Origin of the sequence: Pseudogulbenkiania sp. MAI-1 (assembly GCF_000527175.1) — a bacterium.
Taxonomy (GTDB): Bacteria; Pseudomonadota; Gammaproteobacteria; order Burkholderiales; family Chromobacteriaceae; genus Pseudogulbenkiania.
In genome coordinates this window covers 457,501-514,212 of the sequence record NZ_AZUR01000001.1, presented here as the reverse complement: position 1 = coordinate 514,212, position 56,712 = coordinate 457,501, and the positions used below count along the sequence as shown (strand labels likewise).

The 56,712-nt window shown below is 65.4% G+C and carries 48 protein-coding genes and 2 rRNA genes (2 of these 50 cut by a window edge); 15 read left to right on the top strand and 35 right to left on the bottom strand.

Features of this window, described 5'->3' with window-relative positions:
* From PSEMAI1_RS0102395 to PSEMAI1_RS0102310, 18 genes are all read right to left on the bottom strand, one after another.
* A protein-coding gene (locus PSEMAI1_RS0102395; protein WP_024301325.1) for an FdtA/QdtA family cupin domain-containing protein crosses the window boundary here: on the bottom strand, positions 1-122 show its 5' end (the start). The gene continues 286 nt to the left of window position 1, outside the view; the window shows 122 of its 408 coding nt (coding positions 1-122); its start codon is at positions 120-122; the stop codon falls past the left edge of the window.
* Positions 123-203: 81 nt separating this feature from the next.
* Complete coding sequence (locus PSEMAI1_RS0102390) at positions 204-2,519, bottom strand: glycosyltransferase (protein WP_024301324.1); 2,316 nt, start codon at positions 2,517-2,519, stop codon at positions 204-206.
* An 8-nt stretch (positions 2,520-2,527) separates the two neighbouring features.
* A complete protein-coding gene (locus tag PSEMAI1_RS0102385) occupies positions 2,528-3,694 on the bottom strand; it encodes a Gfo/Idh/MocA family protein (protein WP_029770451.1) in 1,167 nt (388 codons plus the stop codon).
* Positions 3,687-4,862, bottom strand: a complete 1,176-nt coding sequence (locus tag PSEMAI1_RS0102380) for an acetyl-CoA carboxylase biotin carboxylase subunit family protein (RefSeq protein WP_024301322.1) — start codon at positions 4,860-4,862, stop codon at positions 3,687-3,689. Before PSEMAI1_RS0102380 ends, PSEMAI1_RS0102385 begins: the two co-directional genes overlap by 8 nt.
* Entirely contained in the window at positions 4,859-6,013 is a 1,155-nt protein-coding gene (locus PSEMAI1_RS0102375) for a glycosyltransferase (RefSeq protein ID WP_024301321.1), read from the bottom strand. Before PSEMAI1_RS0102375 ends, PSEMAI1_RS0102380 begins: the two co-directional genes overlap by 4 nt.
* A 427-nt stretch (positions 6,014-6,440) precedes the next feature.
* Complete coding sequence (locus PSEMAI1_RS20420; protein WP_024301320.1) at positions 6,441-7,832, bottom strand: radical SAM protein; 1,392 nt, start codon at positions 7,830-7,832, stop codon at positions 6,441-6,443.
* 21 nt (positions 7,833-7,853) lie between these two features.
* Positions 7,854-8,912 carry an alpha-ketoacid dehydrogenase subunit beta gene (locus PSEMAI1_RS0102365; protein WP_198019571.1) on the bottom strand — a complete coding sequence of 353 codons (1,059 nt, stop codon included), beginning with the start codon at positions 8,910-8,912 and terminating at the stop codon, positions 7,854-7,856.
* Positions 8,909-9,889, bottom strand: coding sequence for a thiamine pyrophosphate-dependent dehydrogenase E1 component subunit alpha (locus PSEMAI1_RS0102360; RefSeq protein WP_024301318.1), 981 nt, complete (start codon positions 9,887-9,889; stop codon positions 8,909-8,911). The genes PSEMAI1_RS0102365 and PSEMAI1_RS0102360 overlap by 4 nt, the downstream gene beginning before the upstream one ends.
* A gap of 3 nt (positions 9,890-9,892) precedes the next feature.
* Complete coding sequence (locus PSEMAI1_RS0102355; RefSeq protein ID WP_024301317.1) at positions 9,893-10,993, bottom strand: radical SAM protein; 1,101 nt, start codon at positions 10,991-10,993, stop codon at positions 9,893-9,895.
* 15 nt (positions 10,994-11,008) lie between these two features.
* The gene (locus PSEMAI1_RS0102350) at positions 11,009-12,526 is read right to left on the bottom strand and encodes a PfkB family carbohydrate kinase (protein ID WP_024301316.1); all 1,518 of its coding nucleotides are present in this window, start codon (positions 12,524-12,526) and stop codon (positions 11,009-11,011) included.
* Entirely contained in the window at positions 12,523-13,098 is a 576-nt protein-coding gene (locus PSEMAI1_RS0102345) for an SIS domain-containing protein (RefSeq protein ID WP_024301315.1), read from the bottom strand. The genes PSEMAI1_RS0102350 and PSEMAI1_RS0102345 overlap by 4 nt, the downstream gene beginning before the upstream one ends.
* Positions 13,095-14,087: an SDR family oxidoreductase gene (locus PSEMAI1_RS0102340; protein WP_024301314.1), complete on the bottom strand. Its 993-nt coding sequence runs from the start codon at positions 14,085-14,087 to the stop codon at positions 13,095-13,097. The genes PSEMAI1_RS0102345 and PSEMAI1_RS0102340 overlap by 4 nt, the downstream gene beginning before the upstream one ends.
* 230 nt (positions 14,088-14,317) lie before the next feature.
* Positions 14,318-15,049 carry an S-methyl-5'-thioinosine phosphorylase gene (locus tag PSEMAI1_RS0102335; protein ID WP_024301313.1) on the bottom strand — a complete coding sequence of 244 codons (732 nt, stop codon included), beginning with the start codon at positions 15,047-15,049 and terminating at the stop codon, positions 14,318-14,320.
* Between the two features lie 112 nt (positions 15,050-15,161).
* Complete coding sequence (locus PSEMAI1_RS0102330) at positions 15,162-15,704, bottom strand: hypoxanthine-guanine phosphoribosyltransferase (RefSeq protein ID WP_024301312.1); 543 nt, start codon at positions 15,702-15,704, stop codon at positions 15,162-15,164.
* A 66-nt stretch (positions 15,705-15,770) separates the two neighbouring features.
* A complete protein-coding gene (gene galU, locus PSEMAI1_RS0102325) occupies positions 15,771-16,643 on the bottom strand; it encodes a UTP--glucose-1-phosphate uridylyltransferase GalU (protein WP_024301311.1) in 873 nt (290 codons plus the stop codon).
* 32 nt (positions 16,644-16,675) lie between these two features.
* Positions 16,676-18,154 carry a tetratricopeptide repeat protein gene (locus tag PSEMAI1_RS0102320; protein ID WP_232219818.1) on the bottom strand — a complete coding sequence of 493 codons (1,479 nt, stop codon included), beginning with the start codon at positions 18,152-18,154 and terminating at the stop codon, positions 16,676-16,678.
* Entirely contained in the window at positions 18,151-20,586 is a 2,436-nt protein-coding gene (ligA, locus tag PSEMAI1_RS0102315; protein WP_024301309.1) for an NAD-dependent DNA ligase LigA, read from the bottom strand. Before ligA ends, PSEMAI1_RS0102320 begins: the two co-directional genes overlap by 4 nt.
* A gap of 61 nt (positions 20,587-20,647) precedes the next feature.
* Entirely contained in the window at positions 20,648-21,814 is a 1,167-nt protein-coding gene (locus tag PSEMAI1_RS0102310; RefSeq protein ID WP_024301308.1) for a cell division protein ZipA C-terminal FtsZ-binding domain-containing protein, read from the bottom strand.
* A 324-nt stretch (positions 21,815-22,138) separates the two neighbouring features.
* Between PSEMAI1_RS0102310 and PSEMAI1_RS0102305 the strand changes: the two genes are divergently transcribed.
* The 4 genes from PSEMAI1_RS0102305 to PSEMAI1_RS0102290 are packed head-to-tail and all read left to right on the top strand — an operon-like array spanning position 22,139 to position 24,312.
* Entirely contained in the window at positions 22,139-22,606 is a 468-nt protein-coding gene (locus PSEMAI1_RS0102305; protein ID WP_024301307.1) for a MarR family winged helix-turn-helix transcriptional regulator, read from the top strand.
* Positions 22,593-23,138 carry a cytochrome b gene (locus PSEMAI1_RS0102300; RefSeq protein ID WP_024301306.1) on the top strand — a complete coding sequence of 182 codons (546 nt, stop codon included), beginning with the start codon at positions 22,593-22,595 and terminating at the stop codon, positions 23,136-23,138. Before PSEMAI1_RS0102305 ends, PSEMAI1_RS0102300 begins: the two co-directional genes overlap by 14 nt.
* Before the next feature lie 28 nt (positions 23,139-23,166).
* Complete coding sequence (locus tag PSEMAI1_RS0102295; protein ID WP_024301305.1) at positions 23,167-23,715, top strand: YceI family protein; 549 nt, start codon at positions 23,167-23,169, stop codon at positions 23,713-23,715.
* A gap of 24 nt (positions 23,716-23,739) precedes the next feature.
* A complete protein-coding gene (locus PSEMAI1_RS0102290; protein ID WP_029770448.1) occupies positions 23,740-24,312 on the top strand; it encodes a YceI family protein in 573 nt (190 codons plus the stop codon).
* A gap of 59 nt (positions 24,313-24,371) precedes the next feature.
* Here PSEMAI1_RS0102290 and smc read toward each other — a convergent pair whose 3' ends face one another.
* Positions 24,372-27,860, bottom strand: a complete 3,489-nt coding sequence (gene smc, locus PSEMAI1_RS0102285) for a chromosome segregation protein SMC (RefSeq protein WP_024301303.1) — start codon at positions 27,858-27,860, stop codon at positions 24,372-24,374.
* A gap of 100 nt (positions 27,861-27,960) precedes the next feature.
* On the opposite strand from smc, the gene PSEMAI1_RS0102280 reads away from it, so the two are divergent.
* The 3 genes from PSEMAI1_RS0102280 to PSEMAI1_RS0102270 are packed head-to-tail and all read left to right on the top strand — an operon-like array spanning position 27,961 to position 29,397.
* Positions 27,961-28,521: a YqgE/AlgH family protein gene (locus PSEMAI1_RS0102280; protein ID WP_024301302.1), complete on the top strand. Its 561-nt coding sequence runs from the start codon at positions 27,961-27,963 to the stop codon at positions 28,519-28,521.
* A complete protein-coding gene (gene ruvX / locus PSEMAI1_RS0102275; protein ID WP_024301301.1) occupies positions 28,514-28,942 on the top strand; it encodes a Holliday junction resolvase RuvX in 429 nt (142 codons plus the stop codon). Before PSEMAI1_RS0102280 ends, ruvX begins: the two co-directional genes overlap by 8 nt.
* On the top strand, positions 28,939-29,397 hold the full coding sequence (locus PSEMAI1_RS0102270) for a DUF3592 domain-containing protein (protein ID WP_024301300.1): 459 nt from the start codon (positions 28,939-28,941) through the stop codon (positions 29,395-29,397). The genes ruvX and PSEMAI1_RS0102270 overlap by 4 nt, the downstream gene beginning before the upstream one ends.
* A 77-nt stretch (positions 29,398-29,474) precedes the next feature.
* Here the strand turns inward: PSEMAI1_RS0102270 and ylqF are convergent, their stop codons facing one another.
* From ylqF to PSEMAI1_RS0102235, 7 genes are all read right to left on the bottom strand, one after another.
* Entirely contained in the window at positions 29,475-30,410 is a 936-nt protein-coding gene (gene ylqF / locus PSEMAI1_RS0102265; protein WP_024301299.1) for a ribosome biogenesis GTPase YlqF, read from the bottom strand.
* Positions 30,411-30,414: 4 nt separating this feature from the next.
* Positions 30,415-30,627 carry a DUF3820 family protein gene (locus PSEMAI1_RS0102260; RefSeq protein ID WP_008955614.1) on the bottom strand — a complete coding sequence of 71 codons (213 nt, stop codon included), beginning with the start codon at positions 30,625-30,627 and terminating at the stop codon, positions 30,415-30,417.
* Between the two features lie 82 nt (positions 30,628-30,709).
* Positions 30,710-31,048 (bottom strand): membrane protein, encoded by a 339-nt coding sequence (locus PSEMAI1_RS0102255; RefSeq protein ID WP_024301298.1) that lies wholly within the window; start codon positions 31,046-31,048, stop codon positions 30,710-30,712.
* Positions 31,039-31,626 carry a hypothetical protein gene (locus PSEMAI1_RS20825; protein WP_024301297.1) on the bottom strand — a complete coding sequence of 196 codons (588 nt, stop codon included), beginning with the start codon at positions 31,624-31,626 and terminating at the stop codon, positions 31,039-31,041. Before PSEMAI1_RS20825 ends, PSEMAI1_RS0102255 begins: the two co-directional genes overlap by 10 nt.
* A 294-nt stretch (positions 31,627-31,920) precedes the next feature.
* Positions 31,921-33,540, bottom strand: coding sequence for an electron transfer flavoprotein-ubiquinone oxidoreductase (locus PSEMAI1_RS0102245; RefSeq protein WP_029770445.1), 1,620 nt, complete (start codon positions 33,538-33,540; stop codon positions 31,921-31,923).
* Between the two features lie 217 nt (positions 33,541-33,757).
* On the bottom strand, positions 33,758-34,951 hold the full coding sequence (locus PSEMAI1_RS0102240; RefSeq protein WP_024301295.1) for a CaiB/BaiF CoA-transferase family protein: 1,194 nt from the start codon (positions 34,949-34,951) through the stop codon (positions 33,758-33,760).
* Between the two features lie 157 nt (positions 34,952-35,108).
* Complete coding sequence (locus PSEMAI1_RS0102235; RefSeq protein ID WP_024301294.1) at positions 35,109-36,296, bottom strand: acyl-CoA dehydrogenase; 1,188 nt, start codon at positions 36,294-36,296, stop codon at positions 35,109-35,111.
* A gap of 161 nt (positions 36,297-36,457) precedes the next feature.
* Here PSEMAI1_RS0102235 and PSEMAI1_RS0102230 point away from each other — a divergent pair, with 161 nt between their 5' ends.
* Positions 36,458-37,237 (top strand): IclR family transcriptional regulator, encoded by a 780-nt coding sequence (locus tag PSEMAI1_RS0102230; protein WP_024301293.1) that lies wholly within the window; start codon positions 36,458-36,460, stop codon positions 37,235-37,237.
* An 81-nt stretch (positions 37,238-37,318) separates the two neighbouring features.
* Here PSEMAI1_RS0102230 and fdhA read toward each other — a convergent pair whose 3' ends face one another.
* The 3 genes from fdhA to argB all read right to left on the bottom strand — a co-directional run bounded on the left by fdhA (position 37,319) and on the right by argB (position 40,311).
* On the bottom strand, positions 37,319-38,515 hold the full coding sequence (gene fdhA / locus PSEMAI1_RS0102225; RefSeq protein WP_024301292.1) for a formaldehyde dehydrogenase, glutathione-independent: 1,197 nt from the start codon (positions 38,513-38,515) through the stop codon (positions 37,319-37,321).
* 403 nt (positions 38,516-38,918) lie between these two features.
* On the bottom strand, positions 38,919-39,356 hold the full coding sequence (locus PSEMAI1_RS0102220) for a CBS domain-containing protein (protein WP_024301291.1): 438 nt from the start codon (positions 39,354-39,356) through the stop codon (positions 38,919-38,921).
* A 79-nt stretch (positions 39,357-39,435) separates the two neighbouring features.
* Positions 39,436-40,311 carry an acetylglutamate kinase gene (gene argB, locus PSEMAI1_RS0102215; protein ID WP_024301290.1) on the bottom strand — a complete coding sequence of 292 codons (876 nt, stop codon included), beginning with the start codon at positions 40,309-40,311 and terminating at the stop codon, positions 39,436-39,438.
* 141 nt (positions 40,312-40,452) lie between these two features.
* Between argB and PSEMAI1_RS0102210 the strand changes: the two genes are divergently transcribed.
* From PSEMAI1_RS0102210 to gabD, 6 genes are all read left to right on the top strand, one after another.
* Positions 40,453-41,112, top strand: coding sequence for a TetR/AcrR family transcriptional regulator (locus PSEMAI1_RS0102210; protein WP_024301289.1), 660 nt, complete (start codon positions 40,453-40,455; stop codon positions 41,110-41,112).
* A gap of 15 nt (positions 41,113-41,127) precedes the next feature.
* On the top strand, positions 41,128-42,201 hold the full coding sequence (locus tag PSEMAI1_RS0102205) for an efflux RND transporter periplasmic adaptor subunit (protein WP_024301288.1): 1,074 nt from the start codon (positions 41,128-41,130) through the stop codon (positions 42,199-42,201).
* Positions 42,202-42,211: 10 nt separating this feature from the next.
* On the top strand, positions 42,212-45,337 hold the full coding sequence (locus PSEMAI1_RS0102200) for an efflux RND transporter permease subunit (RefSeq protein WP_024301287.1): 3,126 nt from the start codon (positions 42,212-42,214) through the stop codon (positions 45,335-45,337).
* A gap of 124 nt (positions 45,338-45,461) precedes the next feature.
* Entirely contained in the window at positions 45,462-46,763 is a 1,302-nt protein-coding gene (locus tag PSEMAI1_RS0102195; protein ID WP_024301286.1) for a TolC family outer membrane protein, read from the top strand.
* A gap of 298 nt (positions 46,764-47,061) precedes the next feature.
* Positions 47,062-48,327, top strand: a complete 1,266-nt coding sequence (gabT, locus tag PSEMAI1_RS0102190) for a 4-aminobutyrate--2-oxoglutarate transaminase (RefSeq protein ID WP_024301285.1) — start codon at positions 47,062-47,064, stop codon at positions 48,325-48,327.
* Positions 48,328-48,386: 59 nt separating this feature from the next.
* Positions 48,387-49,847, top strand: coding sequence for an NADP-dependent succinate-semialdehyde dehydrogenase (gabD, locus tag PSEMAI1_RS0102185; protein ID WP_024301284.1), 1,461 nt, complete (start codon positions 48,387-48,389; stop codon positions 49,845-49,847).
* Between the two features lie 115 nt (positions 49,848-49,962).
* On the opposite strand, the gene PSEMAI1_RS0102180 is transcribed toward gabD, so the two are convergent.
* The 4 genes from PSEMAI1_RS0102180 to PSEMAI1_RS0102165 form a co-directional block, all read right to left on the bottom strand.
* A complete protein-coding gene (locus PSEMAI1_RS0102180) occupies positions 49,963-51,402 on the bottom strand; it encodes a hypothetical protein (protein ID WP_024301283.1) in 1,440 nt (479 codons plus the stop codon).
* A gap of 83 nt (positions 51,403-51,485) precedes the next feature.
* Positions 51,486-52,133 carry an FMN-binding negative transcriptional regulator gene (locus tag PSEMAI1_RS0102175; RefSeq protein ID WP_024301282.1) on the bottom strand — a complete coding sequence of 216 codons (648 nt, stop codon included), beginning with the start codon at positions 52,131-52,133 and terminating at the stop codon, positions 51,486-51,488.
* A 1-nt stretch (position 52,134) separates the two neighbouring features.
* Complete coding sequence (locus tag PSEMAI1_RS0102170; protein ID WP_024301281.1) at positions 52,135-52,731, bottom strand: GNAT family N-acetyltransferase; 597 nt, start codon at positions 52,729-52,731, stop codon at positions 52,135-52,137.
* A 48-nt stretch (positions 52,732-52,779) separates the two neighbouring features.
* The gene (locus PSEMAI1_RS0102165) at positions 52,780-53,187 is read right to left on the bottom strand and encodes a rhodanese-like domain-containing protein (RefSeq protein ID WP_024301280.1); all 408 of its coding nucleotides are present in this window, start codon (positions 53,185-53,187) and stop codon (positions 52,780-52,782) included.
* Positions 53,188-53,282: 95 nt separating this feature from the next.
* Here PSEMAI1_RS0102165 and PSEMAI1_RS0102160 point away from each other — a divergent pair, with 95 nt between their 5' ends.
* The gene (locus PSEMAI1_RS0102160) at positions 53,283-54,785 is read left to right on the top strand and encodes a PLP-dependent aminotransferase family protein (RefSeq protein ID WP_024301279.1); all 1,503 of its coding nucleotides are present in this window, start codon (positions 53,283-53,285) and stop codon (positions 54,783-54,785) included.
* Between the two features lie 60 nt (positions 54,786-54,845).
* Here PSEMAI1_RS0102160 and rrf read toward each other — a convergent pair.
* Both rrf and PSEMAI1_RS0102150 read right to left on the bottom strand, forming a co-directional pair.
* A 5S ribosomal RNA gene (gene rrf / locus PSEMAI1_RS0102155) occupies positions 54,846-54,959 on the bottom strand.
* Between the two features lie 115 nt (positions 54,960-55,074).
* Positions 55,075-56,712: ribosomal RNA gene (locus PSEMAI1_RS0102150) — 23S ribosomal RNA — on the bottom strand (it continues 1,349 nt past the right edge of the window).

The window sequence follows — 56,712 nt, the reverse complement described above, 5'->3', positions numbered from 1 at the left end:
TAGATGTAGTAGAGACGTTTGATGTCGAACGGGATGTGATTGCCGCCCTCGACAAAAGACAGGTTGCCACGCGGGTCGGAAATTTTCGGAAGCTGGATGATTTTGCAGTCAGATAAAGCCATATCACACTGTCCATAGGGGCTTGTCGGTTAACACGGGGCCGCGGCTTGGGCGGCGCAACGGCCCGGATACTGGCCGGGCGCTTACAACACCAGCCCCTGCACGATGCGTTCGGGGGCCAAGTCCATGGCCTGCAAGTCCTGGTAGATGAACGGGGCGCTCTGTACCGCCGCAATCACCACTGGGAGGCTGTTTTCCTGCAGATAGGCAGGCGGGTAGATCGGCCTGTCCATGAAGCGCGTGCCCGCCAGATGCGGACGCGGATCGATAAAGCACGCCACCTCGCAAGCTTGCAGATAGCGCGATTTGCCCATCATCAGCCTGGCCTGCGCGCCGGTGCCCCATACCGCGATACGCGGCGTCCGGCTGGCATCGGCCAGGGTGCTGCCTATCGCACGATGTACGGCGGCGTAGTCTTCGGCACCCAGCCGGGGCAGGCGCTGCCAGATCAGGTCGTCCAGGAAGACGAATTCCGCGCCCAGCGTGTACAGGCGGTGGTAGAGGCCTGCAATGGCCAGTATCTCGTCCAGCGACAGCGATTCACTGCGGAAATCGCAACTGAGCTGGAAGTTGGCCGCAAGCAGTTGCCAGTGCTGCATCTGGTCGGCAAAGGCGTCCAGCTCGGCTGCGGCCAGATTGTTGTCCAGCGCGATGTACTTGATCAGGGTGTTGGCCGCCGACGCCTGCACATAGCGCTGCAGGTGTGCCAGCACGCGGTCCAGCCCGCTGAATTTGCGTATGGCCTGGAAGGTATCCTTGGTGCCGGCATCGATGCTGGTCACGATAAAGGCCTTGTCCTCGGCCAGCATCTGCGCCAGCTCCGGCAGGTACTTGGTGGCATTACTGATCACGCGCTGCCGTGTGCGGGGTACCGCCTGGGCCAGTTGTCCGGCCAGCGGGACAAACTGCTTGTCCAGCGTGGGTTCGCCGCCGCCCCAGACCACGTATTCGCAGTGCGCCAGCGCGCCGCTGTCCGCCAGCGAGGCGGTGACATGCGCCACGTCGTAGCGGGCTTTCTGCCCACTGTAATAGGTGGGGCTGCAGTAGGTGCAGCGCATATTGCAGACGGAGTGGTACTCCATCGACAGGTATTTCACGCCATCTGCCATCGGCGAGCCCCAGTCGGCAAAGCTCAGGAAGGGACAGCCTTCGCACTCGGGTGCACTGTTGCGGTTGATGTCGCGGTGCAGCCGCTGTTTCTCGCGCAAAACGTCGTCGTAAGTAAAACGGAATTGCGCGTCGTTACTGCCGTGCAGCAGTACCACGTCGCCTTTCATTTCCCCTTTATGGAAGTAACGCTTGCAGCAGGTGCGGATTTCGTCCGGCGCCAGGAACAGCGCGTGGTGCAGGTCGTAACAGCTCCAGGACTGGCGGGACAGAGTATCCAGTGTGGTCAGCAGCGCGCCGGCATCGGCACCTTGCTGCACCGCCGGCATGGCGGCCATGAAGGCGGCAAACATTTTCTGGTAGCGCGTTTCCAGTTGGCCTGCTTGCCGAGCGGGGGTAAGGACCACGCCATGCAGCGCGGCGGTGCGCCGCACCCGCTGGTACAGGCGGCACAGCACCGCGGTGGTGCTGTCGGTCTTGTGCACCGTGCCGCGCAGCAGGCGCACCAGGCGTGACGCCAGGATGTTGATGACAAACTCGGCAAACTCGGCCTGCACGGCGGCCATCCGGCCTTGCCGTAGCAGCGCGGCGTGGATGTTGTCGATGGCATCGAAGTAGCCATCGGCATGCCGGGTGCCCAGGGTGTTGACGATGGAGCCGGCCTGGTTCCACTTGCGGTACAGCACCTGCGGCAGCACCGCGATGCGCCGGGCGCTGCTACAGGCATGAAAGGAAAAATCCACGTCCTCGTGATAGCCGCTGCGGAAGCGCAGGCTGGTCCGGTGCAGGAAGTCACGCCGGTACAGGTGAAAGATCACTGAAGGGTCGATACGGTTGCCCAGATAGGCGAGGATGCGTGCCTGGGGGGCTGCCTGCAGCAGCGGCAGATCTTCCCGCTCGCCTTTCTCTGGCGCGCCAGCGGCGGTCGAGTAGCACCAGTCGAAGGCCAGCATGTCGATGTCGTCCGGCTGGCCGGCCAATTGCGGCAGTAACTGGCAGATGGCCTGCGGTGCAAACTCGTCATCGGCGTCCAGAAAGCCTATCCAACTGCCGCGTGCCGCTTCGATGCCGGCATTGCGGGCCATGCCGGGACCGCCGTTGCTGGCGGTGCGCAATACCCGGATGCGTGCGTCCTGTGCCGCCAGGCTGTGCGCCTGTGCCAGGGTGTCATCCTGCGAACAGTCATCAACGATGATCAGCTCGATGTCGCAGCCGGGTTGTAGCGCGCTGCGGCTTGCCCGGGCCAGCGTGGCGGCGGCATGGAAGGCGGGAACGATGAGGGAGAGCAACATGGCGTGGCTCACGGAGCGGTTAGCGGTACGCGCTGGCCGGTGCGGGCGGCATCGGCCATGGCCTGCAGGAAGGCCAGCCCGCTGCTGGCAAAGTCGGCGCCGAACACCTCGCCGGATTGCCAGCGGCCATGCTGGCGGTAGGCCAGCAGGCAGTGGTGGATATCCTGGTACAGGTTGGCAAATGCCTCCACGTAGCCGGCAGGGTGGCCGCTCTTGAAGCGGTTGTAGCGGGATTGGGCCGCCACCGGCATGTCGCCGCCACGGTCCAGGATTTCGATGCTGCCATCCTTGTAGTAGAGCCTGAGTATTTCCGGCTCGGTCTGCAGCCACTCGACGCTAGCCTGGTCGCCGTAGAGGGCGATCTTCAGGCCGTTGCGCTGCCCCAGCATCGCCTTGCCGAAGGTAAAGCTGCCATGGATGCCGTCGCTGAATTCGACCGAGGCATTAACGTAGTCGATCACCTCCGGAAAGTGGCCGTAGCTGGCGTGGAAGGCAGCCACGCTGGTTGCCGGCAGCCTAGTCAGATAATGCACGATCTGGTGCAGGTGGGTGCCCAGGTCCAGGTACACCGTCGGGATGCGGCCATCACGCAGGCGCCAGGCCTGCGGCTGCATGGGTTTGCCGCTGCGGTCCTGGCGCAGGAAGCCCTCTTGCGGCATGTCGGCGCGGAGATGGCACAGGCGGCCGAGCCTGCCGCTGTCGACGATCGCTTTCATCTCGCGCAGGCAGGGGTAGCCGGTGTAGTTGTAAGTCATGGCCAAGAAGCCCTGCGTCTGCTGCTGGACGGCGCTGACCTGGCGGGCATCGTCCAGGTCGGCGACCAGCGCCTTCTCGCAGATGACCGGCAAGCCGGCTTGCAGGGCGGCAAGCAGCGGCTGCAGATGGTCGGAGGTTGGCGTGAGGATGACTACCGCGTCCAGCCGAGAGGCTTCGCCGGCGATCAGCGCTTCCGCGGTGTCGTAGACACGCTGCGGGGCCACGCCATAAAAGCGGGCGCTATCGTGGTTGATACCGGCATCGCGGCTGAAACAGCCTGCGGCCAACTCGTAGATCCCGTCCAGTTGTACGGCACCGAAGTGGGCACGACCGACGGCAGAGTTGATGCCGCCGCCGATAAAGCCGATCTGCAGTTTGCGCGGGGTGGCCGGCGTGGCGTGCAATGGGGTGTCAGTCATGTTGGCGCTCTAGAGTGTTGGCCGGAAACAGGCTGCCCAGCTTGGGCGTCAGGTCAAACAATGTGGCGGTGTCGGGCAGCCGGGCAAATACGATGGCGGCCTTGCCGTAGGGGGCGGCTCTGATGCTGGCGGCACTGTCGGCCAGTGGGAAAATGCGCACGTCCTGCGCTGCCGGTATCTGCGGGGATAGCGAGAAGAACACACTGTCCTGCGCAAAACTGATGGTATGGCGCGCCCAGCAGGCGGCGGCAGCGGGCTGGCCGCCGCGCATCGGCAGGCCAGCAAACGGGGCCACGTAGTTTTCCAGATAGGGCATGCCGGTGGAGAACGTCACCAGGTGGTAGTACAGGTCGCCGGGGCAGCGGCGCATCGGTTCGATCAGGTAGGGCTGGCCATCGTGATCGATAAACTGGGTGTGCAGCAGGCCGTCGACCAACTGTAAGGATTGCACCAGGCGCAGGATTTCCTGCCTTACGCGGTTCTTGACCGTGTCGGACAGGCGGGAGGGCGCGTTGGAGCAATCCACCTGGTAGGGGTAGGTCTGGCAGAACTCGTCGACAAACACATCCTGCAGGATATGACCGTCCTGCAGGAAGGCCGAGTGGCTGTGCAGGCTGCCGCTAATGAACTCTTCGACCACGGCGGTGCCGCTACGTGAAGACTGCCTGGCGGTGGCGATGGCCGCGTCCAGGCCTTCGTAGCGCGTCACGCGCTGCATACCTCGGCCGCTGAAGCTGTCGGAGGGCTTGACCAGCAAGGGCAGCGACAGCGCCTGCAGGGCGGCGGTGTCGTCCGCAGCGCAGGCGCGCGGCGTGCTCAGGCCGATGGCCTGGGCGTGGGCGCGGAAAGCGGCCTTGTTGTGCAGGGTGGCGGTGACCTGCGGGCTGTCGTAGCCGGGCAGACCCAGCAGGTTGGCCGCATGGCTGGCCGACAGGTAGGCATAGTCGTTGCAGCTGGGGCAGACATGGCGGTAACCCTCGCGCTGGATCAGTGCCAGCAGTGCCTGCGGGTCGGCGTAATCCAGCGGGTGGTAGGCGTCGGCCAGGGCGACGCAGGGGTCGTCGGGCTGCGCGCCGCAGACGGCCACCAGAAAACCCTGTTGCCGCAGCGTGAGCAGCAGCGGGGCGGCACTGAAACTGGTGCCTACCAACAGGATCCAGGGCTTCATCGCAGGATGTCCGTCAGGATCTGCTGCACGCGGTGATCCCAGGTGTGCTGCTCGCAGATCAGCCGGTAAGCCGCGTCGCTGATGGCGCGGCGTTTCTCCGGATTGTCCAGGAGGTCTCGTGCCGCAGCATTGAAGTCGGACAGGTCGTACTCCACAAAGTGGACACCGGGTTCGAAACCCAGCTCGGTTTCTACCGGCGTACGGTTGGCCATCAGCGCGCCGCCCCTGGCGGCCATGCACTCGAATACCCGCGGGTGGGACAGGGTGCCGCCGTTGTGCAGGTTGATGGTGGTGGCACGGAACACCGCGTCGTTCTCCTGGCGGGTGGCCAGCATGCCCTGGAAATAGGGCAGGAACTCGGCCCAGCTTTGCCACTCCGGCGTGCCGTAGATCCGGCAACCGCGACCCAGCGACAGCACCTGCCGCGTCAGGCGCAGGCGGTTGAAGGCGCGGAAGTATTCCTCGCGGAACAGGCGCAGGGCGTCGGCGGGCAGATAGCGCGAGCTGGTGCCTTGCTGGTTCAGGAAGGTTTCCACAATGCTGTCCAGCTGTTCCAGCGAGGTGTCCAGCGAGTGTTGCTGGGTGCGTTCCAGGTAGCTCAGGTAGTCCCAGCCGGTGAAGCGCTGGAAGGCGTTGATCTGGAAACTGGCATCCAGCAATGGTGCCGGCGGGATATAGCCCACCAGCGAGAAAGCGGCGTCGGGCGCGCCGGCGGGCGGCGTGGCGGCCGGCGTGGCGGCAAAGCGCAGCGTGCCGGTGAAACGTCGCCCTTGCAGCGGGATGACGTTCTGCAAGCGGCGGGTGGCGAAGTAGCAGATGTCGCTGGGGGCGTTTTCGCTTTGCTGGCGGTAGTCGTTCTGGCCAAACTGGTTGTCCTGTATCCAGCGCAGGTGCAGCGTGTGCCGCAGGCTCTCCATTGCGGCAGGGCGGGGGTGGTTGATCGACAGCACGGCTTGCGGCATGAAGCTGCCCAGCAGCGCGCGCATGGAGTCGTCCCCCATGCCATCCACCATCAGCAGGCAATCGACCCCGGCTTTCTGGAAGGCCTGGCGCAACGCCATCCCCTGGTTGAGATAAAACAGGTAGGCCGACGGGATCAGGACGAGAATGCGCTGGATTGCGGGTTTCGGGGGGAAGGTTGGCCGGCTCAAGTAGGGATCTCCACGGCTATTTCATTCGGCATAGTGTAGCCTTGTTCTTATAGATAGCACTAGCAGCCTGCCGGACCGAGTGTAAGCATCCAACCCACCCGCCTGCCCAGCCGCTTCAGTCCGAGCTAAGAGCAGCCAGCGGCAACAACTCGTCGATATGGCGGTTCGGCCAGGCCGGCAGCTTTTACAGGGTGGTCCTTCGGTAGAGTCCACGGAAGGGCACCTCGAATTACCGCCCCTTTGAGCTGACCTCGCCGTGATGACGGTGCGACCAGGCGGTAGCGATCATAGCCGCGGCGCACGGCGTGGCCCTGCGCCTCCCAAGCCTTGGCAAATCCTCCCAGCAAATTGACGTAGTATTCGGGATTGCCAAAATTGGAATAGCTCAGGGCTAGGCGCATTCGAGTCGGCCCTTAGGTCCGCTTCTTCAGATGAAGTTGATATGTTCCGGTGGGTTCTTCAGATCCCAAAGGAATTTGTTCACATAGTCCTGACGGCATCCAATGGCGCAGTCCTTGTGGACATCGACCGATTCGCTGACATCCTTGTGTACCGCCCAATAGCGGTCGCCCATCACCATGTCGAAGAACGACTGCTCGTGCAGGTCGCCGATATAGAACCGCTCCTTGTTGAAAAACGGCCCACAGGGGTAGACCTTGCCGTTACCGGAGATCTGCAGCAGGAAGGGCGTGCCGTGACAGACGTCGTACTTGCGGAAGCCGTTCTTGTACAGGGCCGATTCCGAGGCGGCATTGATCTTGTTCCACTTGGCCTGGACTACGTAGTCGGCGGTGGAATAGCCTTCGGCCTCCTTCAGCACGTCGCCGATGGTCAGGTAGTCCTCGTACTGGATGCCGATTTCCTTGTATTCGGAGTCCGAGCAGTGCTTGATGACGAAGTAATCGACGCCCAGTTCGGCGCCGAGCCGGGCCTCCGGGATCACCTCGTCGAAGCATTCCGGCACCAGCACCATCTGCAGGCCCAGCGTGCACTTGTAGCCGTATTCCTTCTTGATGCGCACCAGCTCGCGGATCTTGTCGATCAGCAGGTCGAAGTTCTCCTCCCGCGACTGGTGAACGCGGCGGAACCCTTCCCGGGTGCCGGCCGACAGGTTGAAGCGAATCCAGCTCATGTTCTTGAGCAGGTCGTGCGCGCGGTCCATGTCCAGCAGCAGGCCGTTGGTGGCCATCGAGGTGTCCACCCCCAGTTCGCCCGCGCGTACCGTGGCGTCATACAGCGCGGGGTTCAGCGTCGGTTCGCCGTCGCCGATGAAGCCGATCGAGCGCACGCCCAGGCGGCCGCAATCCTCGATGTAACGCAGCAGCGCCTCGCGGCCGATCATGGTGCCCTTGGTCATGTTCTGGACCACCGCGTAGCAGTAGATACACGCCGTATTGCAGAACTTGGTCAGGCCCATGTCGATGTGGATGGGCGCGAAACGCTCTCCCTTCTGCCAGGCCAGCAGCCGGTCGAGATGGTGCATCATCTTGTGCCCGTCGAAGCGGAAGCGCTGCGGCGGATTGCGGAAGCTGGGACCGGTGAACTGGTTGGGAACCTGCGGGTCCTCCCCCTCGCCGAGGCGGATCACGCCGACCTGGTTGCCTTCGCTATAGAACTGGATCTTCTGCCCGGTCGGCCGGTCCAGCTTGTAGCTGTCGATCAGGGCCGATTCGTCGGTCAGCGCCTTGCGGTTGACGATGACGTTGGAGGTGCGCAACTTGTGTCCGGGATTGCGTGCCAGCGGCGCGTCTTCGGGGATCATGGTGGTCGTTTCATGGCCGAAACGATTGATCCCCTTTTGCTTGTCGTGATCGCTCATGGCGGGTTACCTCGTGTGTGCTTAGAAGGGACCGGTAAACCAGTCACCCGGGACATCGTGATGTGGACGGGCCGGAGGCAGGGCATCCAGGGGCAGCTCGGGCAGGTCCAGCATGCGACCGACGCTACGCAGGATATCCGCGGCGCCGGTATAGAAAGCGCGGCTGATGCCGTAACTGGTGGGCTCGGGACAATCCGGCGCCGCCAGCCTTTGCGGCGGGCAGCGGAAGGACGACCAGTGCTCCATGGTCAGCCTGGCGATGATCTCGCCGGCCACCGAACCGGTGGCGGCCCCCGTGTCCAGCACCAGCAGGCGGCCGGTGCGCTTGAGCGAGGCGGCCAGGGTATCTATGTCGAGCGGCTTGATGCTGCGCAGATCGATCAGGTCGCAATACACGCCCATGCTCTCCAGGGCGCGGCAGGCATGGCTCGCTTCGGCCACCAGGTAGGACATCGCGACGATGGTGACGGCGTCCCCTTCGCGCAGGCGCTGCGCCTTGCCCAGCGGCACGCGCACGTCGCCCTGGGGCACCTCGCCGGTGGCGGAGTGCATCCAGCGGTGCTCGAGGAAGACCACCGGATCGTCGTCGAAGATCGAAGACAGCAGCAGGCCACGCGCGTCGGCGGCGCTGGCCGGCATCACCACCTTCAGGCCGGGCACATGGGCGAACCAGGCTTGCAGGTTTTGCGAATGGGTCGGCCCCTGCCCCCAGCCGCGGCCGAGGATCAGCCGCAAGGTCAGCGGCACGGAGTGCCCCTCGCCGAAGGTGTAGCGCCACTTGGCTGCGTTGTTCACCAGTTGATCCATGGCGAGCAGGAAAAAATCCAGCCGCTGGTGGCACATCACCGGACGCAGGCCTCCCAACGCAGCACCGATGCCCACCCCCGTCATCGCGTTTTCCGAGGTCGGCGTGTCGAACACCCGCGCCGCGCCGAAACGCTCCTGCAGACCGGCGGTGGTTCCGAAGATGGTCTTCGGATCGTCGATGCCCAGGCCGTAGCAGATCACCGAGGGGTCCAGCTCCATGGCCAGGTGCAAGGCATCGTTGATCGCCTGGGCGGCATTCATCGTACGCATCATGGCTGTCCCTCCAGCGCCGTGGCGTAGAGGCCGTCGAATGCGCTCTCCGGCGCGGGGAAAGGCGCCGCCAAGGCCTGTTCGAAAGCATGCCGGATGCGCTGTGACACGCGCCGTTCGGCATCTTCCAGCCAGTCGTCGGATACCATCGACACCCTGATCTGGTGCTGGAGCGGGTCCCGCTCCTGCCAGCGTTGCAGCTCGCCGGCCGGCCGGTAGCCCAGATGATCGTCGTCGAACGGGCCGCAATGCTCCAGCCAGCGGTAGGTGGCCATCTCGAGGAACACCGGGCCGCGCCCTTCCCTAAGGTGCGCCACCGCCGTGCCGGCGGCGTCGGCCACGGCTTCGGCATCGTTGCCGTCGACACTCACGGCATGCAGGCCGATCCCGGCGGCCAGGGCCGTCAAGGCCCGGCCCTGCGGCTGGCGCTTGCTCAGCGGCGAGTACACCGAATAGAGATTGTTTTCGCAGGCGAACAGCACCGGCAGCCGATGCACGGCGGCGAAGTTGGCCGCCTCGTAGAACACGCCCTCCTCCACCGCCCCATCACCGAGGAAGACGCAACTGACACCATGCAGCCCGCGCCGCTGCTGGGCGAGCGCCATGCCCACCCCCACCGGAATGCTGTTGCCGACGATGGCCGTGCTGGCCAGGAAACCGACGCGGCGGTCGGACAAATGCATCGAACCGCCCCGCCCGCCGCAACAGCCGCTGGCCTTGCCGTGCAGCTCGGCGATCAGCGCGTCGAGATCGCCTCCCTTGGCCAAGTAGTGCGCATGCGAACGGTGGGTGCTCACTGCCTGATCGCTAGCTTCCAGGGCGGAGCAGACACCGACCGCCGCCGCTTCCTGTCCGATCGACAAATGGACCGGGCAGCGCATCCGCTGGTCGGGATACGCGCGGGCGATGGCCTCTTCGGTACGGCGGATCAGCAACATCCGTTCAAGACGTGCCCGCGCCGGATTAAGCTCGGTATTCATGGCTCAGATAAAATTGATGTGCGGCACCGACTGGTTGAGCAGGCGGTCGAGGTAGCGGTTGACCTCGTCCATGCGGCAGTTCTTGCGGCATTCCCGGATATCGAGTTCGTGGCGGATGTGGCGGAAGCTCTCGCGGCGCCGCTCCCCCTCCCAGATCGCCTGGAAGCTCGTTTCGTTGAGATTGCCGTACTCGAAGCGCTGATCCAGCAGGTAGGCGCTGCAGCCGTAGACGCGGCCGTCGGCCATCACGTAGCCCCACACGAAAGGCGTGGCGTGACACTTCTGGTAACGCTGTGCCGGCGCCTCCAGGTATTTGTGCATGGTGTGGCTGCGGAAGATCACCTGGAAATCGGCGGTGTTGTACGTCGCCAGCTCCTGCTCCATCGCCAGGAAGGGGTTGTAGTCGATCCCTTCGTACTGGCGCGTCTCGCTGAACAGGTGCTGGGAATAGGGCTTGATCACCAGGTAGTCGGCACCGATTTCGTCGCGGCAGATACGCGCGAGCTCCACCATTTCCCCGGCATTTTCGGGCAGCAGCACCGACTGCACGCCGATGGTGCAATCGATGCCGTGGGCACGCTTGTACTCTACCGCATGGCGCAGATTGTCGATCACGCGCTGGAAATCGCGGCCGCGGGTACGATGGATGGCCGCGTAGGAAGCCTCGCTGCCGGCATTGAGCGACACCTTGATCCACGACACCTTGTCCAGCGACTGTTCGACAAAGACCTCGTTCAGCAGCACGCCGTTGGTGGTGAACGACACGTCGATGCCGGATGCCTTGGTCAGCGCGACGATCTCGTTGATCTTCTTGTGCAGCAGCGGCTCGCCCTCGCCGGCGTACATGATGCTCTTGACGCCCAGGCGGCCCATTTCGGGCAGTCGCTGTTGGAGCATCTCGTAATCGAGCATCACGGCCTTGTAGCCGATGTAGTCGACGGCACAGAAGGTGCAGCGGTGGTTGCAGGCCCCCACCGGCGACAGTTCGAGGTAGATGGGGTAGACCTGCCGGGCTTTTTCCCAGTCGTCCCCGACCTCGATCAGATCGGCGACTCGGCGCGGATGATAGACCAGCTTGTGGCTATCGATCAGAAACTTGTCCATGGCTTTTGCCCCGGCTCACTTCAAAAGGGTGGTGGCGTACTTGGCGAACAGCACGGGGTCCACCGACTCGCGGTTGCAAACGATCTGCACGTCCAGGGCCGCCGCGATGCTGCCCGCCAGGGTAACGATATCGGCCGGATAACCCGCGGCCATGCACAAGCCCGCCAGCGACAGGAACGCATCCCCCGCCCCGACACGGTCGACCACCCGCGACGACAACGCCGGCACCATCAGGGAACCGGCCGGATCGACGATGAGCGCCCCGGCCACGCCGCGGGTCACCGCCATCGCCCGCGCGCCGAGCTTGTCCACCAGATCGCCGGCGATCTGCTCCAGCGAGGACTGGCGGTCATGCGCCGCCAGCCTCGCCTCCGGTTCGTTCAGGCAGAGGAAATCTGCGCGGGGATAACGGGTAATCGCGTGGTAGCCGCGGTTGCCGCTGTTGATCTGGGTATTGACCACCAGGAAGGTGGCGTGCTCGGAGATGCAGCGGGCCATCTCGCGCGAGATCATGCCGTTGCCGAAGTCCGGCACGATGACCACGTCGAAGTCGGCGGCATGCCGCTCTATCCACTGGCAGAACGCCTGGTCCAGTTCGAGACGCTCGGTCTCCTCCCCGCCGTAATACACCTCGAACAGGCGCTGCAGATCCTGATCGACAAAGCGGCGCTTGATCAGCGTCTGGGCGGTGGGAAAGTACCGGTGCTCCAGGGTCACGTTGGCCGCCAGCTTGCCCTTCACGTACTCCACCGCGCCGGGCTCTTTGCCCAAGGCCGTCAGCAACGTCACCTCGCGGGCGAAACCCGCCACATGGTTGGCCACCGCGATGGCGCCGCCGGCGAAGCGCTCTTCCGACTGGTAGCGCACCGCCAGCGTATTGCCCTTGCCGGTCTGCCCCAGGGCCGAGACGTAGTGATACTCGTCGAAGATGGCGTCCCCCATCACCAGCACGCGCAGCGAAGAAAGCCTGCGTATCGCCGTGAGGAACCGGTCCAGCGGGCAACGCCGCTTGAAATCCTCGAGGAAGGCGCGGGTTTCGGGAGGGAAGACGTCGAAATGCTCGTTCAGGAGGCGCGTCGAGCTGAAGGTGATCTCGTCGGTAAAGTAGACGTCCCCGCCCCATTGCCGCACGGCCGCGATCTCGCGCGCGATGTTGCCGGTCACGTCCTGGCTGGCGTCGACGTAATCGCTGCCCTTGACGTAGAGCCGCGGCCGGATGTGTTCGATGGCGCCGATGGCCGTCTCGGCGTCGCTGATGGCGACATAATCGACGCAGGCCAAGGCGGCCAGGCTCTCGGCGCGCAGATGATCAGTAAACACCGGACGCCCCGGCCCCTTGCGCACGAAAGCGTCCGAGGTCACGGTCACCATCAGCATATCGCCCAGGGAGCGCGCATGCTGCAGGTGGCGGATGTGGCCGTTGTGCAGCAGGTCGAAAGTGCCGTGGCAATGCACCACCTTGCGCCCGGCGCGGGAGGCGGTGGCGGAGATGTCGGCCAGTTCGGCGAGGGATTTCAGTTTTTGTTCGATCATGAGGACGATACCAGGGCGTCGGCAAGGTAGTGCAGCAGCAGCTGATGTCCCACCTCGACTTCGCCGAAATCATCGGAAGGCAGCCAGATGTTGAGGTCGCCCTGCGCACGCAAGGGGTTGCTCGCGGCAAAACCGCTCAGGGTCAGCACCTGCGCCTCCCGGCCGCGCGCCGCCGCCACCGCTTCCAGCATGTTGGCGGAGCGGCCTGAGCTGCTGATGCACACCAAGAGGTCGCCGCGGCGGGCAAAGCGCTCCACCAGCCTGGCGTAGGCGAGCGGATAGCCGTAGTCGTTGCTCATGCAGGTCAGCAGTGAAGGCTCGTGCAGCACCTGGGCGCGCAGGCCGCCCTTGTTGACCAGGTCGTTCTGCATATGCGCGCAGATGGCCGCGCTGCCGCCGTTGCCGATGAGAAAAACGCTGGCATCGGCCTCGCGCGCCCGGCGCAACATCGTCAGGGCCCGCTGCATGCCGGCTTCGCACGGCAGCGTCTCGCCATCGCGCAGGGTGACCTGGCAGCCGGCGAGCACGTCGTTGAAACGCCGTATGGCGGTACCCAGGCTAGCGGTGATCACGACCGTTCCCCCAAGTGCTCGAACCAGGTGCGGGTGGCGTCGGCAATGCGCTCCCGGGTCCAGAGCGGCGCATCCGACCAGTCGTCGATATGGGATTTCATGATGGCGACACCATCCTCGAAACGCACTTGCGCTTCCCAGCCCAGCACCTCACGGATACGCCGGGTATCGGCAAAAGTGCAATCCGGCTCGCCGGGGCGTTTGGGGATGTGGCAACGCTCGCCCCCCAGCAGCTCGGCCAGGCGGTTGACGCTGTAATGGCCATTGCTGCCGACGTTGAAGACCTGCCCGCTGACATCCGACGCCGCGGCGGCGAGGAAGGCACGGGCGACGTCGGTGACGAAGGTGAAATCGCGGCTCTGCGTGCCGTCGCCGACGATGGTCAACGGCAGCCCTTTCAGGCGCTGCGCCAGGAAGACGCCGAACACCGCGCCATAGGTGCCCGAGGTCCGCGCGCGCGGACCATAGACGTTGAACAGGCGCAACGAGAGCACCGGCAACTGGTAGACCTGCCCCCAGTGCAATACCAGCTCCTCGCCCATGGCCTTGGTCAGGGCGTAAGGATACTCGGGCTTGATCGGCGCCGTCTCCGGCGTCGGGTAGACGTCCGGGATACCATAGCAGGAGGAAGACGCCGCATAGACCAGGCGCTTCACGCCATGAAGCCTGGCCGCCTCGAGCACGTTGAGCGTGCCGCCGACGTTGACGTCGAAGTAATCGACCGGCTGCTCGATGGACGGAACGATATCCGCCCGCCCGGCCAGGTGAAATACCCAGTCGATGCCCCGGAAGTGTTCGCGGAGGGCATCCCGATCGCGGATGTCCGCCTTGATAAAAGTAAAACCGCTGCGACCCTCCAGCATGGCCAGATTGGCGGCCTTGCCGGTAGACAGGTCGTCGAGCGCAAGGACCTCGTGCCCTTCATGAAGCAGCAACTCGGTCAAATGGCTTCCGATAAAGCCGGCGGCTCCCGTAACCAGAACGCGCATGGCCTCCCCCTTATTCAATACATTCTACTGGCGACCGGCAAAACCCGGGTGGAGCACCACCCGTTTCCGCGGTCATCCCAAGGCGCTTTGCGACCCACTACTAAGGAAGCTCCACCCTCGTGTTATCGGCCGGCAAGCGCTGCCTCTTGAGCCCTTTCTGAGCGGAACGGCTCCACCCTGTCCGGAGGAACCCTATCCCGCCACGGGCGTCACCGCCGCCGGCGCCGGCCTCAAGAACTGAAAAGGCAGGCAAGCAAGGCATGGACCCGATCCACGCCGACTTGCTGAAGATCGCTGGGGAATGACACGCTCGTCTGAGAATCCTGAACGCCCGCCGCCCAATTCACCACGAAATTGAGCATGGCGTAGGGCAGATCGAACTCCCTCGCCAGGGTCGCCTCCGGCATGCCGGTCATACCGACGATGTCGCAACCATCCCGCTCGAACTTGCGAATCTCGGCCCTCGACTCGAGCCGGGGCCCTTGGGCGCAGGCGTACACCCCGCCATCCAGCACGGGCACATTGGCCGTGCTCCCAGCCGCCAGCAGGCGCTGTCTCAGCGTTTCGCTGAACGGCCGGGTGAAATCGACATGGACCACGGGCCGATCCAGCCCTTCGAAGAAGGTGTGCTTGCGCCCCCAGGTGTAGTCGATGATGTCGTCGGGCACCACCAGGGTGCCGGGTGACATGTCGTGACGGATCCCGCCAGCCGAACCGAGCGAGATGATGCCCCTCACCCCCTGGTCATGCAGGGCCCAGATGTTGGCGCGGTAGTTGATTTCGTGCGGGGCCAATGAATGGCCATAGCCGTGACGCGCCAGGAAGACGACGTTTTCGTGGCCGATACGGCCGAAGGTCAGCGCACACGACGGATCGCCATAGGGTGTGCGCACCACTTGGCGATGGGTGACTTCGAGAATGGGCAGCGTGGCAAGCCCGGTGCCCCCGATGATGGCAAGCATGGCGGTTTCCCCTTAAGGGCGCGGCGGGCCAAGGCCCGCCGCGCACGGCGTAATGGGCGCCATTATGTCTTAATAATGACGGCGGATAAAATGCGCCAGCCTTATAACCCGCTTATTTCAGCGCGTGGATCGCCGGCAGATTGCGCCAGATGCCGCGCACGTCCATGCCGTAGCCGAACACGTAGCGGTCCGGCACGTCGATGCCGACGAAATCGGCCGCGATCGGTTTTTCCTTGCTGATCAGCTTGTTGGCGAACACCGCGCTGTAGAAGCTCTTGGCGCCCATCTCGAGCACCTTGTCGCGGATCGCCGCCATGGTCTGGCCTTCGTCGAGGATATCGTCGAGCACCAGCACCACGCGGTCGCGCACGTCTTCCTTCGGCGCCTGGCGCCACACCAGCTCGCCGCCGTGGGTCTTGTCGCCGTAGCGGGACACGTGCACGTAGTCGAAATCGAGCGGGAAGATCAGGCGCGGCAGCAACTGGCCGGTGAATACCACGGCGCCCCCCATCACGGACAGGATCAGCGGGTAGCTGTCGCCCAGTTTGGCGGTGATGTCCGCCGCCATGCGGTCGACGGCGGCGTCGACTTCTTCGGCGGTAAACAGGATGTCCGAGCTGTTCAGGATGCCGCGGGCTTCGGCGACGTTGGGCATGGTTGTCTCCATTCAATAAAAGAAGCCCCCGACCGGGGGCTGCGCTGGTTCCGTCGAGCGGACCGCTCAGCGCGCGTTGAAGGTGGCGAGGTAGTCCGCGAATTCGCGGCCGACCTCATGATGTTTCAGGCCGTAATTGACGGTGGCCTTCAGGTAGCCGAGCTTGGAGCCGCAGTCGTAGCGCACGCCGCTGAACGGCAGGGCCAGCACGGTCTCCTCCTTGAGCAGTTCGGCGATGCCGTCAGTGAGCTGGATCTCGCCGCCGGCACCGGCCTGGGTCTTGGCCAGCTTGTCGAAGATGCGCGGCGTCAGGATGTAGCGCCCCACCACGGCGAGGTTGGACGGTGCCACGTCCGGGTGCGGCTTCTCGACGATGCTGCTGATGCGTTGCTGGCCGTCGGCATCGGGCTGCACTTCGACGATGCCGTAGGAGCCTGTCTCTTCCGGCGCCACGGTTTCCACGCCCAGCACCGAGCACTGCCGCTCGTTGAAGGTGTCGACCATCTGCGCCATGGCACCGGGTTCGCCGTCGATCAGGTCGTCGGCCAGGATCACCGCGAACGGCTCGTCGCCGACCACCGGGCGGGCACACAGCACGGCGTGGCCGAGGCCGAGCGCCTCGGTCTGGCGGATGTAGATGCAGGTCACCGATGGCGGCAGGATGCCCTGCACCAGCTCCAGCAGCTTCTGCTTGTTCTTGTACTCGAGCTCGGTTTCCAGCTCGTAGGCCTTGTCGAAGTGGTCTTCGATGGAACGCTTGTTGCGGCCGGTGATGAAAATCAGCTCGGTAATGCCGGCGGCGATGGCCTCCTCGACCGCGTACTGGATCAGCGGCTTGTCGACCACCGGCAGCATTTCCTTGGGACTGGCCTTGGTGGCAGGCAGAAAGCGGGTACCCATGCCGGCGACCGGAAAGACAGCTTTGGTAATTTTCTTCATCTCTACTGCTCTCTGATGGAATCGGGTGGATTTTACCCCGCCGCGAGCGGCTTTGCCGAGCAAAGTCCGCTCAACTCCTGGGCAGCGCGAGCGATGACCTCGTCCCACTCGCCCGGCCGGTGTTGGCGCAGAATACGCATCGACGGATACCACGGACTGGCTTCGCCATCGGCCATGAAGAACGGCGCACTCTCGGCCCGCATCAGCACCCACACCGGCTTGCCCATGGCGCCGGCCAGGTGCACCACCGAGGTGTCGACGCTCAGCACCAGGTCGAGCTGCCCGATGACCGCCGCGGTGTCGGCGAAGTCGGCGATGGGCGCCGCCTGCACCTTGCCTTCCAGGCCGGCTGGCAGTTCGCCCAGCTGCAGCGAGATGAAGTCGACGCTCGGCACGTCGAACAGGCGGGAGAACAGTTCGAGCGGCACCGACTTGTTCTGCCGCCCGTGGTCGGCGATGCCCACGCCCCAACTGCCGGTTTCCCACACCACGCCGACGCGCAAGCGCCCCGGTCCGGCAACGGGAAGACGCGCCTGCCAGGCCGGCAGCGCCTGCAGATAGGGCGCCGTAGGCAGCGTCTCCAGCTCGACGCCCAGCACGCCCGGCAGCGACATCAGCGGGATCTGCACATCGTGCGGTGGCGTGGCCACGTCGAGCTCGACCAGTTCGACCCCATCGAATTGCCCGAACAGCCGCAAGAAGGTGCGCGGGACCGCGAGCACCAGGCGGGCATCGGGATGGCGTCGGCGCAGCACGGGCAGGAAGCGCGCCATCTGCAGCGTGTCGCCCAGGCCTTGCTCGGCCCACAGCAGCAGCGTCCGTGACCCCAGTTCCTCGCCCTGCCAGCGCCGCTCGCTGTAGCGCGGCACCAGCACCGAGGACCAGCGCGCCTCGTACAGCGGCCAGGCCGCGGAGTAATTCCCTTGCAGGAACAAGGCGATCGACAGGTTGAAGCTCAGGTCGGCATCACCCGGCGCCAAGTCGAGCCCGGCGCGGTAGGCCGCCACCGCCTCGTCCAGCCGCAAGGCGCAACTCAAGGCGTTGCCCAGATTGTTGAGGCGGGCCGGCGATGGCCCGCCCAGCTCGATCGCCCGGCGCTGGCAGGCGACGGATTCCTCGTAGCGCAAGGCGTACTGCAGCACCACTCCGAGATTGCCCCAGCCGTCGACATGACCGGGCTCCGCCGTCAGCAATTCGCGCAGCAGGTTTTCAGCCAGCGCCAGCTCGCCCAGTTCCTTGAGCAGCACCGCCAGATTGCACTTGATGCTGCCCGCCGCCGGATTGAGCGCGGCGGCCTGCAGGTAGTCGTCCAGCGCCTGGGGATAGTGCTTGAGCTTCATTCGGGCGTTGGCGCGGTTGGCCAGCGCCTGCCAGTCGCCGGCGTCGTGTGCCAGGCAGCGGTCGAAGGCGGCGATGGCCGCTTCGAACTGCCCGGCCGCCGCCAGCAGGTTACCCCTCTCGAACGCTTCCGTCGCCGTCTCCTTCATGTTCTTCCCTGTTTTCGGACTCACGCCGCCCCATCCAGCAACGCACGCAGCCCAGCCTCGTCGAGCACCGGCACGCCGAGCTCTTCCGCCTTGGCGAGCTTGCTGCCCGCCGCCTCGCCGGCCACCACGTAGTGGGTTTTCTTCGACACGCTGCCGGCCACCTTGCCGCCGGCCGCCTCGATCAGTTCCTTGGCCTGATCGCGCGACAGCGTGGGCAGCGTGCCGGTCAACACCAGGGTCTTGCCCTCCAGCACCAGCGTGGCCGATGCCGGTTGCGCGGGCAGATCGGCCAGGATGGCGTCCACCAGTTCGGCGAGCTTGGCCAGCTCGGCGCGGCGTCCCGGCTCGTCGAGCCAGTCGGCCAGGGCGTTGAAGACGTCGGCCGGCAGATCGAGCTGCATCAGCTCGCGCCGCTCGCTGGCCGCCAGCGCGCCAAGACCGGCGATCTGGCCGGCCAGTTGCTGGCTGCGCAGTTCGGTGAGACGCGGGATGCCGAGCCGCGCCAGCAGTGCCGCCGGCTGCAGCCGTTCGGCCAGTCTGGGCGACGGCGCGTGCTCGTCAGCCGGCGCCACGTGGCGCAGCAGGGCGTCGAGCGCGGCTTCGTTGTTGTCCTCGGCGAAGAAGTCGGCGATCGACTCGGCCACCACGCCGCCGATGTCGGGCAGCGCGGCCAACAGCGGTGCCGGTGCCCGGCGGATCAGCTCGAGGCGGCCCAGCCAGTCGGCCAGGGTCTTGGCGGTGGATTCGCCGACGTGGCGGATGCCGAGCGCGAACAGCAGCCGCGCCAGCGTCGGGCGGCGGCTGGCGGCGATGGCGGCGAGCAGGTTCTCGGCCCACTTGGTGGCGATCTGGCCCTTCTGCACCGTTTCCGGCACCACCCCGTCGCGCTCGTCGGCGCGCCGTTTCATCTCCAGCAGATCATCCAGCGTCAGGGAGTACAGGTCGGCCACGCTGTTGACGTAGCCGAACTCGACCAGATTCTCGATGTAGCGCTCGCCCAGGCCGTCGATGTCCATCATGCGCCGCCCGGCGAAATGCTGGATCGCCTGGCTGCGCTGGGCACGGCAGATCAGGCCGCCGGAGCAGCGTGCCACCGCTTCGCCCTCCTCGCGCACCACGTGGCTGCCGCACACCGGGCAGGTGGTCGGCAGGCGGTAGGCCGGGTGCAGGGGCTCTTCGTGCTGGCTGAATAGGTCGTCGCCGCTGGCTGGCTTCATCGGCCGGCGCTCCAGCACCACCGACACCACCTCGGGAATGACGTCGCCGGCGCGGCGCACCACCACGGTGTCGCCGACGCGCACGTCCTTGCGCCGCACCTCGTCCTCGTTGTGCAAGGTGGCGTTGGTGACGGTGACGCCGCCGACGAACACCGGTTTCAGGCGCGCCACCGGGGTGATGGCGCCGGTGCGGCCGACCTGTTCCTCGATCGCTTCGACCAGGGTCAGCGCCTCCTCGGCGGGAAACTTGTGGGCGATGGCCCAGCGCGGCGCGCGCGACACGAAGCCGAGCGCTTCCTGCTGCGCGCGGTCGTTGACCTTGTACACCACGCCGTCGATATCGTACGGCAGGCTGCCCCGCTGCTGACGGATGGATTCGTAATAGGCCGCGAGCCCCTCGACGCCGTGCACCACCGGACGCAGCGCGGCCGGCGCCAGCGGAATGCCGAGCCGGTGCAGCCAGTCGAGTTCGGCCTGGTGCGATCCAGGCCACTCGGCTCCGTCGACCTGGGCGATGGCGTAGGCGAAGAACGACAGCCGGCGCCGCGCGGTGATGCGCGAATCGAGCTGGCGCAGGCTGCCGGCAGCGGCGTTGCGCGGATTGGCGAAGGTCTTCTCGCCGCGCGCAGTCTGCTCGGCGTTGAGCTGCTCGAAGTCGCGCTTGAGCATCAGCACCTCGCCGCGCACTTCCAGCAGTGCCGGGGGATGCTCGGTATCCAGGCGCAAGGGGATGGCGCGCACAGTGCGCAGGTTCTCGGTGACGTTCTCGCCGGTGAAGCCGTCGCCACGCGTGGCGCCCTGCACCAGCACGCCGTCGCGGTAGACCAGGCTGATCGCCAGGCCGTCGAACTTGGGCTGTACCGCGTAATCGATCGCCGGCACGCCCAGCGCCTTGCGCACGCGCTCGTCGAACTGGATCAGTTCGGCGTGGCGCTGGCCGAAATCGGCCGCGTCGAGGTCGGAAAAGACGTTGTTCAGCGACAGCATCGGCACGGTGTGCGTCACGCTGGCGAACTCGGCCAGCGGCGCCCCGCCGATGCGCAAGGTCGGCGTATCGTCCCGGCGCAGCTCGGGAAACGCCGCCTCCAGCGCCTCCAGCTCGCGGAACAGCCGGTCGTACTCGGCGTCCGGCACCGTCGGCGCATCCAGTTCGTAGTATTCGCGGCTGTAGCGGTTCAAGAGCGGCACCAGCTCGGCGATGCGCTGCGCGGCCTGTTCGCGCTCGTTCGATTGCGACATTGTCAAACCCATAGCAAAAAGGCCGGCATGCAGCCGGCCGGTGATTCCGTTGTATTCAATATCAGGCGAACAGCCTCAGCGCCGCCACACTCCCCGGCGCAATGCCGCGGTCGTCCATGCTGCCGTAGATGTGCTGCAGCTGGTCGCGGATGCGGGTGAGGCCGGCTTCGGACAGCACGCGGCGGTTGTCGTCGACCAGCTGCGCGTCGAACTCGTGCGCCAGCTGCTGGGCGAATTCCAGGGCGCGGTCGAACACCTCGACCCCGCCGGCCACGCGCGGCACGTCGAACAGCAGCGTCAGCGCGGCGAAGGAGTGGTCGAGCAGGTTGTGGTAGCTGAACGGCGTCTGGTCGGCGGCGGCCAGCGAGTAGAGCGAGTTGCCCGAGTCGGCCAGGTAGTGGAACGCGCCGTCCGGCTCCAGCTGCAGGCCGCCCGCCTCACTGAAGCTGCGCAGCCGCGCGCCCTCGATCGGCTGGCGCGGCACGATGTTGATGCCGATCAGCACGTCGACCTCGGAACAGAAGCGGTCCAGCTCGCGTGCGGCCACCAGCTTCTGCTGGCGCTGCGGGAAGCTGACCGCGGCGTTGTGCTCGTCGGCGAAGCGCGTCACCTGCTGGCAGAAGCTCGCCAGCTCCTGCTCGGTCACGGCGCCGCCACGATCCACCAGCTGCAGGCCGATGTTGAGCTGCTTGTAGCGGGTGCCGGGCAGAATTTCGGCCGGCTTCCACAGGCCCTTCTCGGTGCGGCCGATGATCTGCACGCGCTTGGCGACGTTGAAGCGCGGCATCGCCGCCAGCTCGTGCGACTGGTGGAACACCACTTCGGCGATGAAGTCGAGCGAGGGATCGAGCATCGCCACCACCAGCGCCTGGTGGTCGGCCGAGTCGAAGGCGCGGTCCATCTCGTCGTCCGCTTCGTCTTCCTCGTCCAACCGCGGCAGTTCGATCGCTTCGTGCGGGTCCGGCGGCGGCAGCTCCGGCTCGAAGCGCGGCAGTTCCGGCTCGGCGTCGTCGCTGCCGGCGTCGACCAGCACCGGCTCCAGCCGAGCGGCCTTGACGCCGTCGCGCACGTTGTTTTTGGGGACGTTCAGCAACACATCGTCATGATGACGCGCGAAGGCCTGGCGCGTCTTCTTGCGAAAGCGCCATTCCTGCAACACGTTGAACCCGTAGACGAGGCCGATCACGGCCGCGCCCAGCACCAGTAAACCTATCTGCAATTCGCTCATCAGCCAGTCCGCGTTAAGGCGAATAATCCCGAGGCATTATATCGGAAGGGGATGCTTGACACAGCTATCACTGCGTCAATCGTTTCACCCGAACCTTACCACTTCACGCCTCGCCCCTTCCATAAAAAACGGTCGAATCGACATGCCGCTGTCGCGAAATGATGTTGCAACGCACCATTCGCGTCATTTCTCCATCATGCGGCGCGCTGAACCAATCACGCCAACGTCCTGTCATAGCGCGATTCGGACACGGCGGATTCGGCGGCGCTTGCCATTTAGTTCTAACTATAAATAAACTAGTCAGGACTAATAGCAGAGCTGCCCATGAACACCGTTTACAAGACCGACGTCCTCCCCGTCATCCGGGAGCTGGTGCGCGCCTTCCAGGCCTTCGAGCAATACTCGGCGCGCCACGTGCGACAGCTTGGCCTGACGCCGCCGCAGTTCGACGTGATCGCCACGCTCGGCAACACCCCGGGCATGAGCTGCAAGGAACTGTCGGAAAAGACCCTGATCACCAAGGGCACGCTGACCGGCGTGATCGACCGGCTCGCCGAGAAAGGTGTGGTGACGCGCCAGGAGCGACCGGAGGACCGGCGCAGCGTGTTCATCTCGCTGACCCCGGAAGGGGAGGAATTGTTCCGCCAGGTGTTTCCGGCGCACTGCGACTACATGCACGAGGCGTTCCGCGATTGCGACCGCGAGCAGCTCCAGCGCTGGTCGGGCGAGTTCGCCACGCTGAAAACCCTGCTCAACCAGGCTTTGGAGAAGCAAGACAATGAATCGAACTGAACGTTACGCCACCCCGTCCATCCTGCTGCACTGGCTGGTGGCGCTGCTGATCGTGGTGGCCTTCGGCCTGGGGCTGACGCTGTCCGACATGCCCCTCTCCCCCACCAAGTTCAAGCTGATCGGCTGGCACAAGTGGCTCGGCATCAGCGTGCTGGCGCTGGTCGCGCTGCGCCTGCTGGGACGGCTGCTGTGGCGTGCGCCGGCGCTGCCGGCGACGATGTCGCCGCTGGCGCAGCTGGCCGCCAAGATCGGCCACCTCGTGCTGTACGCGCTGATGCTGGCCGTGCCGCTGACCGGCTGGCTGATGAGCTCGGCCTACGGCATCCCGGTGGTTTACCTCGGCCTGTTGCCGCTGCCCGACCTGATCGCCGCGAACGAGACCCTGGCCGACCAGCTCAAGGAAGTACACGGCCTGCTCAACTGGACGCTGGCCTTGGCCGTCGCCGGCCACGTACTGGCGGCGTTCAAGCACCACTTCATCGACCGTGACGGCCTGCTGTTCCGCATGAGCCTGAAACAACCGCGCGCCTGACCATCAACTCCACCCCCGAGACACGATCATGAAATTGCTGATTCCCGTCGCCCTGCTGCTCGCGGCTCCGCTCACCTTCGCCGCGCCGGCCGATCTGACCCAAAGCCGCATCGGCTTCGCCATGAAACAACTGGGGACGCCGGTCGACGGCGGCTTCAAGAGCTTCACCGCCAACGTCGAGCTGAACCCGGCCAAGCCGGAAGCCGGCAAGGCCGACATCACCATCCAGACCGGCAGCATCAGCCTGCCGACGCGCGACGCCGAGGCCGAGGCCAAGAAGAAGGAATGGTTCAACGCCGGCCAGTTCCCGACCGCCCGCTTCGTGTCGAGCAGCATCAAGAGCACCGGCCCCAACCGCTTCCAGGTCAGCGGCAAGCTGACGCTCAAAGGCGTCACCCGCGACGTCAGTGCGCCGTTCACGCTGAAACCACAAGGCGCCCTGAGCGTGGTGGAAGGGGTGATGCCGATTTCCCGTCTGGCCTTCAAGATCGGCGAGGGCGACTGGACCGATACCGGCACCGTCGCCGACGAAGTGCAGATCAAGTTCCGCGTGGCCTTCCCGGCCAATACCAAGTAAGCAACCTGCAGGAGAGAGTAAAACATGATGAAGCAAACCCTGATCGCCGCCACGCTGGCCGGTCTGAGCACCGCCGCCCTGGCCGCCCCGGTAACCTACAACGTTGACCCGACCCATACCTACTCGCGCTTCGAGGTGAACCACCTGGGCTTCTCGGTACAGTCCGGCACCTTCACCAAGACCAGCGGCAAGGTTGAACTCGACACCGCCGCCAAGAAGGGCACGGTCGACATCACCATTGACACCGACTCGCTGCAGACCTTCCTGCCGGACCGCGACAAGCACCTGAAGAGCAAGGATTTCTTCAACGTGGCGCAGTTCCCGACCATCACCTTCAAGTCCAAGGACCTGGAGTTCTCGGGCGACAAGCTGACCGCGGTGAAGGGCGACCTGACCCTGCTCGGCGTGACCAAGCCGGTGACGCTGAAGGTGACCCAGTTCGCCGGCAAGCCGCACCCGATGACCGGCAAGGAAACCTACGGCGCCAATGCCGAAACCGTGATCAAGCGCAGCGATTTCGGCATGAAGACCTTCCTGCCCGCCATCGCCGACGACGTGACGCTGAAAGTGGCGATCGAAGCCGCCAAGGCCGAGTAAGCCCCTCACGCAGCCGACATGACAAACAGCCCGCCGGAATGGCGGGCTGTTTGTTTTTCTCAGGCGGTCTCGCGCATCTGCAAGGCCTCGACGATGTCCACCGCGACGATGCGGCTGACGCCCTGTTCCTGCATGGTGACGCCGACCAGCTGCTCCGCCATCTCCATGGTCAGGCGGTTGTGCGAGATGTAGAGGAACTGGGTGCGCTCGGCCATGCGCTTGACCAGGTCGCAGAAGCGGCTGGTATTGGCGTCGTCGAGCGGGGCGTCGACCTCGTCGAGCAGACAGAACGGCGCCGGGTTGAGGCTAAACAGGGAAAACACCAGGCTCATCGCGGTGAGCGCCTTCTCGCCGCCGGACAGCAGGTGGATGGTGCTGTTCTTCTTGCCGGGCGGCTGGGCGATGATCTGCACCCCGGCGTCGAGCAGGTCCTCGCCGGTCAGCACCAGCTCGGCGCGGCCGCCGCCGAACAGCGTCGGGAAGAATTCGCTCATCTTGGCGTTGACCGCATCGTAGGTGGACTGCAGCATATCGCGCGTCTCGCCGTCGATCTTGGCGATGGCCTCCTCCAGCGTCGCCATCGCCTGCAACAGGTCGTCGCTCTGGCTGGCGAGGTAGTCGCCGCGCTCGCGCGCCTGCTGCAGCTCATCGAGTGCCGCCAGGTTGACCGCACCGAGGTTTTCCAGCGCCCGGGCGAGACGGGCGATCTCGGCCGCCAGGGCGTTGGGTTTGACCGAGTCGGTCAGGTCGGCCAGCAGCGCCGCCTCGTCGGCACCGGCCTCCTTCAGCTCCTCGTTGAAACGCTCCACACCCAGCCGCGCTTCCTGATGCTTGAGCAGCCAGTCGGCGCGGGCGTTGCGCAGCGCCGGCAACGCGGCGCTGACCTCGTGCTGGCGCTGGCCGAGCTGGCGCAGCTGCTCGGTCAGGCCGTTGAGCTGGTCGCGCACCGCGGCGAGCTGCGCCTCGCGCTCGTCACGCTGCTCCAGCGCCAGCTGCAGCGCCTCTTCCGGCACCGCCTCGTCCACCGTCTCGGCCTCCATGGCCAGGTTTTCCAGCCGTTCGGCGAGCTGGTCGTCGCGTTCTTCCAGTTCCTTGCCGCGGCGCGCCAGTTCCGCCACCTTCTGCTCGGCGGTGTTCAGCTCCAGCCGCGCCTCGTGCACCAGGCGTTCGGCGTCGCGCGTCTTGTTGCGCGCCAGCTGCAGCCCGGTCTCGGCGTTGAGTCGCGCCAGCCGCGCCTCTTCCAGGGTCAACGCCAGCTCTTCCAGCATCAGCGCCGCTTCCTCGCTGCCGATGCCGGCCTCGCCGATCTCCTCCCCGGCACGCGCGCGCTCGTCGGCGATGCGCTCGCGCTCGGCCTCGATCGCGGCCAGCCGCGCCGCGCCCTGGCGCGCCGCCTGGTCGAGCTTGACCTGTTCCAGCGTGGCGGCGTTGAGTTCGGCCTCGAGCCGGGTCAAGGCCCCCTTCTGCGCACGCACCGCCTCGGCCAGCATGCCGCTCTGGCTCTGCAGCGTTTCGCGCCGGCGCTGTGCGGCGTCGATCTCCGGCTGCAGGGCGGCGGCCCGCTCCAGCGCGGCGTCGAGCGCACTCTTACGCGCCATCACGCCGTCGTCGCTGGCGGCGGCGTGGAAGCTGACGCTGGCGATACCGATGCGGTGCCCTTCCGGCGTCACCCAGCACTCGCCCGCAGTGAGCTCCTGGCGCCGCGCCAGCGCCTGCTCCAGGGTATCGGCGCGATACACGCCGGCGAGCCAGTCGGCGAGCACGGCGGCAAAGGCGTCATCAGCCGCGACACAATCGAACAAGGCCGGCCAGGATCGGGTTTCCGCACGCAACACAGCGTGTGTTGCGCCGTCCACCAGACAAAGCGGGGCCGGCGGCAAGGCATCCGGCAACCGGCCGGCACGCGCGGTCAGGCGCTCCGCCAGCACCGCCTCCAGCGCCACGCGCCAGGCCGGGTCGACGTTCAGCGCCTGCAACAACGCCGGCGCTTCGGCCAGCCCCTGCTGCTCCAGCCAGCCGGAGAGCTGCTCGCCGGCAGCCTCGCGCGCCAGCACCGCCTGCAAGGCGGCGGCCTCGGCTTCGGCCCGCGCGAGCTGGGCGCGGCGTTCGGCCAGGGTTTCGTCGAGCCGTTCTCGCTCGGAAGCGAGATCCGCCAGCTTGGCCTCGTCCGCCACCACCCGGGCGCGCACCGCGTCGAGCGCGGAACGGGCGCGCGCCACTTCGGCCTCGGCCGCCGCCAGCGTGGCCTGTTCCGGCAGGTTGAGGTCGGCCAGCTCGCGCGAGAGCGCCGCCTCCCGTCCCGCCAGTTGCTGCAATGCCTGGTTCAGGTGTTCGACGCGCTGGCGCCCGAGGTCGCGCTCGCGCATCAGGTTGGCCTGCTGGCTGGTGAGCTGGGTCAGCGCCTGATCGGCCTGGCGGAAATCGCCCTCGGCGCGCGGCAGCGCGTCGGCACCATCCTCCAGCGCCAGCTGCGCTTCCTCCAGCTTGAGCTGCGCCTCCTCGTGGCGCGGCAGCCACTCGTCGAGCTGGGCGGCGACCACGGCCCGGCTTTCGGCCAGCGTCTGCCGCTCGCTGCCGGCGACGGCCAGTTCGCGCACAAGCCGGGCGCGGCTCTGCTCGCGGTGGCGCTGCGCCTCTTCCAGCCGCGCCAGCTGCGCGTTGGCCTCGAACAGCGCCTGCTGCGCGGCGTGCACCGCATCGCTGGCGGCGAAGTGCTGCTCGCGCACCGTTTCCAGCTCGGTCTCCAGGTGGGTCAGCGCCGCCTCCTGCGCTGCCTCCTCGGTCTCGATGCGCGCCAGTTCGGCACGCGCGGCGGCCTCGGTGCGAGCGGCTTCTTCGCGGCGCGCCAGCGCCAGCAGGTTCTGCTTGTGGGTCAGCGCGCCCTTCAGGTCGTGGAACTGTGCCGCCACCTCGGCCTGTTCGGTGAGCTTCTCGACCTGGCGCTCCAGCTCCTGGCGCAGGTCGCCGATGCGCTCCAGGTTGTCGCGGGTATCGGCCAGGCGGTTCTCGGTCTCGCGGCGCCGGTCCTTGTACTTGGACACCCCGGCCGCCTCTTCCAGGTAGGCGCGCAGCTCCTCCGGGCGCGCCTCGATGATGCGCGAGATCATGCCCTGCTCGATCACCGCGTAGCCGCGCGCGCCCACGCCGGTGCCGAGGAACAGGTCGGTGATGTCGCGCCGGCGCACCTGCTGGTTGTTGATGAAGTAGCTCGACTCGCCCTGACGTGTCAGCACGCGCTTGATCGCCACCTCGGCGTACTGCCCCCACGGCCCGGTGAGCTGGCCGTCGCCGTTATCGAACACCAGCTCGACCGAAGCGCGACTGACCGGCTTGCGCGTGGACGAGCCGTTGAAGATCACGTCCTGCATCGATTCGCCGCGCAGTTGCTTGGCCGACGACTCGCCCAACACCCAGCGCACCGCATCGATCACGTTGGACTTGCCACAGCCGTTCGGACCGATCACCGCCACCAACTGGCCCGGCACCGGGATCGCGGTAGGATCGACAAAGGACTTGAAGCCCGACAGTTTGATATGGGTGAGACGCAAGACGTCCTCGCAACAAAGGGAGCGAAAGCCCGCATTTTACGTCAGGCAGGCGACGCCGTCGCCCGCTGGTACCTGCCGCGAGTTGTGCCATAATGGCTTCATGGAATCGCTCACCCTGTCCAATCAGTTCCTGATCGCCATGCCCGGCATGACCGATCCGTTGTTCGCGCGCTCGCTGGTCTACCTCTGCGAGCATGGCGAGCACGGCGCCATGGGCATCATCGTCAACAAGCCCTCCGGCATCGCCATGGCGCAGCTGTTCGACCAGATCGACCTGCCGCTGGACGAAGAAGCGCTGCAGGGCGAGCCGGTCTACTTCGGCGGCCCGGTGCAGCCGGAGCGCGGCTTCGTGCTGCACATGCCGGTCGGCAACTGGCAAACCAGCCTGCTGGTCACCGACGAGGTGGCGCTGACCACCTCCAAGGACGTGCTGGTGGCGGTCTCCGAGAACAAGGGCCCGGACACCATGATGGTCAGCCTGGGCTACTCCGGCTGGTCGAGCGGCCAGCTCGAAGAGGAAATCCGCAACAACGGCTGGCTGACGGTCAAGGCCGACCCGCACATCATCTTCTCGCTGCCGGCCGAGGAACGTTACGACGCGGCCATGGCGCTGCTGGGCTTCGACCCCACCCTGCTCTCCACCGATTGCGGCCATGCCTGACGGAACCACGCTGGCCTTCGATTTCGGCGAACGCCGCATCGGCGTCGCCATGGGCGAGACGCTGCTCGGCATCGCCCATCCGCTGACCACCATCGACACCGAGATCACCGAACAGCGCTTCACCGCCATCGGCAAGCTGATCGAGGAATGGCGCCCGGCCCAGCTGGTGGTTGGCCTGCCGGTGCACGCCGACGGCACCGAGCACGACCTGACCCGGCTCTCGCGCCGCTTCGCCAATCGCCTCAAGGGCCGCTTCGGCCTGCCGGTGTGGCTGGTCGACGAGCGCCACACCTCGCTGATCGCGGAAAGCCTGCTCAACGAAGCCGGCGTGCGCGGCCGCAAGCAGAAACCAGCGCTGGACCAGGTGGCGGCGCAGGCCATCCTGCAGACCTGGTTCGAGCAACCAGGCGAGGCGGTGTGACGCGGCTGATGGCACTCGCGCTGATGCTGATCGGCGGTGCCGCCTTCGTTTACCTGTGGAAGCTGGGCGAAAAGGGCCAGAGCGCCGCGCACTGGCCCGTCACCAGCGGCACCATCGTGGAAAGCCGGCTGGACGTCCGCCCCCATCCGGGCGGCGATGGCCAGCGCGAGGACTACCTGCCGCAGCTGCGCTACCGCTACAGCGTCGGCGGACAGATCCACGAATCGTCGATCCGGCGCTACCCCAACCCCGGCGCCATGCAAAGCCGTGAGCAGGCCGAAGCGGTCTTGGCGCGCTACCCGCACGGCGCGGTGGTGCGCGTGTACTACAACCCGGAGCGGCCACAGGTGGCCTGCCTGGAACCGGGCGAACACTGGACCGCCTGGGCCGGCAAGGCGCTAACGCTGATCGTGGCCGCGGCGGGCCTGGTGCTGCTGCTGAAGGGCAACGATTAGGCCTTCGGTCTTGCCCGCCAAAACGAAACGGGTGCCTGGTGGCACCCGTTTTCATTGCATCAACCGCTCCACGCCGCTCAGCGCGAGCCCTTGGCTCGTTGTTCCCTCTCCAGCCGCTGCGCCTCGCGCAGGGCCTGACGCTGTGCCTCGCGCTCGCGCGCAGCCTTCTCCCAGGCCTTCCACTCGTCCGGCCGCTCCAGCGTGATCGGGCCGATGCTGCCGGCACGGAAGTCGGTCAGCACGATCTCGGCCGCCTTCTGGATGTTGACGCGCCCGCCGCCCAGCATGGCGCCGCGGCGCCGGCCGATCTGCTCCAGCACCTCGAAATCCTGCCAGCCGTCGATGTCGCCGACGTTGTAGCGCTCCTGCAACAACGGGGTGTAATGCTTCATCAGGTAGCGTAGCAGTTCCAGCACCACCTCTTCCTCGTCCAGCGCATTGCGGCCGACCGCGCCGCTGGCAGCCAGGTTGTAGCCGCCCTCCTCCACCTCGATCTTGGGCCACAGCATGCCCGGGGTATCGACCAGTTCGAAGTCGTCGGCCAGCAGGATGCGCTGCTGGCCCTTGGTGATGCCCGGCTCGTTGCCGGTCTTGGCGATGCGTCGCCCGGTCAGGCTGTTGATCAGCGTCGACTTGCCGACGTTGGGGATGCCGCAGATCAGCACGCGCAGCGGCTTTTCCAGGCCGCCGCGGTTGGGCGCCAGGGCGCGGCAGGCCGATACCAGCTTGGTGACCGGCGCGCGCTCGCCGGCATCCAGCGCGATGGCACGGGTGCCTGGCCTGGCGCAGTAGTAATCCAGCCAGACCTGGGTCACGGCCGGGTCGGCCAGGTCCTGCTTGTTGAGAATCTTCAACGCCGGCTTGCCGCGCGTCATGCGGGCGATCATCGGGTTGGCGCTGGAGGCTGGCAGACGGGCATCCAGCATTTCGATGACCACGTCGATATCCTTGACGCGCTCGGCCAGATCCTTGCGCGCCTTGTTCATGTGGCCGGGAAACCATTGAATCGCCATGCTGTTACCGTTTCCGTAAGGGGTCCAAAAGGGACGACAGTCCGTTGTGATCGAGTTCGAAGGCCAGCTGCAGCAAGCGGCCGATTTCCCCCTTGGGAAAGCCCTCGCGGGCGAACCAGGCCAGGTAGTGCCCGGGCAGGTCGGCAATCAGCCGGCCCTGGTACTTGCCGAACGGCATCTGGCGGGTCACCAGCAGGAGAAGGTCATCGGCATTCATGACGGGCACTCGAACTCGGGGAAGCGCATTGTGCCAAAGACCGGGCCAACTGACCATGCGACGGCGGAAAAAAAACCTGTCTTTACAATGGCATCGGCTTGCCGTCGTTCAGATTGAGAAAGCCCTTGACCACCCGGTAGATCAGCCAGACGTAGACGGCGAACAGGATCAGGAAGCCGACCAGCAGGAACACCGTCAGATAACCCAGCGCCAGACCCAGCAGCCCCCACCAGAAGGTGCGCATCTGCCACAGGAAGTGGCTCTCGTAGAGCGTGCCACGGGTGTCGTCGCGCTTCAGGTAGTTGATGACGATGCCGACGATCGCCGTCACCCCGACGAACAGGCTCGCCGCCTGCAGGATGTAGACGGTCAGCGTCAGGTTGTTGAGCTTGCGCTCGAACTCCCGGTCGATCAGTTCCATGCCGTTTCCTTATTCTTGGATTTTGCGCCGACCGCCTCCCAGCGAGCCAGCAGTTGCGCCGTCTGTGCACGGCCGAATTCGAGCACCTTATCCAGCGGGCAGCGGTCCAGCCACAACGCCAAGCTCGGTCCCGCCACCTCGGTATCGGCCCCGCCGGTCATCAGCACCGGAGCGGCCGGTCGCAGCGGCAGCCCCAGCCGGTGGGACAATTCGACCACGCGGCGGTTCGCCTCGTCCAGTTGCGGCAGCGTGTCGGCATTCACCGCCACGTGGCTCAGGCCCAGCAGCAGGATGCGTGCCGCCAGCCAGTCGGCCGCGTCGCTGAAGCGGGCCGGCGCACGGCCGCCATTGGCGCGGTGCCGGGCGGCGGCCAACAGCATGGCCACGGTGCGGATGCCGGGCAGGCGCGACTCCGCCAGCAGCAGGGTGCCGGGCACGGGCTGGGCGGCGCGCAGCTCGGCCACGCCGCTGGCGCCCTCGGACAGCAACTCGGCATCCCTTAACAGGGTGATAGCACAGCCCGGCAGGCTCGACAGTCCGGCGTCAACGCTCGGCAGGGCTTCATGGCGGGGGTTCATGATCTTCTTCTCCAGTGAAATCGGTTTTCACTGCGGTTCGGGAGGATCATTTGCCGGAGCTGGAAAAGACAAATGCCGCCTGAACCGCGGCGGCATTTGTCGGGAATCTGGTGTGTCGGGTTTGCTTTGTCAGAGCACACACGCCCCTTGGTGCCGCCTTGAGCTGCGGTACCAATAAAAATAGACGTAGGAGGTGACAAAGGATTTAAGCATGGCCCCATCATGCCGACAGCCGCCCTGCCCTGTCAAGGCGCATGGCCAGAAAAAACCCGGCATAACGCCGGGTTTGCTCGATCACATGTTCGGGTAGTTGGGCCCGCCGCCGCCTTCCGGCGTCACCCAGTTGATGTTCTGGGTCGGGTCCTTGATGTCGCAGGTCTTGCAGTGCACGCAGTTCTGCGCGTTGATCTGCAGGCGCGGTGCGCCCTCCTCGCGGCCGACGATCTCGTACACCCCGGCCGGGCAGTAGCGCTGCTCCGGTGCGTCGTACTTTTCCAGGTTGATGCGGATCGGTACCGTCGGGTCCTTCAGCTTCAGGTGCGCAGGCTGGTCTTCGCTGTGGTTGGTGTTGGAGATGAACACCGACGACAGGCGGTCGAAGGTCAGCACGCCGTCCGGCTTCGGATAGGCGATCGGCTCGCACTCGTCCTTGGTCTTCAGGCATTCGTGGTCGGCATGCTTGTGATGCAGCGTCCACGGCGCACGTCCCCGGAACAGATAAGTATCGATGGCCGAGTAGAGCATCGCCGGCCACAAGCCCCAACGGAACGACGGGCGGATGTTGCGCACGCGGTGCAGTTCGTCGTAGAGCCAGCTCTGCCTGAACTTGGCGGTGTACGCGGTGGCTTCGATCGGCTGACCTTCCACGGCGGACGACAGCGCCTCGACAATGGCCTCGGCGGCCAGCATGCCGGACTTCATCGCGGTGTGGGTGCCCTTGATCTTGGGCACGTTGAGGAAGCCGGCGGTGTCGCCGATCAGCACCCCGCCCGGGAACGTCAGTTTGGGGATGCTCTGCAGCCCGCCTTCGGAAATGGCGCGCGCGCCGTAGGACAGGCGGCGCCCGCCTTCGAACACCCCCTTGATGGCCGGATGGGTCTTGAAGCGCTGGAATTCCTCGTAGGGCGACAGGTAAGGGTTCTGATAATCCAACCCGACCACGAAGCCCACCACCACCTGATTGTTTTCCAGATGGTAGAGGAAGGAGCCGCCGTAGGTGGCGGTGTCCATCGGCCAGCCGGCGGTGTGGGTGATCTTGCCCGGTTCGTGTTTCTCGGGCTGGACTTCCCACAGTTCCTTGATGCCGATGCCGTAGGTTTGCGGGTCGGCGCCGTCACGCAGCTTGAAGCGCTCGAACAGGGTCTTGGTGAGCGAGCCGCGACAGCCTTCGGCGAAGATGGTCTGCTTGGCCCACAGCTCGATGCCGGGCTCGCCTTCCAGGTCGCCGTTCTTGCCGGTGCCGACGTTGCCGGTGGCCACGCCCTTGACCGAGCCGTCCGGGTGGTAGAGCACTTCGGCGGCGGCGAAGCCGGGGTAGATTTCCACGCCCAGCTCCTCGGCCTGCTGGCCGAGCCAGCGACAGAAATTGCCCAGGCTGATGATGTAGTTGCCCTCGTTGTGCATCTGCGGCGGAGTGGGCAGCTGGATCGACTCGGTCTCGGTCAGCAGCAGGAACTGGTCCTTCTTGGCCGGGGTGTTGAGCGGGGCGCCCTTCTCTTTCCAGTCCGGGATCAGTTCGTTCAGCGTCCGGGGTTCGATCACCGCGCCAGAGAGAATATGCGCGCCGATCTCGGAGCCCTTTTCCAGCAGACAGACGCTGATGTCCTGCCCCTTTTCGGCCGCCAGTTGCTTGAGGCGAATCGCCGCGGTCAGGCCGGAAGGCCCGCCGCCCACGATCACCACGTCGTATTCCATGTATTCGCGTTCCACCGCTACTCCTCGCTCATCCGAATGACGTTGTTCCAACTCGCCTTAGAAGCGATAACTTTGTCGGCTAGGCTCACTTGCCTTCGCCTTAGCTTCGCAGAAACTCGCCCTGACGGGCTTCGTTTTCTCGCTCCTAATGCTGTTTGGAATGAATGGCAACATGATGCAATGAATCATGTCCGTCCGTCAAAAATCAAACAAGCGTTTAAATTATTCCTGTTTCGTGCAGTTGCACAATTGACTCACCATCATACCCCAGAGCACGCAATACCGCGTCGGTGTCTTCGCCGAGCTTGGGCGGGGCGCGGTGATACGCCACCGGGGTGCCGGACAGCTTGATCGGGCAGCCAACCAGCGGCACGTCCTGCCCGGCGCTGTCTTCCAGGTGGATTTCCATGCCGCGATGCTTGATCTGCGGATCGGCGAAGGCCTCGGCCACGTTGTTGATCGGCCCGCACGGCACGCCGGCCTCGTCGAGCGCCTTGAGCCACTCGTCGCGGCCACGGGCCAGGAAGGCTTCGGCCAGCAGCGGCACCAGCTGATCGCGATATTGTACCCGCGCCGGGTTGGTCGCGAAGCGCTCGTCGTCGGCCAGTTGCGGCCGGCCGATCAGCTGGCAGACCGCGCGGAACTGCTTGTCGTTGCCGCAGGCGAGGATGAAGTGCCCTTCCCCGGCGGTCCTGAACACCTGGTAGGGCACGATGTTGGGATGGGCGTTGCCGAGCCGCGGCGGCACGGTGCGGCCGATCAGCCAGTTCATGTTGACGTTGGCCAGCATGGCGAGCGAGCAGTCGAACAGCGCCATGTCGATGTACTGGCCCTCTCTGGTGCGGCTGCGTGCCAGCAGCGCCGCCTGCACCGCGTTGGCGGCGTAAAGACCGGTGAAGAGATCGGTCACCGCCACGCCGACCTTGTGCGGTTCGCCGTCGGCCGGACCAGTGATGCTCATCAGCCCGCTCATACCCTGCACGATGTAGTCGTAGCCGGGCAGTTCGGCGTAGGGGCCGTCCTGGCCGAAGCCGGTAATCGAGCAGTACACCAGGCGCGGGTTGAGCTGCTTGAGGCTGTCATAGTCGAGCCCGTACTTCTTCAGCCCGCCGACCTTGTAGTTTTCCAGCAGCACGTCGGCTTCTGCGGCCAGGCGGCGCACGATGGCCTGGCCTTCGGGACGGGTGATGTCGACGGTGACCGAGCGCTTGCCGCGGTTGGCGCACAGGAAATAGGCGGCGGTGCCGTCCGGCAGGCTGGGCGGCGCCCACTGCCGGGTGTCGTCGCCCTGGCCGGGGCGTTCCACCTTGATCACCTCGGCGCCGAGGTCGGCCAGCAGCTGGCCGGTCCACGGGCCGGCCAGGACGCGGGTCAGATCGAGAACCTTGAAACCGGAAAGGGCGCCAGACATTGTCATCTCCTCAGAAGGGTGGCCGAAACAGGCCGGAACGGACGGCATGCCATCCGCTTCGGACTGCCACGGCGAAAAAAATGGCCCGGTCGCGCCGGGCCAAGGACAGACAGGAACGACCATGGCCGCCGGGTGGAGCCTCGGCGGCCGCTCCCTATCAGGCGAACGCCTGAATCCCGGTCTGGGCCCGGCCCAGAATCAGGGCATGCACGTCGTGCGTACCCTCGTAAGTGTTGACCGCCTCCAGGTTCATCACGTGGCGGATGACGTGGAACTCGTCGGCGATGCCGTTGCCGCCATGCATGTCGCGCGCCACGCGGGCGATGTCGAGCGCCTTGCCGCAGTTGTTGCGCTTGATCAGCGAGATCATCTCCGGCGCCGCGCGGCCCTGGTCCAGCAGCCGGCCCACCTGCAGCGCGGCCATCAGGCCCAGCGCGATCTCGGTCTGCATATTGGCGAGCTTGAGCTGGATCAGCTGGTTGGCGGCCAGCGGACGGCCGAACTGCTTACGGTCCAGCGTGTACTGGCGCGCCGCGTGCCAGCAGAATTCGGCGGCCCCCATCGCGCCCCAAGCGATGCCGAAGCGCGCCTTGTTGAGGCAGCCGAACGGCCCCTTCAGGCCCTTCACGCCCGGCAGCAGGTTCTCTTCCGGCACGAACACGTCGTCCATCACGATCTCGCCGGTGATCGAGGCGCGCAGCGAAAACTTGCCGTGGATCTTCGGTGCCGACAGCCCCTGCATACCCTTCTCCAGCAGGAAACCGCGAATCTCGTCCTCGTCGTCCTTGGCCCAGACCACGAACACGTCGGCGATCGGGCTGTTGGTGATCCACATCTTGCTGCCCTTGAGCACATAGCCGCCGTCCACCTTGCGTGCGCGGGTCTTCATGCCGGCCGGGTCGGAGCCGGCGTCGGGCTCGGTCAGGCCGAAGCAGCCGACCCATTCGCCGCTGGCGAGCTTGGGCAGGTACTTATCTTTCTGCGCTTCAGTGCCGTAGGCCCAGATCGGGTGCATGACGAGGGATGACTGCACGCTCATCGCCGAACGGTAGCCGGAGTCGACACGCTCCACTTCACGCGCGATCAGGCCGTAGGCGACGTGGGAGAGCCCGGCGCAGCCGTGGCTGTCGATGGTGCAGCCCAACAGGCCCAGCTCGCCCATCTCGTTCATGATCTCGCGATCGAAGCGCTCCTCCCGGTTGGCCGTCAGGATGCGCGGCATCAGCTGTTCCTGGCAGTAGGCGTGGGCGGTATCGCGCACCATGCGCTCTTCTTCGGTCAGCAGGGTGTCGAGCAGAAGCGGATCTTCCCAGGAAAACGGGGCACGGCTGGTTGGGGCGGCCATCGGCAACTCTCCTTTGCGGTTAATTAGTTCCGCTATGCGGAATTTAATTTCATAATGTGAAATAGACTAGCAAGCGGCCGGGCGGCTTGTAAAGCGATTTCTTGGCCGCGACGAGCAGGCAGGCTATGCTTGCCGCGCCGAAACCAAGGGGAAAGAACACCATGACGGAAGAGCACGACGATAAGGACAGGCTGTTCGTCACCGCGCTGGCGCGCGGCCTGACAGTGCTGTCCGCCTTCCGCTCCGGCGAGAGTGGACTGTCCAACCAGGAGCTGGCGCGACGCACCGGCCTGCCCAAGTCCACCGTGTCGCGGCTGACCTACACCCTGACCCAACTGGGGTATCTGAGCCACGAGGCGGACAGCGGCTTCTATCGGCTGGGCCTGGCGGTGCTGGAACTGGGGTCGGTGGTGCTGGCGAGTTACGACGTGCGCCGTGCCGCCGCGCCCCTGATGCGTGAATTCGCGCTCAGCCACAACGTCTCGGTGAGTCTGGCGATGCGCGACGGCAGCGACATGGTGTACCTGGAAACCTGCCGCAGCGCGGCGCGGGTGTCGGTGCAACTGACCGTCGGTTCACGCGTGCCGGTCGCCACCACCGCCATCGGCCGCGCCTGCTACGCCGGTTTGGGCGCGGTGGAGCGCGCCCGGCTCGACGTCGAACTGGCCAACCGCTACGGCGACGAGTGGCCGGCGATCAAGAACCGGCTCGACGCGGCGCTGACGCGTTACCGTGAGCGCGGCTACACCAGCTCGTTCGGGGAGTTCGTGCCGGAGGTGATGGCGGTGGGCGTGCCGCTGCCCTCGCCTATCCCGGGGCAGCCGCCGATGAGCCTGAACGCCAGCGGCCCGGCGGCGCTGTTCATGCCGGAACGCTTCGAACAGGACATCGCGCCAGCACTGCAGCAGATGGCAAGGCGCATCGTACCGGGCGCCACCTGAAACCGGTGACGGCCAGGGCACAGGACAAAGAAAAAGCGGGCGAACGCAATGCGTTCGCCCGCTTCGTTTACAGCAGGACGATCAGGCCGACTTGAGCATGCCGTGCGGGTCGATGACGAATTTGCGCGGTGCGCCGCCGTCGAACTGGCGGTAGCCGTTCGGCGCCTCGTCAAGCGAGATCACGCTGACGTTGACGATCTTGGCGATCGGCAGACGATCCCACAGGATGGCCTGCATCAGGTTGCGGTTGTACTTCATCACCGGGGTCTGGCCGGTGTGGAAGGAGTGCGACTTGGCCCAGCCAAGACCGAAGCGGATCGACAGGCTACCACGCTTGGCCGCGGCGTCGACCGCGCCCGGATCGTCGGTCACGTACAGGCCCGGAATGCCGATGGCGCCGGCCACGCGGGTGACTTCCATCAGCGAGTTGAGCACCGTGGCCGGGGCCTCTTCGTGCGAGTGCGAGCCGTGGCCGCGCGCCTCGAAGCCGACGCAGTCGACCGCGCAGTCCACCTCCGGTGTGCCGAGGATGGCCGCGATCTGCTCGCCCAGCGTGGCGTCGAGCGACAGGTCGACGGTCTCGAAACCCATCGCCCTGGCGTGCGCCAGGCGCTCGGCGTTCATGTCGCCGACGATGGTCACCGCGGCGCCCAACAGGCGTGCCGAGGCGGCGGCGGCCATGCCGACCGGGCCGGCGCCGGCGATGTAGACGGTCGAGCCCGGCTTGACGCCGGCCGTCACCGCGCCGTGGTAACCGGTCGGCAGGATGTCGGACAGGCAGGTCAGGTCGCGGATCTTCTCCATCGCCTTGTCCTTGTCCGGGAACTTGAGCAGGTTGAAGTCGGCGTACGGCACCATCACGTACTCGGACTGGCCGCCGATCCAGCCGCCCATGTCGACATAGCCGTAGGCACCGCCGGCGCGCGACGGGTTGACGTTCAGGCACACGCCGGTGTGCTGTTCCTTGCAGGTCTGGCAACGACCGCAAGCCACGTTGAACGGCACCGACACCAGGTCGCCGACCTTCAGCGTCTCGACGTCACGGCCCACCTCGATCACCTCGCCGGTGATCTCGTGGCCCAGCACCAGCCCGACCTCGGCCGTGGTGCGGCCACGCACCATGTGCTGGTCCGAGCCGCAGATATTGGTCGTCACCACCTTGAGGATGACGCCGTGGCCGATCGCCCTCCCCTGCGGATCGACCATTTTCGGGTAGCCGATGGGCCGCACTTCGACGTGCCCTTGCCCCAGATACACCACACCGCGATTGTCGCTCATTGTCTGCCTCCGAATTGTTTCGATGGGTTTCGTTCGCGCACAGCCGTGGCACAGCGTCGGCTGGCGCTTCGCGACAATAGGGGCGAACTCCCTCCGACAAGGAGACTGAAAGCGCCGCAGAGCAGCCAATTCCCGACATCACCTCACGGCGGTCGAGGCGGTGAACCACGGCGCGTAAAGTCGGCCGACGAGTGAGTGCGGGCATCCATGCGGGGTTGCGGGGAAGTCGGGCGACACGGCGGCGGGCCTCCGGCCACTCACCGGGGAGGCGCCGAGGCGGCCGGCAACAACAGGAGAAACGTTGGGAGGATGCAACACCGCTGGCGGAAAACAGCAAAACGGCGCCGGGGCAGCCACTTACTTCGCGGCCGGCCCCGGCGCCGTGGGATAGAACGCGGGAAGACTAACGTATGCCCTGGATGTAGTGCACCAGCTCGTCGATGGTGAATTGCTGCTCGTCGAGGGTGGCCCGCACCACATCGCCGATCGAGACCACACCCAGCACCTCGCACCCCTCCATTACCGGAAGGTGGCGGATGCGCTTGTCGGTCATCAGCGCCATGCATTCGTCAACCGTCTGCTCCGGCTTCACATAGACCACGCGGCTGGTCATGACCTCGCGCACGTGGGTGCCCGCCGAGGTGCGTCCCTGCAGAACCATGCGGCGCGCGTAGTCGCGCTCCGAGAAAATGCCGTGCACATCACACTCGTGCATCACCAGCACCGCCCCGACGTTCTCTTCGGCCATGACCTGCAGGGCCTGGAACACGGTAGCGTCGGGACTGACGAAGATCAGCTTCCGGTTGGGTTTGCTTTCGAGCAATTGTCGGACAGTTTGCATGCGACCCCCTTTTGCAGACGAGTTGGACCTGTTATGCCTCCACTATAGATGATCCGGGACGAATATCTGCCCGATGCGCTTACCTGGCGCGGATCATCGTGCCGACGCCGGCGTCGGTGAGGATTTCCAGCAGCAGCGCGTGCGGCACGCGGCCGTCGATGATGTGCACCGAGTTGACGCCGTTCTTGGCGGCATCGAGGGCGGAGCTGATCTTGGGCAGCATGCCACCGTGGATGGTGCCGTCGGCGAACAGCGCGTCGACGTTCTCGGCGGTCAGTCCGGTCAAGAGCTTGCCGTTCTTGTCCAGCACGCCGGGGGTGTTGGTCATCAGCACCAGCTTCTCGGCCTGGAGGGTTTCGGCCAGCTTGCCGGCCACCAGGTCGGCGTTGATGTTGTAGGCCTCACCGTCGCTGCCGACGCCGATCGGCGCGATCACCGGGATGAAATCCTGCGAATCGAGCAGCGACACCAGCGCCGGATCGATGTAGTCGATTTCGCCGACGCGGCCGATATCGATCTGCTCGTCCTCTCCCTCGCCCTTGAGGAACAGCTTGTGGGCGCGGATGAAGTGGCCGTCCTTGCCGGTCAGGCCCACGGCCTTGCCGCCGTGCTGGTTGATCAGCGAGACGATTTCCTTGTTGACCTGGCCGCCCAGCACCATTTCCACCACGTCCATGGTTTCCTGGTCGGTCACGCGCATACCCTGGACGAACTCGCCCTGCTTGCCGACGCGTTCCAGCATCTCGTTGATCTGCGGACCGCCACCGTGCACCACCACCGGGTTCAGGCCAACCAGCTTCAGCAGCACCACGTCCTTGGCGAAGTCTTCCTTCAGCTTGTCGTCGGTCATCGCGTTACCGCCGTATTTGATCACGATGGTCTTATCGTTGAAACGGCGGATGTAGGGCAGCGCCTCGGCAAGGATGAGCGCCTTTTCGGTGGCGGATACGGTCACGTGCGGTCTCCTGGGTAAGGGGATACGGGAAGTGTTGCATTGTAATCAATCACGTTGCTGAACTGTTATTTATTAATTGCCAGCGACGCCCGCACTCAGTACATTAACATCCCATAAATGAACAACCATTCAGCAATCTTCATGAGCACCGAACAAGCTTCACCACGCTGGCAGCGCAAGAAAGACGCCCGCCCGGCGGAAATCCTCGATGCGGCGCTGACCCTGTTCGTCGAGAAGGGCTTTCGCGCCACCAAGATGGAAGACATCGCGCGCGCCGCCAACGTCACCAAGGGCACGCCCTACCTGTACTTCCAGAACAAGGAAGAAATCTTCAAGGCCGTGGTGCGCGACACGCTGGTGCCACGCATCACCAACCTGCAGGCCATGAGCGCACAACACGAGGGCAGTTGCGCCGAACTGCTGGTCAGACTGCTGCAGGCCTGGTGGCAAGACATTGGCTCGACCCGCATGGCCGGCTTGTGCAAGCTGATGGTGGCCGAAGCGGCCAACTTCCCCGAACTGGCGGCGTTCTACCAGCAGGAAGTCATCGTCCGTGGCCGCCAACTGGTGGCCGACGCGTTGCACCTGGGTATCGAGCGCGGCGAATTCCGCCCGGTCGATATCGACAGTGCGGTGGAATGCCTGATCGCCCCGCTGCTGATGACCGTGATCTGGAACCACTCCTTCGGCGGCATTCCCTGTTGTGCTCCGGCACCGGCCGGCCCGCCGGAGCACTATCTGCAGCAGGCCCTGGACCTAGTGCTCAACGGCCTGTGCACCCCCGCCCAAAACAACAACTAAACAGGATTCGACACGATGAAGACACCTCGCTCCCCCTGGCTCCTCGCCGGCCTGACGGTGCTCGGGCTCGCCGCCTGCGCCAAGGAGGCCACGGTTCAGGAAGACATCCGCCCGGTGCGTTACGTCACCGCCGGCGGCAACGCCACGCAGGCCGGCGCCAGCTTCGCCGGCGACATCCGCGCCCGGCAGGAAACCCCGCTGGCGTTCCGCGTCGGCGGCAAGATCGCCGAGCGCTTGGTCAACGCCGGCGACCGGGTGAAGAAGGGGCAGGTACTGGCCCGGCTCGACGCCAACGACTACGAACTCGACCTGGCGGCCAAACAGGCCCAGCTCGCCGCCGCCCGCTCCGATCTGGTGCAGCAGGAAGCCGACCTCAAGCGCTCGCAGGAACTGCTGGGCAAGCAGTTCATCAGCCAGGCCCAGGTCGATCGCCAGCAAAACGCCGTCAACGCCGCCCGCGCCCAACTGCAGCAGGCCCAGGCCCAACTGGCTGGCAGCCGCAACCAGAACGGCTACACCATCTTGCGCGCCGACGCCGACGGCGTGATCGGCAGCGTCAGCGCCGAAGCCGGCCAGGTCGTGGCCGCCGGGCAGGCGGTGATGAAGCTGGCGCTGGACGGACCGCGCGAAGTCGCCATCCAGGTGCCGGAAAACGCGCTGGTCGCCCTGCGCGAGGCCAAGACGCTGCAGGTGAAGCTGTGGGCCGACGGGCAAAGCTACCGCGGCGCCCTGCGCGAGCTGGCGGCCGACGCCGACCCGGCCACCCGCACCTACGCCGCGCGCATCAGCCTCGACGGCGCCAACGACGCCCTGCAACTGGGCATGAGCGCCACCGTGACGCTGCCGGCACCGGACCGTGGTGAGAAGCTGCAACTGCCGCTCTCCGCCCTGCTCGATCAGGACGGCAAGCATTACGTCTGGGTGATCGACCCCAAGAGCCGCAAGGTCGGCCGCCGGGAGATCCGGGTGGAGAGCATCGGCAATACCGTAGCCCACGTCAGCGGCGCCCTGAAGGCGGGCGAGCAGGTGGTGAGCGCCGGGGTGCATCTGCTGCGCGACGGACAGCAGGTCCGCCTGCTCCAGCCTTGAGGAGCGTCCGATGAAACGACTCAACCTGTCCGAATGGGCGCTCAAGCACCAGGCGCTGGTGCTGTACCTGATGATCACGCTGATGCTGGCCGGCGCCTGGGCCTATACCCAGCTGGGCCAGAAGGAAGACCCGGCGTTCACCTTCAAGGCGATGATGGTCAAGGCGGTGTGGCCGGGCGCCAGCGCCAGCGAAATGGAACAGCAGGTCACCGACAAGCTGGAACAGAAGCTGCAGGAGATCGGCGAGCTGGAATACGTCAAGAGCTTCACCAAGCCCGGCGAAGTGCAGTTGCTGCTCAACCTGCGCGAAGGCATCGCCCCCGATGAGGTGCCGGAACAGTGGTACCGGGTGCGCAAGAAGCTCGGCGACCTGCGTCCGACCCTGCCGGCTGATCTGAAGGGTCCGTTCTTCAACGACGAGTTCGGCGACACCTTCGGCAACCTGTTCGCCTTCACCGGCGACGGCTTCAGCGCCGAGGAGCTGCGCCGCTACGTCGACCGCACCCGGCAGGAAGTGCTGCGCCTGCCCGATGTCGGCAAGGTCGAGATCGTCGGCGAACAGCAGGAGCGCATCTACGTCGATCTCTCCATCAGCCGCTTGGCCACGCTGGGCCTTGACACCCGCACCATCTGGAACGCGCTGGCCGAGCAGAACGCCGTCACCCCGGCCGGGGTGTTCGAAACCGCCGGCGAGCGCATCTGGGTGCGCCCGAGCGGCGCTTACGGCACGCTGGACGCGGTGCGCAGCACCCCGATTACGGTCAACGGCCAGACCTTCCGTCTCGACGACATCGCCACCGTGCACCGCGCCTTCGTCACCCCGCCCAGCTTCAGCATGCGCTTCAACGGCCGGCCGGCGCTGGGATTGGCCATCAGCATGAAGGACGGCGGCGACGTGCTGCGCCTGGGACGCGACCTCGAGCAGTTGATGGCGCGGGTCAAATCGGAACTGCCGCTCGGCGTGGAAATCGCGCCGGTCTCGGACCAGCCCAAGGTGGTGAAGAACTCGATCAGCGAGTTCATGCATTCGCTGCTCGAAGCCGTCGTCATCGTGCTGGCGGTGAGCTTCTTCAGCCTGGGCTGGCGCTCCGGCGTGGTGGTGGCGCTGTCGATCCCGCTGGTGCTGGCGATGACCTTCCTCGCCATGTACTTCTTCGACATCGACCTGCAGCGCATCTCGCTGGGCTCGCTGATCATCGCGCTCGGCCTCTTGGTGGACGACGCCATCATCGCGGTGGAAATGATGGCGCTGAAGCTGGAACAGGGCTGGAACAAATTCCAGGCCGCCACCTTCGCCTACACCAGCACCGCCTTCCCGATGCTGACCGGCACGCTGATCACCGCCGCCACCTTCCTGCCGGTGGGGCTCGCCAAGTCCAACGCCGGCGAATACGTGTTCAGCCTGTTCGCCGTGGTCGGGCTGGCGCTGGTGCTGTCGTGGGTCGTGGCGGTGATCTTCACCCCATATCTCGGCTTCAAGCTGCTGCCGGAGCACAAGACCGATGGCGATCATGCCGACGTCTACCACAAGCTGTTCTACCTGCGCTTCCGCAGCGTGCTGGAATGGTGCCTGGATCACCGCAAGACGGTGATCGCCGGCACGCTGGTGCTGTTCCTGCTGTCGCTGGGGGCGTTCAAGCTGTTCGTGCAGCAGCAGTTCTTCCCCTCGTCCAATCGGGTGGAACTGCTGGTCGACCTGTGGCTGCCGCAGGGCGCCAGCTACCAGGCCACCGAACGCGAGGTGAAGAAACTGGAGGCGATGTTCGCCCACAACCCCGGCATCAGCAGCATCACCAGCTACGTCGGTGGCGGCTCGCCGCGCTTCTACCTGCCGCTCGATCAGCAGATGCAGCATCTCAACTATGCCCAGCTGATGATCATGACCAAGGACGAGAAGGTGCGTGAAACGGTCAAGCGCCAATTGGAACACGCCTTCGACAACGACTTCCCGCTGCTGCGCGGACGCGTGATCCGACTGGAAAACGGCCCGCCGGTAGGCTATCCGGTACAGTATCGGGTGATGGGCGAACGTCACGAGGAAGTCAAACGCATCGCCGCGCGGCTGGAAGCGCTGCTGCGTGCCCAGCCCGGCACGACCCAGGTCAACAACGACTGGGGCGAGCAGGTCAAGTCGCTGCGCCTCGTGATCGACCAGGACCGCGCCCGAGCGCTGGGGGCGTCGACCCAGAGTCTCGGCCGTCAGCTGCAGCTCTTGATCTCGGGCGCCGCGCTGACCGAGTTCCGCGAGGGCGACCGTACCATCGCCGTCGAGGCGCGACTCAACCCGGCCGAGAAAACCGACGTCGGGGGTCTCGGCAACCTGATGGTGCAGGCCGCGAACGGGCGCTTCGTCCAGGTCTCGCAGCTCGCCCGCATCGAATACCAGCCGGAGGAGAGCATCATCTGGCGCCGCAACCGTCTGCCGACGGTGACGGTGCGCGCCGACACCGCCGACGGGGTGCAGGCGGCGGAGGTGGTGCAGGAGCTGGCGCCCAAGCTCAAGCAGCTGGAAGCCACACTGCCCCTGGGCTATCACATCGAGATGGGAGGATCGGTCGAATCCAGCGTCAAGTCGCAACAGGCCATCGCCAAGGTGGCGCCGCTGATGATCGTGGTGGTGCTGACGCTGCTGATGCTGCAGCTGCAGAGCTTCCAGCGCACGCTGATGGTGGTGCTCACCGCGCCGCTCGGCATGATCGGCGTGACGCTGACGCTGATCGCCTTCCACGCGCCGTTCGGCTTCGTGGCGATGCTGGGGGTGATCGCGCTGTCGGGCATGATCATGCGCAACTCGGTCATCCTGGTCGACCAGATCGAGCATGACATCCGCGAGGGCGTCGAGCGCTGGGAGGCCGTGGTCGGTTCCACGCTGCGCCGCTTCCGTCCTATCATGCTGACGGCACTGGCCGCGATCCTGGCGATGATTCCGCTGACCCGCAGCACCTTCTGGGGGCCGATGGCGGTGGCGATCATGGGCGGGCTGCTGGTGGCGACGGTGCTGACCCTGCTGTTCCTGCCCGCGCTGTACGCGCAGTGGTTCAGGGTGCAACGCCCCGCCCCCCGCTCCAGCCATGGCGTCGAGCGAGCCCCTGCGGAACACCTCGCGACACCGGAGCCGGCAGGCGCCGAAGCATGAGGAGCCAGGCAGAGCGCCCCCGCTTCGGCCGCACCGACGCCTTGCCGGCCACGGGCCGGCATCGAGGCGGGGACAAGACACGAGCCGGAACCGGTTCCGCGAACAGCCATTGACGAGAATACCAATGAAACCACGCATCCTTACCCTGGCCTGCCTCATGGCCATCGCCACCCTGCCGGCCCGGGCCTTCGACCTGATGGAGGCCTGGCGGCAGGCACGCGGCTACGATGCGGCCTTCGCCGCCGCCGGCTACGACCGCGACGCCGGCCACGAGAAAGCGCCGCAGGGCCGTGCCGGGCTGCTGCCCCAGGTGGGGCTGAGCGCCGACTACAGCCGCACCAACCTGCTCGAACCATCCAGCCATGGCAGCTTCTCCGGCTACGGCGCCGGCGTGCAGCTGACCCAGCCCTTGTTCGACGTCGGCAAGTATACCGGCTACCAGAAAGGCAAGACCGCAAGCGCGCTGGCCGACACCCGCTACGCCGCCAGCGAGCAGCAGCTGATCGTCGACGTGGCACAGGCCTACTTCGACGTGCTGCTGGCGCAGGACACGCTGGCCTCCACGCAGGCCACCAAGAAGGCCTTCGCCAGCCAGCTGGAACAGGCCAAGACCGCGTTCGAGGTCGGCACCGCCACCATCACCGATACCCACGAGGCCCAGGCCGGTTACGACGGTGCGGTGGCGCAAGAGATCCTCGCTGAGAGCGATCTGGAGATCAAACGCAACGCCTTGCGCCGCCTCACCGGCCTCGATCCGCTCGGGGTACAGGCGGTCACGCCCAATCTGCCGCTGGATCAGCCCACCACCATCGGCCTCGACGACTGGACCGCCCAGGCGCTGGCCAACAACCTGGACATCAAGGCGCAGGAACAGAACCTGCAGCTGGCCAGCCAGGACCTGACCGAGAAGCGCGGGCAGCACCTGCCTGTGGTCTCGCTCACCGCCGGCTACAGCGACAACACCGACAACAGCCCGTTTAATAGTTTTGCACAGACTCGCGCCTCTTCCGTCGGCGTGCAGTTGACCCTGCCACTCTACGCCGGCGGCGGCATCGACTCGCGGGTGCGCGAGGCGGCGGCCAATGAGAACAGCGCCAAGGACAAGCTGGAGGCGTCGCGCCGTCAGGTCCGCGAACAAGTGCGCCAGGCTTACCTGGGCGTCACCAGCGGTGCCGCCTTCGTCAAGGCACAGCAACAGCTGCTGGTCTCGGCCAAGAGCAAACTCGACTCCACCCGCCTCGGCAAGGAGGTCGGCGTACGCACCAACCTCGACCTGCTGCAGGCCGAGCAGGAGTACTACAACGTCCAGACCCAACTCGCCAAGGCGCGCTACAGCTACCTGCTCGCCAAGCTGCAGCTGGCCCAGGCCGCCGGTCGGCTGGGACCGGAGCAACTGGCCGAGGTCAACGCCTTCATCGTGCGCTAACCCTTTTCCTAGCCTGTTTTTTCCCTGTCGGCCGGTTTCCCCCGGCCGATTTTCTTTGGCGGCAGCGCAACACTCCACCCACCCTGCGTTTAATTTATTAAGTGTAACGTAGCTTTTTAATAAACACCTGTCTAGAATTTGCTCAACCCGTGGCGCTAACCGGACCCGGACCGAGGCAGAAGAACGGCCCCCGACGGCGGCGCCCAAGCTGCTGTCGCCACCAGGGCCGGGCCGCACAGCCAAATGCAAATCGTCCCCCCAGCCCGACACTCAGGCAAAGAACGACAGGAGAAACCTCATGAGCAACCAGCAACTGCAGCAACGCAAGGCCGCCGCCACTCCGCGCGGCGTCGGCGTGATGTGCGGCTTCTATGCCGAACGCGCCAAGAACGCCGAGCTGTGGGACGTGGAAGGCAACCGTTACATCGACTTCGCCGGCGGCATCGGCGTACTGAATACCGGCCATCTGCACGACAAGGTGCAGGCCGCCGTGGCCGAACAGCTCAACAAATTCAGCCACACCTGCTACCAGGTCGTCCCCTACGAGCTCTACGTCGACGTAGCGGAGCAGCTCAACGCCCTGACCCCAGGCGACTACGCCAAGAAAACCGCGTTCTTCTCCACCGGCGCCGAAGCCGTGGAAAACGCCATCAAGGTAGCGCGCGCCGCCACCGGCCGTCCCGGCGTGATCGCCTTCGGCGGCGGCTTCCACGGCCGCACCATGATGGGCATGGCGCTGACCGGCAAGGTCGCCCCGTACAAACTCAGCTTCGGCCCGTTCCCGGCCGACATCTACCACGCTCCGTATCCCAACGCGCTGCACGGCGTCTCGATCGCCGACTCGCTGACCGGCCTCGAGCGCCTGTTCAAGTACGACATCGAGCCGTCGCGCGTCGCCGCCATCATCTTCGAACCGGTACAGGGCGAAGGCGGTTTCGTGCCGGCGCCGGTCGAGTGGGTGCGCGCACTGCGCCAACTGTGTGATAAGCATGGCATCCTCTTGATCGCCGACGAGGTGCAGGCCGGCTTCGCCCGCACCGGCAAGATGTTCGCAATGGAACACTTCGGCGTGACCGCCGACCTGACCACCCTGGCCAAGTCGCTGGCCGGCGGCTTCCCGCTGTCCGCGCTGGTCGGCCGCGCCGAACTGATGGACGCGCCGGCTCCGGGCGGCCTGGGCGGCACCTACGCCGGCAGCCCGCTGGCGCTGGCCGCGGCCAAGGCGGTGATCGGCGTGATCCAGGAAGAAAAGCTGCTGGAGCGCGCCAGCCGCCTAGGCGAGGAACTGAAGGAAAAACTGCACGGCCTGAAACAGGCCGTGCCGCAGATCGCCGAAGTGCGCGGCCTGGGCGCGATGATCGCCGTCGAATTCAACAAGCCGGGCAGCCACGAGGCCGACCCCGAGTTCGCCAAGAAGGTGCAGCAGAAGGCGCTGGAATCGGGCCTGATCCTGTTGACCTGCGGCACCTACGCCAACGTGGTACGTTTCCTGTTCCCGCTGACCATCGAGGACAGCGTATTCCAGGAAGCGCTGGCCAAGCTCGAGGCCGCGCTGCGCGCCTGAGCCGCCCCCTTCGGCCAACCTGAGAGGGTTGGCCGGACGCCCCGCACACGGAGAACACCATGCTGAATCTGAAAGACCCGTCGCTGCTCAAGCAGCAGTGCTACATCAACGGCCAGTGGGTGGATGCCGACAACGGCGAGACCATCCCGGTCACCAACCCGGCTACCGGCGAGACTATCGCTCACGTGCCGAAAATGGGCCGCGCCGAGGCCGAGCGCGCCGTGGCCGGCGCCGCCGAAGCGTTCAAGAGCTGGAAGAAGAAATCCGCCAAGGAGCGCGCCAACCTGCTGCGCAAGTGGTTCGACCTGATGATGGCCAACCAGGACGACCTCGGCGTGATCCTGACCGCCGAGCAGGGCAAGCCGCTGGCCGAGGCCAAGGGCGAGATCGCCTACGGCGCCAGCTATATCGAGTGGTACGCCGAGGAAGCCAAGCGCATCTACGGCGACACCATCCCCTCCACCGGCGCCGACAAGCGCATCCTGGTGACCAAGGAGCCGATCGGCGTCACCGCCGCGATCACGCCGTGGAACTTCCCCAACGCCATGATCACGCGCAAGGCCGCCCCAGCCATGGCCGCCGGCTGCCCGATGGTGGTGCGCCCGGCGAGCCAGACCCCGCTCTCCGCGCTCGCCATCGCCGAACTCGCGCACCGCGCCGGCATCCCGGCCGGGGTGTTCTCAGTGATCACCGGTGGCTCGACCGAGATCGGCGGCGTGCTGACCGGCTCCGACACCGTGAAGAAATTCAGCTTCACCGGCTCCACCGAAGTGGGCCGCAAGCTGATCGCGCAATGTGCCGAAACCGTGAAGAAAGTATCGATGGAACTGGGCGGCAACGCGCCGTTCATCGTGTTCGACGACGCCGACCTCGACGCCGCGGTCGAAGGCGCGATGATCTCCAAGTACCGCAATGCCGGCCAGACCTGCGTCTGCGCCAACCGCATCCTGGTGCAGGACGGCGTGTACGACGCCTTCGCCGAGAAATTCACCGCCGCCGTGGCCAAGCTGCAGGTGGGCAACGGCCTGGAAGCCGGCGTGAACCAGGGCCCGATGATCGACATGAACGCCGTGGCCAAGGTGGAAGAGCACATCGCCGACGCGCTGGCCAAGGGCGGCAAGCTCGTTACCGGCGGCAAGCGCCATGCGCTGGGCTTTAGCTTCTTCGAGCCGACCGTGATCACCGGCGTGACGCCGCAGATGAAAGTCGCCAAGGAAGAAACCTTCGGCCCGCTGGCCCCGCTGTTCCGCTTCAAGACCGAAGAAGAAGCAATCCAGATGGCCAATGACACCGAGTTCGGCTTGGCATCCTACTTCTACGCGCGCGACATCGGCCGCATCTTCCGCGTCTCGGAAGGCCTGGAGTACGGCATGGTCGCCGTCAACAGCGGCATCCTCTCCAACGAGGCGGCACCGTTCGGCGGCGTCAAGCAGTCTGGCCTCGGCCGCGAAGGCTCCAAGTACGGCATCGAAGACTATCTGGAAATCAAGTATGTGCTGCTGGGCGGCATCGACCGCTGATTGAAATGTAAGACCCTGTCAGGTGTGAAGCGATTCGGGCCGGTACAAACCGGCCCCTTTTTTTGTCATCAGCCGAAGGACAGGCTTCGACCAACAAGTAGAAACGACTGTGCGCTCAGTGCAATCGCGCCACCCGCTCCGACAGCGGAATCCCAGCCTCCTTGAGGCAGGACGCCAGATCGTGGAACGCCAGCTCGCGGTCCGGCGCCACGTCCGGCACCAGCATCCACGGCGTGCGCGCCACGACTTCCTCGCTGCCCTTGAGCGTGAGGCCGACATCGTAGCCCTGCAGCTCCGGCTGATACTCCGCCACCGCCTCCAGTTCCTGCAGGCCACCGTGCCCGGCCGCCACCAGCGCCACCGTCATGCCCAGGCGCTTGCGGTTCCACGCCTGCACCCCGGCCGACAGCGCCTCCCACCACGGCAGCGGCGTGAACAGTTCGGCCTCGCCGTACTCCATCTCGCTGGCGATGGCCTGCTGCACCACCGGCATGGTCAGCTCCAGCGCCTTGCGGCCGAGCTGACGCACGCGCTCGACGGTCAGCACGCCGCGCTCGACGATGAACGGAATCCACGCCAGCACCAATTGCGGCTGCTGGGTCTTGCGCGCCGCCTCGAAGGTGGCGCGCGCCGGCTCCGGCTCGACCGGCGCGAAGTCGCAGCCGCTGTCCATCACCGGCGCCAGGTGCACCAGGTTCTGGCAGGAACGCTCGTTCAGCATGTCGAGCGTGAAGATGGTCGGCGACACCCACAGGATGGCCTGCGACGGCACGTCGAGCGCATCCGCCAGCACACCCTCGATGCGCTCCAGCAAGGGGAAATGCCACCACACCCCGCCCTGCGCGCGCGAGAAGGCCAAGGGCAGCGCCCATAGCTCGAACGACACGCTGGTGCCGTCCTGGCGCACCACCTCGGGGAAGGCGATGCAGTCGCGAGCCGTATCGACCAGCAGTTGGCGCGCCGGCACCTCGCCCTGCAATGCCAGCTGCGCCTCGGTGAACACCGCCTGATCGCCGCCAGCCAGGGCCAATTGCACGTCGGCGGTCAGTTGCACCCGGCGCACCGGGTCAGCCACGGCGGCCTGCGCGGTTTCGGCCAGGGCACGAATCGCCCGGGCACGCTCGGCCGGGGGCAGCGGCTCGCTCGGCCCGACGCGCATCTCGCGCGCCTTCGGCCCCATGTCGCGCTCGTTGTAGACCTGCTGCAGGCGCTGATAGACCGTCATCGCCTCGTCGCAGATCGCCTGCAGCCGGGCGGCACTGGGCACCTCGTCGCGGAAGGAAAAATCGAACAGCCGGAAACCGCTGTTGCAGACGTAATGGGTCAGCTGCTCCTCCTCATCGAACAGCACCGCGCTGGCGAAGCCGGTACTGTCGCGGCCGGCGAACGGCGTCATGTCGTTGCCGACCAGGCGGCAGACGAAGGCGGGCGATCCGGTATGGACCACGTACTCCCACGGCTCCAGTCCGGCCTCGTCCACGGCGTCGCCGAAGATGAAGCGGCTGGGCGGCTGCGGCTCGCCCTTGATACGGGCATTGCGGGGATGGGGTTTCATCGGTCTCTACGTCGATCAGCGGAATAAACGTTGTATTTTACCCCGAGCCGCCTCGACGATGAAACCTATCGACCGAGTCAGCCCTACGTTCGGTGCTCCGCTCCCGCCGCCACCAATGCCGCCATGCGCGCGGCTCCGGCCCTCCCGCTCACCGCCAGCCCGGCGGCCACGCCGTCCCGATTGGCTACCGGCTGGTTCTGGCTCGCCTTCCACTTGCCTTCCAGTCGGCTGATCACGATCTCGATGCCGACCACCGCCCCCATCAGTTTGTCGATGTAGCCGGCCGGCGCATCGGTCAACTGCCAGGGCGACGCCATGCCGGCCTCGTGCTCGGCCGTCAGCAGGGTCAGTTGCTCGCGCAGCCAATCCCGGTCGTCGATCGTCCGCAACCGGCCGTGGGCATGCACCGCCACGTAATTCCAGGTCGGCACCACCTTGCCGTCCTCCTGCTTGCTCGGATACCAGCCGGGCGACACGTAGGCGTCGGGACCGTGGAATATCGCCAGCACCTCGCTCTCCCCCGTGACGTTGCGCCACAAGGGATTGGCGCGCGCGACATGGCCGCGCAGGCAACCCGACGGGGCCGCCGGGTCGGGCGACCACAGCAGCGGGATATGGTTGGCCTCGAGCCCCACCGACGTCGACGATACCAGCGTGGCGAGCGGCGCCGTGCGCATCAGCTCATGCATGGCCTCCACGCTTGGCGCCTCGAAATGTTTGGGCACGTACATCTCACGCCTCCCGACTATCCAGTTTGAAGCGCAGATGCTGCCTCACCGCCGGCCACTCCAGATCGATGATCGAGAACACCACGGTATCGCGGTAGCTCCCGTCGGCAAAGCGCTGGTGATTGCGCAGGATGCCGTCCTGCTTGGCCCCCAACCGCGCAATCGCCGCCCGCGACGCCTGGTTCATCCAACTGGTGCGAAACTCTACCGCGATGCAACCCAGCGTATCGAAGGCATGCTCGAGCAGCATCAGCTTGCACTCGGTGTTGATCGCCGTGCGCTGGGCGCTCTTGGCATACCAAGTCGAGCCGATCTCGACGCGCCGCCGCTCCTGCTCGATATTCATGAAGGTGGTCATGCCGCACAGTTCGCCGTTGTCGAGCCGGCGCACCGCGAACGGCAGCATGCTGCCCTGCCGCTGCAAGGCCAGTCGGCGTTCGATCTCGGCGCGCATGCCCTCCGGTTTCGGAATGGCGGTATACCACAAGCGCCACAATTCGCCGTCGCAAACCGCTGCCGCCAGCCCATCGTGATGCTCCAGCGCCAGCGGCTCCAGCCGGGTATGACGCCCATCCAAAGTGATTGACTCACAGAACCTCATCGCGGGTTCCCTCTCAGCCAAGTATCAAAGTGGTTCATGATCCCTCCCTCAGCACGCACATGCCGCAGGGCCGTTCGGCATGGTTTGCTGGGCCAGTTCACCGGCCACGGTCGCATAGCCGTCGCGCTTCCACCAATCGATGCCGCCGATCAGCTCACGCACCTGGAAGCCCAGTTCGGCCAACTTCAGCGCCCCCTTGGTCGACGCATTGCAACCGATGCCGTCGCAAAACGTCACCAGCAGGCGGTCCCGCGGCAGGTCCGCTGTGCTTTCCGCCGTCATCAAACGGTGCGGCCGGCTGAGCGCGCCCGGCAGGGTCTCGCGGCCATAGGCCTCGGCCGAGCGGGCATCGATCAGCAACAGCGGCTCGCCCTGCTCCAGCATGGCGTAAACATCGGCCGAATCGATCTCGTAAGCCAGCTTGGCATCATAAAACGCGCATTGATCCATCAGCATCTCGGACTCCTTCATCTCAGAGTGGACATGCAGTCAGGCTACAGGCAAAGTCATCCCATCAGAAGAACCACTTTTCCACTAGCAAAGGAACCACCTTGAGCAGCGACTGGATCGTCGACGCCCTGCAGCAAGGCCTCCAGCGCGAGAGCAGTGAAGCGCTGCACCGCCAACTCTACCATCGGCTGCGTGACTGGATTCGCCAGGGGCGGCTGCGCGGCGGCACCACCCTGCCAGCCTCTCGCCAACTGGCCAACGCGCTACGGCTCGGGCGCAATACCGTGCTGGCCGCCTATGACCAGTTGCTGGCCGAAGGTTACCTGGAAGCCCGGCACGGCTCGGGCACCTACGTCTCGGACGTTTTCGAACCCCACCGCTCACCCCAGCCCGCCGCCACACCAACGCTGCCTGGCCTCAGCCGGCGCGGCCAGTTGATGAGCCAGCACAGCAAACTGCCTCAGGGCTTGTATGGCGCTTTCGCACCCGGCGTCCCCGCCTTGGATGCCTTCCCCCAACAGCAATGGCAACGGCTGCTCGCGCGCCACAATAAACAGCCCGGTCCGGAATGGCTCAGCTACAGCCAGGACGGCGGACTCACGGCCCTGCGTGAGGTGCTATGCGACTACCTGTGCCAATCACGCTCGGTGCAATGCCGGCCGGAGCAGATTCTGATCACCCAGGGAGCCCAGCAGGCACTGGAACTGTGCGCCCGCCTGCTGGCCGATCCAGGTGACACGGTCTGGCTCGAAGAACCCGGCTATGCCGGCGCCCAAGCGGCCATGGCCGCCGCCGACCTCGACATCGTCCCAGTACCGGTCGATTCGGAGGGACTGAACCCGGCAGCCGCCCCCTCCTCCCAAACGCCGAAGCTGATCTACATCACCCCCTCGCACCAATATCCGAGCGGCGTGGTGATGTCGCTGGCCCGGCGCCTGGAACTGCTGAAGCTGGCCGAAACCCATCAGAGCTGGATCATCGAAGACGACTACGACAGCGAATTCCGCTACCGCTCGCAGCCACTCGCCTCGCTGCAAGGGCTCGCCAACGGCGGCACCGTGATCTACCTCGGCACCTTCAGCAAGGTGATGTACCCGGGGCTGCGTCTCGGCTATCTGGTGCTGCCGGAAGCCCTGATCGACCCGTTCCGCGCCAGCTACGCCCGTCTGTACCGCGAGGGCCACTACCCCATCCAGGCAGCACTGGCCGACTTCATCGCGGAGGGGCATTTCGCACGCCATATCCGCCGTATGCGTGAGCTCTACCAGATCCGCCAGACTCTGCTGCGCGAAACACTGCTTGGCCGGCTGGGCGAACGTATAGAGCTTTCCCCCGGCGAAGCCGGCATGCACCTGGTTGCCACGCTGCCCGACACCATCGACGAACAGCACCTGAGCGCCATCGCCGCGCGCGAAGGATTATGGCTACGCCCTTTGGGGCGGCATTTCTGGGGACCGGCCACGAGGCGGGGACTGGTATTGGGATACGCCGGGGTACCGGAAGCCGAACTGAGGCGTTCGGCGCTCCGGCTGGCGGAACTGTTCAAACAGGAAGAGCGGCGCTACGGCAGTTCCAATCCGGAGCCAAAAGAGAGAAGCCGGTAGGTGTTTGGAAGCGTAAAAGCCAAAAGCCCAGCTCGTTTGAGCTGGGCTTTCTTGAGGGGAGTCTGGCGGTGTCCTACTTTCACACGGCAAGGCCGCACTATCATCGGCGCTAAGGCGTTTCACGGTCCTGTTCGGGATGGGAAGGAGTGGGACCACCTCGCTAAGGCCGCCAGACATAAACTGTCAACAAACTGGAAGAAGCCTGGAAGCCTGTCAGCTTCCATTTCGAATTTGGGTAATCGATCGTACGTCGCACACTTCACCGCGTGGCCCAAGCCACTCAAATGATAGGATCAAGCCTCACGAGCAATTAGTATCGGTTAGCTTCACGCCTCACAGCGCTTCCACACCCGACCTATCAACGTCCTGGTCTCGAACGACTCTTCAGGAGGATCAAGTCCTCAGGGAAGTCTCATCTTCAGGCGAGTTTCCCGCTTAGATGCTTTCAGCGGTTATCTCTTCCGCACTTAGCTACCCGGCAATGCCACTGGCGTGACAACCGGTACACCAGAGGTGCGTCCACTCCGGTCCTCTCGTACTAGGAGCAGCCCCCGTCAAACTTCCAACGCCCACTGCAGATAGGGACCAAACTGTCTCACGACGTTTTGAACCCAGCTCACGTACCACTTTAAATGGCGAACAGCCATACCCTTGGGACCGGCTACAGCCCCAGGATGTGATGAGCCGACATCGAGGTGCCAAACTCCGCCGTCGATGTGAACTCTTGGGCGGAATCAGCCTGTTATCCCCGGAGTACCTTTTATCCGTTGAGCGATGGCCCTTCCATTCAGAACCACCGGATCACTATGTCCTGCTTTCGCACCTGCTCGACTTGTCGGTCTCGCAGTTAAGCCACCTTTTGCCATTGCACTATCAGCACGATTTCCGACCGTACCTAGGTGACCTTCGAACTCCTCCGTTACACTTTGGGAGGAGACCGCCCCAGTCAAACTGCCTACCATGCACTGTCCCCGATCCGGATCACGGACCAAGGTTAGAACCTCAAACACACCAGGGTGGTATTTCAAGGGCGGCTCCACCAGAACTGGCGTCCTGGTTTCATAGCCTCCCACCTATCCTACACAAGTCTGTTCAAAGTCCAATGCAAAGCTACAGTAAAGGTTCACGGGGTCTTTCCGTCTAGCAGCGGGGAGATTGCATCTTCACAAACATTTCAACTTCGCTGAGTCTCAGGAGGAGACAGTGTGGCCATCGTTACGCCATTCGTGCGGGTCGGAACTTACCCGACAAGGAATTTCGCTACCTTAGGACCGTTATAGTTACGGCCGCCGTTTACCGGGGCTTCGATCAAGAGCTTGCACCCCATCACTTAACCTTCCGGCACCGGGCAGGCGTCACACCGTATACGTCCACTTTCGTGTTGGCACAGTGCTGTGTTTTTGATAAACAGTCGCAGCCACCGATTCTCTGCGACCTCTCGAGGCTTCGAACGCGAGGTCCTACACCCTAAGAGGCATACCTTCTCCCGAAGTTACGGTATCAATTTGCCGAGTTCCTTCTCCTGAGTTCTCTCAAGCGCCTTAGAATTTTCATCCTGCCCACCTGTGTCGGTTTGCGGTACGGTTCTCGTATAGCTGAAGCTTAGTGGCTTTTCCTGGAAGCGTGGTATCAGTCACTTCGGCTCCGTAGAGCCTCGTCATCACGTCTCGGTGTTAATAGAGCGGCGGATTTGCCTACCGCTCCCACCTACCGGCTTAAACCAGGACGTCCAACACCTGGCTGACCTAACCTTCTCCGTCCCCACATCGCACTATACGAGAGTACGGGAATATTGACCCGTTTCCCATCGACTACGCTTTTCAGCCTCGCCTTAGGGGCCGACTCACCCTACGCCGATGAACGTTGCGTAGGAAACCTTGGGCTTTCGGCGAGCGGGCTTTTCACCCGCTTTATCGCTACTCATGTC

Excerpts from the sequence above, each read along its gene's own strand:
- PSEMAI1_RS0102195 (WP_024301286.1), top strand. The coding sequence starts at position 45,462 with ATGAAACCACGCATCCTTACCCTGGCCTGCCTCATGGCCATCGCCACC.
- ylqF (WP_024301299.1), bottom strand. The coding sequence starts at position 30,410 with ATGGCGATTCAATGGTTTCCCGGCCACATGAACAAGGCGCGCAAGGAT.
- PSEMAI1_RS20420 (WP_024301320.1), bottom strand. The coding sequence starts at position 7,832 with ATGAGCGATCACGACAAGCAAAAGGGGATCAATCGTTTCGGCCATGAA.
- PSEMAI1_RS0102245 (WP_029770445.1), bottom strand. The coding sequence starts at position 33,540 with ATGGAATACGACGTGGTGATCGTGGGCGGCGGGCCTTCCGGCCTGACC.
- gabD (WP_024301284.1), top strand. The coding sequence starts at position 48,387 with ATGCTGAATCTGAAAGACCCGTCGCTGCTCAAGCAGCAGTGCTACATC.
- PSEMAI1_RS0102355 (WP_024301317.1), bottom strand. The coding sequence starts at position 10,993 with ATGGACAAGTTTCTGATCGATAGCCACAAGCTGGTCTATCATCCGCGC.
- PSEMAI1_RS0102235 (WP_024301294.1), bottom strand. The coding sequence starts at position 36,296 with ATGGCCGCCCCAACCAGCCGTGCCCCGTTTTCCTGGGAAGATCCGCTT.
- PSEMAI1_RS0102260 (WP_008955614.1), bottom strand. The coding sequence starts at position 30,627 with ATGAATGCCGATGACCTTCTCCTGCTGGTGACCCGCCAGATGCCGTTC.
- PSEMAI1_RS0102220 (WP_024301291.1), bottom strand. The coding sequence starts at position 39,356 with ATGCAAACTGTCCGACAATTGCTCGAAAGCAAACCCAACCGGAAGCTG.
- PSEMAI1_RS0102230 (WP_024301293.1), top strand. The coding sequence starts at position 36,458 with ATGACGGAAGAGCACGACGATAAGGACAGGCTGTTCGTCACCGCGCTG.
- PSEMAI1_RS0102280 (WP_024301302.1), top strand. The coding sequence starts at position 27,961 with ATGGAATCGCTCACCCTGTCCAATCAGTTCCTGATCGCCATGCCCGGC.
- PSEMAI1_RS0102200 (WP_024301287.1), top strand. The coding sequence starts at position 42,212 with ATGAAACGACTCAACCTGTCCGAATGGGCGCTCAAGCACCAGGCGCTG.
- PSEMAI1_RS0102170 (WP_024301281.1), bottom strand. The coding sequence starts at position 52,731 with ATGAGGTTCTGTGAGTCAATCACTTTGGATGGGCGTCATACCCGGCTG.
- PSEMAI1_RS0102330 (WP_024301312.1), bottom strand. The coding sequence starts at position 15,704 with ATGCCCAACGTCGCCGAAGCCCGCGGCATCCTGAACAGCTCGGACATC.
- ligA (WP_024301309.1), bottom strand. The coding sequence starts at position 20,586 with ATGTCGCAATCGAACGAGCGCGAACAGGCCGCGCAGCGCATCGCCGAG.
- gabT (WP_024301285.1), top strand. The coding sequence starts at position 47,062 with ATGAGCAACCAGCAACTGCAGCAACGCAAGGCCGCCGCCACTCCGCGC.
- galU (WP_024301311.1), bottom strand. The coding sequence starts at position 16,643 with ATGAAGAAAATTACCAAAGCTGTCTTTCCGGTCGCCGGCATGGGTACC.
- PSEMAI1_RS0102390 (WP_024301324.1), bottom strand. The coding sequence starts at position 2,519 with ATGTTGCTCTCCCTCATCGTTCCCGCCTTCCATGCCGCCGCCACGCTG.
- ruvX (WP_024301301.1), top strand. The coding sequence starts at position 28,514 with ATGCCTGACGGAACCACGCTGGCCTTCGATTTCGGCGAACGCCGCATC.
- PSEMAI1_RS0102380 (WP_024301322.1), bottom strand. The coding sequence starts at position 4,862 with ATGAAGCCCTGGATCCTGTTGGTAGGCACCAGTTTCAGTGCCGCCCCG.
- PSEMAI1_RS0102310 (WP_024301308.1), bottom strand. The coding sequence starts at position 21,814 with ATGAGCGAATTGCAGATAGGTTTACTGGTGCTGGGCGCGGCCGTGATC.
- PSEMAI1_RS0102255 (WP_024301298.1), bottom strand. The coding sequence starts at position 31,048 with ATGGAACTGATCGACCGGGAGTTCGAGCGCAAGCTCAACAACCTGACG.
- PSEMAI1_RS0102295 (WP_024301305.1), top strand. The coding sequence starts at position 23,167 with ATGAAATTGCTGATTCCCGTCGCCCTGCTGCTCGCGGCTCCGCTCACC.
- PSEMAI1_RS0102180 (WP_024301283.1), bottom strand. The coding sequence starts at position 51,402 with ATGAAACCCCATCCCCGCAATGCCCGTATCAAGGGCGAGCCGCAGCCG.
- PSEMAI1_RS0102340 (WP_024301314.1), bottom strand. The coding sequence starts at position 14,087 with ATGCGCGTTCTGGTTACGGGAGCCGCCGGCTTTATCGGAAGCCATTTG.
- PSEMAI1_RS0102350 (WP_024301316.1), bottom strand. The coding sequence starts at position 12,526 with ATGATCGAACAAAAACTGAAATCCCTCGCCGAACTGGCCGACATCTCC.
- fdhA (WP_024301292.1), bottom strand. The coding sequence starts at position 38,515 with ATGAGCGACAATCGCGGTGTGGTGTATCTGGGGCAAGGGCACGTCGAA.
- PSEMAI1_RS0102165 (WP_024301280.1), bottom strand. The coding sequence starts at position 53,187 with ATGCTGATGGATCAATGCGCGTTTTATGATGCCAAGCTGGCTTACGAG.
- PSEMAI1_RS0102335 (WP_024301313.1), bottom strand. The coding sequence starts at position 15,049 with ATGCTTGCCATCATCGGGGGCACCGGGCTTGCCACGCTGCCCATTCTC.
- PSEMAI1_RS0102205 (WP_024301288.1), top strand. The coding sequence starts at position 41,128 with ATGAAGACACCTCGCTCCCCCTGGCTCCTCGCCGGCCTGACGGTGCTC.
- PSEMAI1_RS0102175 (WP_024301282.1), bottom strand. The coding sequence starts at position 52,133 with ATGTACGTGCCCAAACATTTCGAGGCGCCAAGCGTGGAGGCCATGCAT.
- PSEMAI1_RS0102290 (WP_029770448.1), top strand. The coding sequence starts at position 23,740 with ATGATGAAGCAAACCCTGATCGCCGCCACGCTGGCCGGTCTGAGCACC.
- PSEMAI1_RS0102305 (WP_024301307.1), top strand. The coding sequence starts at position 22,139 with ATGAACACCGTTTACAAGACCGACGTCCTCCCCGTCATCCGGGAGCTG.
- PSEMAI1_RS0102365 (WP_198019571.1), bottom strand. The coding sequence starts at position 8,912 with ATGATGCGTACGATGAATGCCGCCCAGGCGATCAACGATGCCTTGCAC.
- PSEMAI1_RS0102240 (WP_024301295.1), bottom strand. The coding sequence starts at position 34,951 with ATGTCTGGCGCCCTTTCCGGTTTCAAGGTTCTCGATCTGACCCGCGTC.
- PSEMAI1_RS0102300 (WP_024301306.1), top strand. The coding sequence starts at position 22,593 with ATGAATCGAACTGAACGTTACGCCACCCCGTCCATCCTGCTGCACTGG.
- PSEMAI1_RS0102210 (WP_024301289.1), top strand. The coding sequence starts at position 40,453 with ATGAGCACCGAACAAGCTTCACCACGCTGGCAGCGCAAGAAAGACGCC.
- PSEMAI1_RS0102385 (WP_029770451.1), bottom strand. The coding sequence starts at position 3,694 with ATGACTGACACCCCATTGCACGCCACGCCGGCCACCCCGCGCAAACTG.
- PSEMAI1_RS0102360 (WP_024301318.1), bottom strand. The coding sequence starts at position 9,889 with ATGAATACCGAGCTTAATCCGGCGCGGGCACGTCTTGAACGGATGTTG.
- PSEMAI1_RS20825 (WP_024301297.1), bottom strand. The coding sequence starts at position 31,626 with ATGAACCCCCGCCATGAAGCCCTGCCGAGCGTTGACGCCGGACTGTCG.